At 44.3% G+C, this 57671-nt stretch carries 62 protein-coding genes and 2 pseudogenes (2 of these 64 cut by a window edge); 31 read left to right on the forward strand and 33 right to left on the reverse strand.

Features of this window, described 5'->3' with window-relative positions; genetic code table 11:
• Both V7K30_RS00295 and V7K30_RS00300 read left to right on the forward strand, forming a co-directional pair.
• Nucleotides 1-939, forward strand: the 3' portion of a protein-coding gene (locus V7K30_RS00295) for an urease accessory protein UreH domain-containing protein (RefSeq protein ID WP_334996006.1). The gene continues 333 nt to the left of window position 1, outside the view; the window shows 939 of its 1272 coding nt (coding positions 334-1272); its start codon lies beyond the left edge, outside the window; it ends in the stop codon at nt 937-939.
• Nucleotides 914-1612 (forward strand): hypothetical protein, encoded by a 699-nt coding sequence (locus V7K30_RS00300; protein ID WP_334996008.1) that lies wholly within the window; start codon nt 914-916, stop codon nt 1610-1612. Before V7K30_RS00295 ends, V7K30_RS00300 begins: the two co-directional genes overlap by 26 nt.
• 237 nt (nt 1613-1849) lie before the next feature.
• Here the strand turns inward: V7K30_RS00300 and galE are convergent, their stop codons facing one another.
• Entirely contained in the window at nt 1850-2848 is a 999-nt protein-coding gene (gene galE / locus V7K30_RS00305) for a UDP-glucose 4-epimerase GalE (RefSeq protein WP_334996010.1), read from the reverse strand.
• Nucleotides 2849-3262: 414 nt separating this feature from the next.
• On the opposite strand from galE, the gene V7K30_RS00310 reads away from it, so the two are divergent.
• From V7K30_RS00310 to V7K30_RS00340, 7 genes are all read left to right on the forward strand, one after another.
• Nucleotides 3263-3916 carry a hypothetical protein gene (locus tag V7K30_RS00310; protein WP_334996012.1) on the forward strand — a complete coding sequence of 218 codons (654 nt, stop codon included), beginning with the start codon at nt 3263-3265 and terminating at the stop codon, nt 3914-3916.
• 517 nt (nt 3917-4433) lie between these two features.
• Nucleotides 4434-6182, forward strand: coding sequence for an ABC transporter ATP-binding protein (locus V7K30_RS00315; RefSeq protein WP_334996013.1), 1749 nt, complete (start codon nt 4434-4436; stop codon nt 6180-6182).
• A gap of 342 nt (nt 6183-6524) precedes the next feature.
• The gene (locus V7K30_RS00320) at nt 6525-7223 is read left to right on the forward strand and encodes a HupE/UreJ family protein (protein ID WP_334996015.1); all 699 of its coding nucleotides are present in this window, start codon (nt 6525-6527) and stop codon (nt 7221-7223) included.
• 188 nt (nt 7224-7411) lie between these two features.
• The gene (locus tag V7K30_RS00325; protein WP_334996017.1) at nt 7412-7975 is read left to right on the forward strand and encodes a hypothetical protein; all 564 of its coding nucleotides are present in this window, start codon (nt 7412-7414) and stop codon (nt 7973-7975) included.
• Between the two features lie 75 nt (nt 7976-8050).
• Nucleotides 8051-8437, forward strand: a complete 387-nt coding sequence (locus V7K30_RS00330) for a DUF2358 domain-containing protein (RefSeq protein WP_334996019.1) — start codon at nt 8051-8053, stop codon at nt 8435-8437.
• Between the two features lie 65 nt (nt 8438-8502).
• Complete coding sequence (locus tag V7K30_RS00335; protein ID WP_334996021.1) at nt 8503-8640, forward strand: hypothetical protein; 138 nt, start codon at nt 8503-8505, stop codon at nt 8638-8640.
• 490 nt (nt 8641-9130) lie between these two features.
• Nucleotides 9131-9883, forward strand: coding sequence for a hypothetical protein (locus V7K30_RS00340; protein WP_334996024.1), 753 nt, complete (start codon nt 9131-9133; stop codon nt 9881-9883).
• An 11-nt stretch (nt 9884-9894) separates the two neighbouring features.
• Here V7K30_RS00340 and V7K30_RS00345 read toward each other — a convergent pair whose 3' ends face one another.
• The 4 genes from V7K30_RS00345 to V7K30_RS00360 form a co-directional block, all read right to left on the reverse strand.
• Nucleotides 9895-10047: a hypothetical protein gene (locus V7K30_RS00345; protein ID WP_334996026.1), complete on the reverse strand. Its 153-nt coding sequence runs from the start codon at nt 10045-10047 to the stop codon at nt 9895-9897.
• Nucleotides 10048-10070: 23 nt separating this feature from the next.
• Nucleotides 10071-11345, reverse strand: a complete 1275-nt coding sequence (locus V7K30_RS00350) for a ribulose bisphosphate carboxylase small subunit (RefSeq protein WP_334996141.1) — start codon at nt 11343-11345, stop codon at nt 10071-10073.
• A gap of 91 nt (nt 11346-11436) precedes the next feature.
• Nucleotides 11437-11784, reverse strand: a complete 348-nt coding sequence (locus V7K30_RS00355; RefSeq protein WP_334996028.1) for a type II toxin-antitoxin system VapC family toxin — start codon at nt 11782-11784, stop codon at nt 11437-11439.
• Between the two features lie 127 nt (nt 11785-11911).
• Nucleotides 11912-12070 (reverse strand): hypothetical protein, encoded by a 159-nt coding sequence (locus V7K30_RS00360; RefSeq protein ID WP_334996030.1) that lies wholly within the window; start codon nt 12068-12070, stop codon nt 11912-11914.
• 615 nt (nt 12071-12685) lie between these two features.
• Between V7K30_RS00360 and V7K30_RS00365 the strand changes: the two are divergent.
• From V7K30_RS00365 to V7K30_RS00385, 5 genes and pseudogenes are all read left to right on the forward strand, one after another.
• Nucleotides 12686-12895 (forward strand): annotated as a pseudogene (locus V7K30_RS00365) (aldo/keto reductase); the annotation flags it as partial.
• Nucleotides 12896-13049: 154 nt separating this feature from the next.
• Nucleotides 13050-13637 (forward strand): TMEM175 family protein, encoded by a 588-nt coding sequence (locus tag V7K30_RS00370; protein WP_334996032.1) that lies wholly within the window; start codon nt 13050-13052, stop codon nt 13635-13637.
• A 31-nt stretch (nt 13638-13668) separates the two neighbouring features.
• On the forward strand, nt 13669-14043 hold the full coding sequence (locus tag V7K30_RS00375) for a cyclophilin-like fold protein (RefSeq protein WP_334861084.1): 375 nt from the start codon (nt 13669-13671) through the stop codon (nt 14041-14043).
• A gap of 69 nt (nt 14044-14112) precedes the next feature.
• Nucleotides 14113-14508, forward strand: a complete 396-nt coding sequence (locus V7K30_RS00380) for a putative quinol monooxygenase (protein WP_334996034.1) — start codon at nt 14113-14115, stop codon at nt 14506-14508.
• 278 nt (nt 14509-14786) lie between these two features.
• Entirely contained in the window at nt 14787-15695 is a 909-nt protein-coding gene (locus V7K30_RS00385) for a carboxymuconolactone decarboxylase family protein (RefSeq protein ID WP_334996036.1), read from the forward strand.
• 20 nt (nt 15696-15715) lie between these two features.
• Here V7K30_RS00385 and V7K30_RS00390 read toward each other — a convergent pair whose 3' ends face one another.
• Entirely contained in the window at nt 15716-15841 is a 126-nt protein-coding gene (locus V7K30_RS00390; protein ID WP_334996147.1) for a hypothetical protein, read from the reverse strand.
• Between V7K30_RS00390 and V7K30_RS00395 the strand changes: the two genes are divergently transcribed.
• The 3 genes from V7K30_RS00395 to V7K30_RS00405 all read left to right on the forward strand — a co-directional run bounded on the left by V7K30_RS00395 (nt 15816) and on the right by V7K30_RS00405 (nt 18482).
• Nucleotides 15816-17006: an arabinose transporter gene (locus tag V7K30_RS00395; RefSeq protein WP_334996143.1), complete on the forward strand. Its 1191-nt coding sequence runs from the start codon at nt 15816-15818 to the stop codon at nt 17004-17006. The two genes, V7K30_RS00390 and V7K30_RS00395, sit on opposite strands and share 26 nt — an antisense overlap.
• 660 nt (nt 17007-17666) lie before the next feature.
• Nucleotides 17667-17882 (forward strand): TonB-dependent receptor, encoded by a 216-nt coding sequence (locus V7K30_RS00400; RefSeq protein WP_334996038.1) that lies wholly within the window; start codon nt 17667-17669, stop codon nt 17880-17882.
• Nucleotides 17883-18335: 453 nt separating this feature from the next.
• Nucleotides 18336-18482: a hypothetical protein gene (locus tag V7K30_RS00405; RefSeq protein WP_334996040.1), complete on the forward strand. Its 147-nt coding sequence runs from the start codon at nt 18336-18338 to the stop codon at nt 18480-18482.
• Between the two features lie 149 nt (nt 18483-18631).
• Here the strand turns inward: V7K30_RS00405 and V7K30_RS00410 are convergent, their stop codons facing one another.
• The 3 genes from V7K30_RS00410 to V7K30_RS00420 all read right to left on the reverse strand — a co-directional run bounded on the left by V7K30_RS00410 (nt 18632) and on the right by V7K30_RS00420 (nt 20956).
• Nucleotides 18632-18970: a ribulose bisphosphate carboxylase small subunit gene (locus tag V7K30_RS00410; protein WP_334864191.1), complete on the reverse strand. Its 339-nt coding sequence runs from the start codon at nt 18968-18970 to the stop codon at nt 18632-18634.
• A 46-nt stretch (nt 18971-19016) separates the two neighbouring features.
• Nucleotides 19017-19424, reverse strand: a complete 408-nt coding sequence (rcbX, locus tag V7K30_RS00415) for a RuBisCO chaperone RbcX (protein WP_334996042.1) — start codon at nt 19422-19424, stop codon at nt 19017-19019.
• Nucleotides 19425-19525: 101 nt separating this feature from the next.
• The gene (locus V7K30_RS00420) at nt 19526-20956 is read right to left on the reverse strand and encodes a form I ribulose bisphosphate carboxylase large subunit (protein ID WP_334996044.1); all 1431 of its coding nucleotides are present in this window, start codon (nt 20954-20956) and stop codon (nt 19526-19528) included.
• Between the two features lie 864 nt (nt 20957-21820).
• On the opposite strand from V7K30_RS00420, the gene V7K30_RS00425 reads away from it, so the two are divergent.
• The 8 genes from V7K30_RS00425 to V7K30_RS00460 all read left to right on the forward strand — a co-directional run bounded on the left by V7K30_RS00425 (nt 21821) and on the right by V7K30_RS00460 (nt 31512).
• Nucleotides 21821-22927, forward strand: coding sequence for a ligand-binding sensor domain-containing protein (locus V7K30_RS00425; protein WP_334996046.1), 1107 nt, complete (start codon nt 21821-21823; stop codon nt 22925-22927).
• A 120-nt stretch (nt 22928-23047) separates the two neighbouring features.
• The gene (gene panB / locus V7K30_RS00430; RefSeq protein WP_334996048.1) at nt 23048-23818 is read left to right on the forward strand and encodes a 3-methyl-2-oxobutanoate hydroxymethyltransferase; all 771 of its coding nucleotides are present in this window, start codon (nt 23048-23050) and stop codon (nt 23816-23818) included.
• 143 nt (nt 23819-23961) lie between these two features.
• Entirely contained in the window at nt 23962-24789 is an 828-nt protein-coding gene (locus tag V7K30_RS00435) for an Rpn family recombination-promoting nuclease/putative transposase (RefSeq protein WP_334996050.1), read from the forward strand.
• 262 nt (nt 24790-25051) lie between these two features.
• On the forward strand, nt 25052-25810 hold the full coding sequence (locus V7K30_RS00440) for a Uma2 family endonuclease (RefSeq protein ID WP_334996052.1): 759 nt from the start codon (nt 25052-25054) through the stop codon (nt 25808-25810).
• Between the two features lie 33 nt (nt 25811-25843).
• Nucleotides 25844-27163 (forward strand): FADH(2)-oxidizing methylenetetrahydrofolate--tRNA-(uracil(54)-C(5))-methyltransferase TrmFO, encoded by a 1320-nt coding sequence (gene trmFO / locus V7K30_RS00445; protein ID WP_334996054.1) that lies wholly within the window; start codon nt 25844-25846, stop codon nt 27161-27163.
• A gap of 530 nt (nt 27164-27693) precedes the next feature.
• Nucleotides 27694-28095: a fasciclin domain-containing protein gene (locus V7K30_RS00450; RefSeq protein WP_292746359.1), complete on the forward strand. Its 402-nt coding sequence runs from the start codon at nt 27694-27696 to the stop codon at nt 28093-28095.
• Nucleotides 28096-28300: 205 nt separating this feature from the next.
• A complete protein-coding gene (locus tag V7K30_RS00455; RefSeq protein ID WP_334996059.1) occupies nt 28301-28636 on the forward strand; it encodes a hypothetical protein in 336 nt (111 codons plus the stop codon).
• Nucleotides 28637-29385: 749 nt separating this feature from the next.
• Nucleotides 29386-31512 (forward strand): bluetail domain-containing putative surface protein, encoded by a 2127-nt coding sequence (locus V7K30_RS00460; protein ID WP_334996061.1) that lies wholly within the window; start codon nt 29386-29388, stop codon nt 31510-31512.
• Nucleotides 31513-31786: 274 nt separating this feature from the next.
• Here V7K30_RS00460 and V7K30_RS00465 read toward each other — a convergent pair whose 3' ends face one another.
• The 6 genes from V7K30_RS00465 to V7K30_RS00490 all read right to left on the reverse strand — a co-directional run bounded on the left by V7K30_RS00465 (nt 31787) and on the right by V7K30_RS00490 (nt 40853).
• A complete protein-coding gene (locus V7K30_RS00465; protein ID WP_334996062.1) occupies nt 31787-33142 on the reverse strand; it encodes a UDP-N-acetylmuramoyl-tripeptide--D-alanyl-D-alanine ligase in 1356 nt (451 codons plus the stop codon).
• Between the two features lie 319 nt (nt 33143-33461).
• Nucleotides 33462-33908 carry a tellurite resistance TerB family protein gene (locus tag V7K30_RS00470; protein ID WP_334996064.1) on the reverse strand — a complete coding sequence of 149 codons (447 nt, stop codon included), beginning with the start codon at nt 33906-33908 and terminating at the stop codon, nt 33462-33464.
• A gap of 177 nt (nt 33909-34085) precedes the next feature.
• Nucleotides 34086-34223, reverse strand: a complete 138-nt coding sequence (locus tag V7K30_RS00475) for a hypothetical protein (RefSeq protein ID WP_292798388.1) — start codon at nt 34221-34223, stop codon at nt 34086-34088.
• A gap of 651 nt (nt 34224-34874) precedes the next feature.
• Nucleotides 34875-35795 carry a histone deacetylase family protein gene (locus V7K30_RS00480; RefSeq protein ID WP_334996066.1) on the reverse strand — a complete coding sequence of 307 codons (921 nt, stop codon included), beginning with the start codon at nt 35793-35795 and terminating at the stop codon, nt 34875-34877.
• Between the two features lie 73 nt (nt 35796-35868).
• A complete protein-coding gene (locus V7K30_RS00485; RefSeq protein ID WP_334996068.1) occupies nt 35869-38505 on the reverse strand; it encodes an EAL domain-containing protein in 2637 nt (878 codons plus the stop codon).
• 608 nt (nt 38506-39113) lie between these two features.
• A complete protein-coding gene (locus V7K30_RS00490; protein ID WP_442941033.1) occupies nt 39114-40853 on the reverse strand; it encodes a ShlB/FhaC/HecB family hemolysin secretion/activation protein in 1740 nt (579 codons plus the stop codon).
• 510 nt (nt 40854-41363) lie between these two features.
• Here V7K30_RS00490 and V7K30_RS00495 point away from each other — a divergent pair.
• From V7K30_RS00495 to V7K30_RS00515, 5 genes and pseudogenes are all read left to right on the forward strand, one after another.
• Nucleotides 41364-41556, forward strand: a pseudogene (locus tag V7K30_RS00495) (transposase); the annotation flags it as partial.
• A gap of 28 nt (nt 41557-41584) precedes the next feature.
• A complete protein-coding gene (locus V7K30_RS00500) occupies nt 41585-42289 on the forward strand; it encodes a hypothetical protein (RefSeq protein ID WP_334996072.1) in 705 nt (234 codons plus the stop codon).
• Between the two features lie 6 nt (nt 42290-42295).
• Nucleotides 42296-42469 (forward strand): hypothetical protein, encoded by a 174-nt coding sequence (locus V7K30_RS00505; RefSeq protein ID WP_334996074.1) that lies wholly within the window; start codon nt 42296-42298, stop codon nt 42467-42469.
• Nucleotides 42462-42680, forward strand: a complete 219-nt coding sequence (locus V7K30_RS00510; protein ID WP_334996076.1) for a C-terminal helicase domain-containing protein — start codon at nt 42462-42464, stop codon at nt 42678-42680. The genes V7K30_RS00505 and V7K30_RS00510 overlap by 8 nt, the downstream gene beginning before the upstream one ends.
• Nucleotides 42677-43057, forward strand: coding sequence for a hypothetical protein (locus V7K30_RS00515; protein ID WP_334996078.1), 381 nt, complete (start codon nt 42677-42679; stop codon nt 43055-43057). The genes V7K30_RS00510 and V7K30_RS00515 overlap by 4 nt, the downstream gene beginning before the upstream one ends.
• 770 nt (nt 43058-43827) lie before the next feature.
• On the opposite strand, the gene V7K30_RS00520 is transcribed toward V7K30_RS00515, so the two are convergent.
• The 14 genes from V7K30_RS00520 to V7K30_RS00585 all read right to left on the reverse strand — a co-directional run bounded on the left by V7K30_RS00520 (nt 43828) and on the right by V7K30_RS00585 (nt 53565).
• A complete protein-coding gene (locus V7K30_RS00520; RefSeq protein WP_334996080.1) occupies nt 43828-44106 on the reverse strand; it encodes a hypothetical protein in 279 nt (92 codons plus the stop codon).
• Nucleotides 44103-45497 (reverse strand): mercuric reductase, encoded by a 1395-nt coding sequence (locus V7K30_RS00525; RefSeq protein ID WP_334996082.1) that lies wholly within the window; start codon nt 45495-45497, stop codon nt 44103-44105. Before V7K30_RS00525 ends, V7K30_RS00520 begins: the two co-directional genes overlap by 4 nt.
• 77 nt (nt 45498-45574) lie before the next feature.
• Nucleotides 45575-45952, reverse strand: coding sequence for a hypothetical protein (locus V7K30_RS00530; RefSeq protein ID WP_334996084.1), 378 nt, complete (start codon nt 45950-45952; stop codon nt 45575-45577).
• A 336-nt stretch (nt 45953-46288) separates the two neighbouring features.
• Nucleotides 46289-47845 carry a GMC family oxidoreductase gene (locus V7K30_RS00535; protein ID WP_334996086.1) on the reverse strand — a complete coding sequence of 519 codons (1557 nt, stop codon included), beginning with the start codon at nt 47843-47845 and terminating at the stop codon, nt 46289-46291.
• Nucleotides 47846-47944: 99 nt separating this feature from the next.
• Nucleotides 47945-48760: an alpha/beta fold hydrolase gene (locus V7K30_RS00540; RefSeq protein ID WP_334996088.1), complete on the reverse strand. Its 816-nt coding sequence runs from the start codon at nt 48758-48760 to the stop codon at nt 47945-47947.
• A 122-nt stretch (nt 48761-48882) separates the two neighbouring features.
• Nucleotides 48883-49164 (reverse strand): alpha/beta fold hydrolase, encoded by a 282-nt coding sequence (locus V7K30_RS00545; RefSeq protein ID WP_334996145.1) that lies wholly within the window; start codon nt 49162-49164, stop codon nt 48883-48885.
• Nucleotides 49088-49378 (reverse strand): alpha/beta fold hydrolase, encoded by a 291-nt coding sequence (locus V7K30_RS00550; protein WP_334996090.1) that lies wholly within the window; start codon nt 49376-49378, stop codon nt 49088-49090. Before V7K30_RS00550 ends, V7K30_RS00545 begins: the two co-directional genes overlap by 77 nt.
• Nucleotides 49375-50028, reverse strand: a complete 654-nt coding sequence (locus tag V7K30_RS00555) for an MOSC domain-containing protein (protein ID WP_334996092.1) — start codon at nt 50026-50028, stop codon at nt 49375-49377. The genes V7K30_RS00550 and V7K30_RS00555 overlap by 4 nt, the downstream gene beginning before the upstream one ends.
• Nucleotides 50029-50078: 50 nt before the next feature.
• Nucleotides 50079-50471 (reverse strand): DUF302 domain-containing protein, encoded by a 393-nt coding sequence (locus V7K30_RS00560; RefSeq protein WP_334996094.1) that lies wholly within the window; start codon nt 50469-50471, stop codon nt 50079-50081.
• Between the two features lie 56 nt (nt 50472-50527).
• Nucleotides 50528-51007 (reverse strand): nuclear transport factor 2 family protein, encoded by a 480-nt coding sequence (locus V7K30_RS00565; protein WP_334996096.1) that lies wholly within the window; start codon nt 51005-51007, stop codon nt 50528-50530.
• 36 nt (nt 51008-51043) lie between these two features.
• Nucleotides 51044-51499 carry a DUF6130 family protein gene (locus V7K30_RS00570; RefSeq protein ID WP_334996097.1) on the reverse strand — a complete coding sequence of 152 codons (456 nt, stop codon included), beginning with the start codon at nt 51497-51499 and terminating at the stop codon, nt 51044-51046.
• Between the two features lie 16 nt (nt 51500-51515).
• Entirely contained in the window at nt 51516-52544 is a 1029-nt protein-coding gene (locus V7K30_RS00575) for an alpha/beta fold hydrolase (RefSeq protein ID WP_334996099.1), read from the reverse strand.
• A gap of 88 nt (nt 52545-52632) precedes the next feature.
• Nucleotides 52633-52755: a hypothetical protein gene (locus V7K30_RS00580; RefSeq protein WP_334996101.1), complete on the reverse strand. Its 123-nt coding sequence runs from the start codon at nt 52753-52755 to the stop codon at nt 52633-52635.
• 162 nt (nt 52756-52917) lie between these two features.
• Nucleotides 52918-53565 carry a cysteine hydrolase gene (locus V7K30_RS00585; protein ID WP_334996103.1) on the reverse strand — a complete coding sequence of 216 codons (648 nt, stop codon included), beginning with the start codon at nt 53563-53565 and terminating at the stop codon, nt 52918-52920.
• A 10-nt stretch (nt 53566-53575) separates the two neighbouring features.
• On the opposite strand from V7K30_RS00585, the gene V7K30_RS00590 reads away from it, so the two are divergent.
• Nucleotides 53576-53698 carry a hypothetical protein gene (locus V7K30_RS00590; RefSeq protein ID WP_334996105.1) on the forward strand — a complete coding sequence of 41 codons (123 nt, stop codon included), beginning with the start codon at nt 53576-53578 and terminating at the stop codon, nt 53696-53698.
• A gap of 106 nt (nt 53699-53804) precedes the next feature.
• On the opposite strand, the gene V7K30_RS00595 is transcribed toward V7K30_RS00590, so the two are convergent.
• The 4 genes from V7K30_RS00595 to tehA all read right to left on the reverse strand — a co-directional run.
• A complete protein-coding gene (locus V7K30_RS00595) occupies nt 53805-54800 on the reverse strand; it encodes an alpha/beta hydrolase (protein ID WP_334996107.1) in 996 nt (331 codons plus the stop codon).
• Between the two features lie 135 nt (nt 54801-54935).
• Nucleotides 54936-55826, reverse strand: a complete 891-nt coding sequence (locus tag V7K30_RS00600) for an alpha/beta fold hydrolase (RefSeq protein ID WP_334996109.1) — start codon at nt 55824-55826, stop codon at nt 54936-54938.
• Between the two features lie 190 nt (nt 55827-56016).
• A complete protein-coding gene (locus tag V7K30_RS00605) occupies nt 56017-56769 on the reverse strand; it encodes an SDR family oxidoreductase (protein ID WP_334996111.1) in 753 nt (250 codons plus the stop codon).
• Between the two features lie 113 nt (nt 56770-56882).
• A protein-coding gene (gene tehA / locus V7K30_RS00610) for a dicarboxylate transporter/tellurite-resistance protein TehA (protein WP_334996113.1) crosses the window boundary here: on the reverse strand, nt 56883-57671 show its 3' portion. It continues 216 nt past the right edge of the window; the window shows 789 of its 1005 coding nt (coding positions 217-1005); its start codon lies off the right edge, out of view; the stop codon is at nt 56883-56885.

A 57671-nucleotide genomic window follows, 5' to 3' on the forward strand; every position in this document is an offset into this window, starting at 1 on the left:
ATGCTGATTTGGTTCGGCTTAGGACAAGTAAAACCCGATTTGCTGCCGCACATTCCCGTTTTACATCCCTTATTGCAAGGTAGTTTACACGATCGCCTCAGCACAGGAATGGTTAAGCTTTCCTTCAAAACCAAATGGTGGACGCCAATGCTTTTAGGAATGACTTGGGGTTTAATGCCCTGTGGTTTCCTGTATGCTGCCCAAATTAAAGCCGCCCAAACTGGCAATTTATGGATGGGTGGGGCAACTATGCTGGCGTTTGGCTTGGGAACCCTGCCCACGATGCTGGGTGTAGGCATCTCCACATCATTGGTAAGTAAAGACAGGCGCAGTCAGTTGTTTCGATTAGGCGGTTGGGTGACACTCACCATTGGCGTCATCACCTTGTTGCGGACTGGTGACACAATGGTAGATTACACCGGACACGCCGCTTTGTTTTGCTTAATCTTGGCGTTAATTGCACGTCCCATTAGTGGCTTGTGGGCTTCACCACTGCGTTACCGCCGCGCCTTGGGGGTGGGATCTTTTGTGCTTTCTGTGGTTCACACCGCCCACATGATAGAACACTCATTGCAATGGAATTTTGCCGCCTTTGATTTTATGCCGCCAGAATTTCAGTGGGGTATGGCTGCGGGTGCTGTAGCATTGGTATTAATGTCCCCCGCCGCTTTTACGAGTTGGGAATCCTTGCAGAAATCTTTGGGCAAGCGTTGGCGACAGATTCATCTATTGGGTGTGCCAGCTTTGCTCTTGAGTGTCATTCATACTGTGTTGATTGGTTCCCATTACCTGGGTTCCTTACAATCAACTTGGGGAAATAAATTAGCGGTAGTACTGATAGTAATTGTTACTCTTGGTGTCTTACTAGTACGTTCGCGCTTTTTTTGGTCAAAGTTAGCCGTAGAAAAGTTTTATGTCCCTCCAACCAAATTGCGGTAAATCATCCTTGTTTTCTGGCTCCATCCCAACGAGTCAAAAACAGAGACGTTACCCGCTTAAAGGCATTTTCTGGCAGAGTCAAGGAACAATAAAGTATTTATTATTCCTGAGTTGCTTAGTTATATCAATAACTAATCTTAACCCTGCGTCTGCTCATCAGGTGGAGGTAGCTGGAGATGTCGGTGGCACCCTCCACGTTGAACCAAATGATAATCCCCGTGCTGGTGAAGCAAGCCAAGCCTGGTTTGCACTTACCCGCAGAGGTGGAAAGGTAATTCCTCTGGCACAGTGTAATTGTCGGTTGGCTGTTTATGCCCAACCTTATGTAGGTGGAGAGCCTGCACTCCTAGAGCCAGAGTTAAAACCTGTGGCAACTGAACGCTATCAAGGCATCCCAGGTGCGGAAATTGTCTTTCCCAAGCCAGGTATTTATGAGTTGCAACTAAATGGTAAACCCGTCTCTGGAGCAAGATTCAAACCCTTTAAGTTCAAATTTGAAGTGACTGTGGCAGGTGGCTCTACAGATAATACACGAAACCTGCGAGATGTCAACGGCGATTTAGTAGAGGGTGAATCTCAGAAATTACCACTTTGGGCGATCGCACTTCCAATCCTCGGATTTATTGGCATCTTAGTTGTCGTACTGCGAAGCATGAGAGGGAGTGGGGAGTAGTTAAAAGTTAGGAGTTATGAGTGAGGAGTTGAGAGTTATGAATTCAAGACTTAAGTATTTTGAATTTTGGATTTTAGATTGAAGGAAAAATCTAAAATTTTCTAACTCCAAACTCCTGTACAGACGCGATTAATTGCGTCTCTCCAAACTCCTGTACAGACGCGATTAATCGCGTCTCTCCAAACTCCTGTACAGACGCGATTAATCGCGTCTCTCCAAACTCCTAACTCCTAACTTTTATTTATGTCGCTGTTGATGCCACTGCCACGCATGAGCGACAATATCTTTGATGGATGGATACTGAGGTTGCCAGCCTAAGATTGTTCTAGCTTTCTCGCTGGTGCCAATGAGAATTGGGGGATCGCCAGGACGGCGTGAGCGTTCTTCGACTGGTATGGAAATTCCTGTCACCTGTTCGGCTGCTGCAATGACTTCTCTGACAGAGAAGCCGCTGCCATTGCCCAAATTAAAAACTTCGCTATCGCCACCTTTTAATAAATATTCCAATCCCAAAATATGGGCATCTGCTAAGTCGTTAACGTGAATATAATCGCGAATACAAGTACCATCGGGCGTGGGGTAATCGGTGCCGAAAATTGAGATAGATTCTCGTTTACCTAAAGCTGTCATCAACACCAAAGGAATCAAATGGGTTTCTGGGTTGTGATCCTCGCCAAGCAAGCCATTGGGATTAGCACCAGCAGCATTAAAATAGCGGAAACGCACTGATTGGAAACCGTAAGCAACATCAAAATCAGAGAGAATCCGCTCTACCATTAGCTTTGTAGCGCCATAGGGATTAATCGGATTTTGGGGATGGGTTTCTGGAATGGGCACGAATTCCGGTATTCCGTAGGTGGCACAGGTAGAAGAAAAGACAAATTTCTTCACAGATGCCGTCAGCATCGCTTCTAAGAGGGTGAAAGTACCAAGGACGTTATTGCGGTAATATTTGGCTGGGTCAGTCACCGATTCTCCTACGTAGGCATAGGCAGAAAAGTGCATCACAGCAGCAATATCGCGGGTTTTAAATAGGTGATCTAGCAAGGCGCGATCGCCTGTATCCCCTACTATCAGTTCTACCTGTAAAACCTTCTCTACTAGGTCACGATGCCCATAGACCAGATTATCAAGTATCACAACGTTATAACCCGCTTGCTTCAAAGCAAGCACCGTATGGGAACCAATGTATCCAGCTCCCCCTGTTACCAAAATGCTAGGCTTTCCAAGCGACATAGTTTTATCCTTTTGAGTCGATTACTCAATTAATTTAGTTTACCGGTACCAGATTACTCTTCTGGAAAATTATAAATAATAGACGCAGTGTTAAAAATTTGAACTAAAATCACTACGACGGTAGTCTTTGGGTGTGAGGTTTAAGGTATTTTGAGTCAAACAGTACGATTACAATTTGACAATAAAATAAATCCATTTCCCAAAACCTCTAGTTTGACCCTTACGGGTGACGCTTCTAGCGTTGCAGCGAAGAAGTCACTAGTTGTTTTATACAGGGAAACCATGCAGGACAGTTCGTTCTGGGGAGCCACTTCTTTTTCTGTTCAGAGAAGCAATGGCGTGGAAACCCCTAGCAAGGTGGACTGTCTTAACACCACACTGGCTCACCGCACCAGAAAATTTGAGAGTTAATCTATGTTTCTATTGCTAAGTCGGGTACTGCTGTGGCTGCTGATTGGCACTATCGTATATTCTCTGTTCCAGCGATTTTATCCCTCTGGAACTTTTGTAGGGCGATTAATCTTAGTCGTTATCTTGGTAATCATAGCCCTATCTTTTGTTAACCCCAATGAACCAGCTGTGGCATCATTGTCGAGGATACTATCTTTTCCACTCAAGCCTCTAGGAGCCTCTGTTTTACTGATGATTTTTGCATCTCAGAGAATCAAAGGAGGTGGAATAGACAAACCAGGAGGATACTTGGTAGGTTGGGCACTGACAATTTTGCTGTTGGCAAGTACACCAGCAGTTGCTTATTTACTTTATAGAGCACCTCTAGCAATGGCAGGTGCAACCTATGTAGCAACTGCTGCACCAACATCTGGGACACTGGTGGCATTAGGGCAACAAACCACCGGAGCAAACATCTCAGATATAAGGGGCGATCGCATTCTTTCTTATAATTTGAGAGTGCCTCCCTACTTGTTACAAGGAAGTCCTCAAGATATTCGCACACGCGGTTTACGGCTTGAAGACTTTGTACCAAATGCGGAAACGTTGCAATTGACAACAAGAACTTGGGAAAGTTATCTCTTTGAAATTTACAGGTTCTTGCGTGTTCAGCGGTAATAAAGTTAAAAAAGAAAAACTAAAAAGGTCACAGAAGAGGAAAGGAGGCAGGTGGCAGGGAGCAAAGGGGAGAACCCCATACATAAATGTATTGGCTCTGATCTTGGACGCATTATTTCTTGTGGCACTCTCCGCTCGAAATAAATATTTTTGATGAAGAGCATAAATAAATTTAGTTGCTCTGAAACCCTTTTGCCAGGGAAATTCCAAAATCTTTCTCCCCTGCTCCCTGCTTCCTGTTCCCTGCCTCTTACGTCACAATGCCACGCCCTAGTACCGCGTTCCCCACAGGGAACGCGGTACTAGTAGCTGTTTTAATTAAGGCTGTGATTACCGCCAGACCACCAAAAGTTTGAGTAGACGTTACCATTCGGCTTTGGGCGAAAGGGAACGGCAATAACTATTCAGTTGAAAGAGGTAAAAAAAGCTTAATTTAGAAGTAATATTCCCTCTACAAAATAGCTGCCTTCTTGGACTAGCAGTTAATCTAGGATGATAAAGTTGCAAAATTGCTTTAATGGCAAAATCTCGACGAATCGCTAAACTCAGTGCTTACCTACGACCCCATTGGCGGGAAGCGTCATTAGGCATTCTCGCTTTGTTGTCTGTCAATGCACTAGGCGTTTATATCCCTTTGTTAATTCGTGCTGGTGTTAATGAACTCTCAACAACCTTCAACTACTCAATACTACATAACGTAGTAATCATTGTATTACTAAGTTCGGCGATGTGGCTAATGCGGATGGCATCCCGCATTTGGCTATTTGGGGTGGGGCGTCAGGTAGAATTTGACCTGAAACAACGGATTTTTGAACACTTACTCAAGCTGGAACCGGCTTATTTTGCCAGTAATACTGCTGGCGATTTGATTAATCGGGCTACCAGTGATGTGGACAATATCAAGCGGTTATTGGGTTTTGCAGTTTTGAGTTTGGCAAATACGGTGTTTGCCTACGCCCTGACACTGCCAGTAATGCTGGCGATTAGTGTGGATCTCACACTAGCTTCTCTGGCAGTGTACCCTTTTATGCTCTTGTTGGTGAGTCTGTTTAGCGATCGCTTACGCAAACAACAAGCAGCAGTCCAAGAGCAACTCTCTGACATCAGCGAACTCATCCAAGAGGATATCAGTGGCATTGCCTTGATTAAAATCTATGCCCAAGAAGCAAACGAGCGTCGAGCCTTCGCCAAGAAAAATCACCAGTTATTGACTGCTAACTTGGAACTGGCAAAAATCCGAAATACACTGTTTCCGCTAATTGGCGGGTTAGCTAATGTCAGTTTACTAGTGATTATTTGGCTAGGGGCAGCGCGGATGTCTTCTGGGACGCTTGCGGTTGGCGACTTTTTAGTACTGTTAATTTTTGTAGAGCGTTTAGTTTTCCCCACAGCCCTTTTAGGATTCACAATTACTGCCTACCAACGGGGTGAAGTTAGTATTGACCGCCTTGAATCTATTCTCTCTGTCACACCGAAAATTCAAGACACAGCCGATGCTATACATCTACCAATGGCTGAACTTAAAGGGGAAGTGACAGCTAAAAATCTCACCTACAGTTACCCTGGTTCCACTACTCCAGCTTTAGCAAATGTTAACTTTACCATTGCTCCGGGAGAAACCGTGGCCATTGTTGGGGCAATTGGTTCGGGGAAATCAACTTTGGCGAATGCTTTGCCGCGCTTGTTAGATATTGAATCAGGACAATTGTTTTTAGATGGGCTGGATATTACTAAGATAGCTTTGGCAGATTTACGAGGTGCGATCGCCTACGTTCCTCAAGATAGCTTTCTATTTAGCACTACAATCAAAAATAATATCCGCTATGGTGATCCAATTAGCGAACAAGAGCAAGTAGAATCTGTCGCTCAACTTGCCCAAATTGAATCAGAAATTAACAATTTTCCCCAGAAATATGAAACTATTGTTGGTGAACGCGGTATTACTCTTTCTGGCGGTCAACGACAACGGACTGCCTTGGCTAGGGCGATGCTGGTCAATGCTCCAGTGTTAATTTTGGATGATGCTCTCTCTAGTGTGGATAATCAAACAGCCACGCAAATCCTCAAAAATCTCTCCGGTGGTACTGAACGCAAAACAGTAATTTTCATTACCCATCAATTATCGGCGGCGGCAGCGGGTGACCGAATTTTTGTGATGGAAAAGGGAAAAATTGTCCAGATAGGCAATCACTTGGAACTTTTACAACAAAAGGGTTTATACAGAACTTTGTGGAGCCAACATCAAGTTGAGGAATTACTGCATTAAAGTTTTGACCTATAAACATATTTTATTGCATGAAATAGGGGCGCACAGCTAGCTATGCGCCCCTACTCTTTAGGAATTACACTATGCCCGTTCCGCTAATGTCTCGTCAAGAGTCTTCGACTGGAAATGCCTAATCGGGTTTGTGCTTAATGACATCCAACCCGAATGGATTGTCATTACCCTGAAATTTAGCGATCGCAGCCCGTTATCAGAAGACTTTTGGAATAACCGTGATTTTACATAACTTGATGAAGCTAGTGTAATCTGGCGTTATTACCACGTTAGTTTTTTTGGGTATGTGGGTAGTATAAATTACCGAAAAAACTAATTTGGCATATGGTAATGTTCAAAACTAAATTATCAGAATCCCGTGCTTGGGGAGAATTTTACACCTTGAAGTTAATGCATCGGCATATTGGGGCGATCGCAGCTCTAATTTTAATTAGCTTACTGAGTTCATTGAGCGGAACACCAGCCGATCATGTCATCTCTAACTGCTGGGAAGGCTTTCTCTGGGGACTGGCAGATCCAGTAATTGGCTTGGATTGTTTAGTTGGTATTGTTGCTATTGGCTTACTCTCATCTGTGTTTGTTCGTGGCGCTGCGATAACTGGATGTTTTGTCTTAGCAGCAATCTTGGGGATTATAATTCATTTATTCCAGCTAAATTTCCCAGGCACAGAAATAGCGTTCGCTGAAAGCGTTGGCGCAGCCATCGCCATTTCTACCATCGTTTTTGGTACTATGCTGATGATGCCAAATCAACCAAACTTTATGGTACTTGCTCTGGTGGGCGTCAGTGCTGGTTTATTTCAGGGTTACGCTGATGCCGAATCTATTATTGGGGTAGGAATGATGCCACTAGTTGCCTATATACTAGGCATGAGCTTAACTCTGTTTGCGGTTGTCATGACTGCTAGAGAAATTGGTAGTGCGATGGGTATGGGAGAAATAAACCGAATTTTACCCGGAAAAATTAGCATTGCTGGCTTCGCTTTCTGTGCGATCGGCATTGTATTTTTGAGCAATTCGATAATTTAAATAAAATATTTCAATTCGGTGGAATACATTCATTTGTGGGGGCGCACAGCTAAGTGTACGCCCCCACTGCGTATTCAGGGGAACTGAAACTTTATCTCAGGAAGTTGTCCGACAAGCAGCACAGCCTTTTAGTGAATAAGTTGATGCACCTCTGCGCTAATCTAGAGGCTATATCTAAATAAAGGCTTATGACACCTGAAGAAATTGCGGGTACGCTAACAGCATTATTTGATACAGCAGCTATTAGTGCTATCGCTCCTGGATCGTGGCAAGTAGACACTTCTACTTTTCGGCTGTTGGTGCTGCTTTCCGAAGATAATACTTGGCTGCGAGTTTTACTGCCTATTGTGCCCATCCAAGAAGCCCAACCATTTTTAGAACAGTTCCTAGAAGCTAACTTTGATGACACTCAGGAAGTCCGTTACGCTTTGTATGAAGGGGTAGTTTGGGGAGTATTTCAACATAACATTGGCACTTTAGTAAGTGCAGATTTGTCCAATGCAATCAACCGACTTGTATCTCTCTATCAGGCTGGATTAGATAATGTCTTTAATCGACTAATTGAAAGCCGCATCCGCCAAATTATTCAGACAGCAAAACAGCAAGGACAATCTCTGCAAGCTACTATGCAAAGCTTAGAACGCTTTTACGCAGAAGGATTAATGGGCGAAATAAATCAAACCCCAGAGGCGCGAGAAGAAGTTCTAACTGCTTGGCGGCGTCAATTAGAACGTTTATGGAATGAAGGTTAGTTTCAATTTTTAATCGAGATTTATATCCGCGCCCCGTTTACATATTAAACCAATTTACAGATATATCTATTTATTATGGATATCATTGAAATCCTCAAAGAAGACTATCAAAGATTCCCAGTGAATCAAACTTACAGCATTTACGCTCCAGACGTTTATTTTCAAGATCCGCTAAATAAATTTCGTGGTGTTAAACGTTACAAAGCAATGATTAGTTTTATCCAAACTTGGTTTTTAGATCCCAAGATGGACTTACATAATATTCAACGTTTGGGAGACACAATAAAAACTGAGTGGACACTTAGTTGGAATACTCCTCTCCCCTGGAAGCCACGGATCTCTATTCCTGGTTGGAGTGAATTAGGTATTAACTCTGATGGTTTGATTGTCTCCCATATCGATTATTGGAATTGTTCACGCTTAGACGTAGTGAAGCAGCATTTATTTGCTGCAAAAATCTAAACAATTAAGGTTTGCTCTAATTTCCTATTTACAACTTTTTTCATCTATTTGAACCACAATTTTCTGTGCAGTTACGCACTATGCTTGATGCTTATAACATCGCTTTAGCTATGATTGACTCTTCTAAAATTAAAATTGATGAAATAGAAAAAACCTTGAGCAATCTTACAGATAAAATGGTGAGAGGCGTTGCTTTTAAGTAGGGCAAAAACAGCAGTGAATATGAGATAGCGGGTGGGATTCGTGATAGTGAATGTGTCCGCAAAAGCAGGTTAAGCCGTCTGAAAGCTGGTGCAGGAAAAGTATCAGATGAGAATGCTAAAACTATCTAATACAACACGGCAAGAAACAGAATGCAGAGGCAAAGAAAGCTTCTAGCAAGGAATGTGGAGAATGAGCAAACGCTACTTGTTCATTAAAATTATTTGTTGTTGACTACTGCGATACCTTTGGTGGGCTTTGCTTACGCAATTTATTCTATTCACTTATCTTCTTTAATAAAGAACCATCATATACAGTTAGTATCATGCAATGCCATGCATATTATATTATGCACTTTGTAGTCTGCTAAATTTTTAATTAGCTTAAAAATGCTGTCATTTGGTAGTTTCAGCCTTTTTACTTGTTTAAACTCTGATTAGAGTTTATAGTAATACGGTGTTTTCCCTTACGTGTTCTCGGCAGGTTTCTACCATGATTTATTCTCCCAAATTGCAAAAATATTTGGCAAATTTCTCTTTGTCTGTGGTGTTAATAGCTGATTTAGTAATCACACAAAAAGCTTCTCCAGTTTTTGCCCAAACCGTAAATTCATCTATCGGCAATGCTGTAACATTCAGTTGCGATGATAGTGAAGGGACAATCAAAGCTAAAAATGGCCCCAAAGTAACTAATGGAAATACCTCCATTTACATTGGTTATCAACAAGTCTCATCTAATAACAAAAACCCTGTGACAGTCCGTTTCACTAGTGGGATAAAAACATGGTGTCGTAGTGATTACGAAACAACAAATGACGATGGTACAGGTTATGGATTGTTTTGGGATGGGGGCAATGTTTTATATGGCGTTTACTCCTCCACTGGTAGTCAGACTGGTAATGATTTTCGCCGCTTTGCAACTGGGCGTTGGTTATCTAGCTATGGTAGCGGAGGCGGCCCAAAAGTCGCAGTTATAGCCCAGATAAATCCAGCCAATGGCGAGGTTTCCTATGCCACATTTTTATCTGCCAAAAAGGCGGATAATGGACAAACTAACTCTTTAGTTGTCCAAAACCTATCATGGAATGGCACAAATTTGACTGTGCAAGCAAAGTCATGGTGGACTCCCCGTCGCGCTAATACAAATTCCATGACTTGCTCTGGTTCATCACCTTATCAATACACAGCAGTATTCACTGGCGATTTAACTACAGTTAACTCGGCTTCAGCAATTACTTGTAGTTAAAGGGTTAGGATTCAGCTATCAAATTGAGTCAGCATATTTTTTCCAGTTGTTTGAGAATTGACAAAAGCGATCGCTCTTGGTATTTGTAGTGCGTAGATGCATACTCCTACGGAGAAGCAAGCTACGCATAGCGTCTGGTAGAGAAGCGGCTTGTCGGTAGACATCGCTCTTTCTCATTTATCTACCCCTAATTTTTCCCATTCGGACGCTGAATAATCGTCTCCAAAACCCGCCGCTTGGCCTTTGGATCGATACCTACCAAGCGCACGTACTCACCGCTATATTCTGCCAGAGTTGATTCCAAATTCGAGATTGCATCAGACTCTGCATCGATGTGGCTATGAACACAACTTTGCCAAGAACCTGTGCGAAAACGGCGTTCGTCTACGTGTTCAATACTAATTGTGTAACCTTGAGACAATAATTGCCGAATCTGTTCTTGTGTCTCTAGAGTCAAATGTGGACTCGATACTTCCTGTTTCTGGAATTTATTAGTTTTTGCTTCTTGGGTTGCGCCATTGCTTAACGGCTGACTAATTGGTGTTACAGCCGCAGGTGGTGCAGATTGAGAATTTCTACCTCGATTTAGTCGATTGTAATCATCAACCAAATGGGAATTTTCCACCCGTTTTTGTTCACCAACGAGGAAGTTACCAGACTCCATTAAGTGAGACAGGCTGAAATTTGGCTTTTTAAATTCTGGTGGCCCTTCAACGCTGTTAACCACACTCAAAGATACCTGCTCAAAACCTACTTGATGGATGTAGTTGCGAATTTGTTCGTCATAAATGCGCGATCGCAAAGCGCTAAAAAAGTCAATTGACTGATTGACAAAAGTATCAACTAGCTGCTCAACTTCTCGCTGTGACAGTCCATCCGGTTCAAAAATCCCCTTGACAATTCCCACCTTGTCGTCTCGGTTTGGTTCCCAGTAGAATTTCTCCATCCGTCCATCCCGAATTAACGGTGCATAGAGAGTGGAAAAATCATTACCTGTGACAATAATCGGCACACGATGTAAAGGCGTAGAATCATAGCTTCCAGGCAGCTGCACATCTGTGGGATTATCAGCAATATTCATCAGTGTGGCATTCACCAACTGCGTATTTACAGTATATTGAGTGCCTTCATCAAAGCGTCCAGCACCTGCATCTAAATCGTTAATCATCAGTACACACATTTTGCCGCGTACTTTGATTAGTTCCGCTGTTTCCCGATAGCGCAGCCGAATCAACCGCGCTGGATCTCCTGCATCTGGACTTTCCAATTCGCCGCCAGATACGTGAGTCACTTCGATACCCATTTTCTCGAAGACTAATTGACATTGAAATGTTTTGCCTTCTCCTTTGCGTCCGTGAATACCTAAAATCACGGGAACTCGCACGCCAGGAAGCTTTAGAAAGTTTTTGGTGATGTGGACAGCCAGTTTGTCCAGAAAGCGGGGAGCGATGTAATAACCCATAAAATTATCTTTGCCTAGCACTGCTTAAAGTAATGTTAAGTTTTTTTGGTGATGACTGTTTATTTATTTTTTGGTATAAAAGGAGCGCTACTTACCATAAACGCTCAATTGGATATGCATCAAAGATTTTATCAGCACTCAGTATAGGCAGATTTTTAACTACCGACTGTGCAATTAAAATTCGGTCGAATGGGTCACGGTGATGTAAAGGTAGTGTAACAACAACAGTAATATGGCCTATTGCAATTGGCAGTAATTCAATACCATTCCTAATTATTTGCTGTTCAATAAACTCGTCAAAAGCCAAACCAAAGTTGACTTTACCAATGCTATGGTTGATTGCCATTTCCCAAACACTAGCAATACTCAGTAGATTTTCATTATTTTTAATTTGCGATCGCTTTGCGCCATCGCATACTAACGCTGATTTTTGGATCACCCATCACAAACCAAATAAAAATATGAGTGTCCAGTAGCTGCCTCATTACATACAGCAGATTGCAAGTTGATGAGGTAAAGATAATCGTAGGGGCACAACATGTTGTGCCCCTACCTGTGTACTTCATTTACCTGAAATACGCTGTATATTCTTTAAAATCTTCTAGTGGTTGAGCAAAGTCATCAGATATTGTCACAAGTCCCTTGGCACTAGCATACTTAGGACGGCGTTTAAATGACGACACAGCAGTTAACTTCACCAAAGGTTGATTATCCTTGATGATCATAATTTCCTCACCACTGAGTGCTGCTTTAATCTAAGTCAGGTAAGTTTTGAGATGCTTCAGTTAGAGTAATTTGCTGCATAATTACTACCTTCAGTAATTACACGTTTTGGCTCTAACGTGTAATGCTGCACAACGGAGCGTTGTTAATTGGCGCTATAGTCAGCCGATTCTATCAAATCGGCGGAAAACATATAAATAAAATTAATCATTCGAGTTATTCGCGTAAATGACACGCGAATAACTCTTTTTTTGTCCAAAGTCCAAGCTGTGACTAATTACCCAAAAAGTAAAAACTTTGGCAGTGAATCTATTCCTTCTTTTCGGGAAAACTAAGTTTGTAGCCAAATTACTAACAGTATGACTAACACATTAGAGAGTGCAAAATTTCTCTACTGCTGGAATTGTGGCATGAAAACCCAGCATTACAAAGATTTAAAATATAACTGGGGCTATATGTTGCGGCTCGCAAACATATATAGAATCTATCGCGACTTAAATTGAAACAGGTGTAAGTTTGCAGGATTGTACAACGATCTTAGACGATCGTTCTATTGCTTGCTCTCTAGAATTCATAAAATGAAGCTAAAGCAATAAAAAAAGAGAGCGACCTCTGCTCAGATCGCGATCGCGTGGCTACTGGCAAAGAAGCCGTGGATCGTTCCGATTCCCGGCACAACGAAGCTGCATCGCCTTGAAGAAAACCTCGGCGCGGTGGACATTGAACTTACGCCAGACGATCTTTGCGCCATCGAAAGTGCCTCCTCAAACATCAAGGTAGAAGGCGCTCGGTATTCGGAATTTCATGAACAGCTAACTGGCCGGTGAACGGCACGCGCAAAACATTTTGAAGATACGTCTAAGAACGAAGCGTGTTTGGGAGTCGGGGTTATGCCAAACTACTGCTGCGGCAAGCCCGTGGACTGGATGGAACAGGTCAGCGATGAACAATATGAGGGGAAATCCAAATAACTCATTACTAATGTCAAAGGATAGAGTTGAAAGTTTCAGCGACGGGGTTTTTGCGATCGTAATGACCCTGCTTGTTCTAGAACTGCACGTTCCAGAGATTGCCGACCATTCCAGCTTTGGTCAGTATGCCGCCGCAATGGCACCGCTGATTCCGAAATTTGTCAGTTTCGTGCTGTCTTTTGTGATGGTTTCTATTTATTGGGTGAATCATCATTATTTTTTCCGCCATTTACGCAGTGTGCCACTCGGACTGGTCTGGTTGAACAACCTTTTCTTGTTATCGATTTGTTTTCTTCCATTTCCAACTGCTTTTGTTGGCGATCATCCAACCGATCAATTTCCGATTCTTTTCTATGGTGTAAATTCGCTTATCAGTACATTGGCTATATATGGATTAAGAGGCTACGCAAGCTATAGAGGGCTTTTCACCGTTGATCGTGAATTCGCAAAAGTTCTGGGGCCAAGAAACAGTATTCCTGCGATCGTCATCTACCTGCTATCAATTTTCTTAGTATTTGTGAATGTCTATCTGTCCTTAGGCTGTTTTCTTCTCGTTCCAGTGCTTTATTTTGTACCAAATATAATTCGGTTCCAATGAAAAGACGAACTTCAAAAAACAACAATTCGTTATGAAGATAAGCATAAAAGTTGAAGACAAAACCGTTACAGCCACCTTGAACGACAGCAAAACCACTCAGGATTTTATTTCTCTGCTGCCATTAACGCTGACAATGAACGATTTGTTTAAAAGAGAAAAGTTCGCCCACCTGCCGAGAGCGATTTCGGACGAGGGACAGCGAACGCAAAATTATGAAGTCGGGGAGATAGTTTACTGGTCTCCCGGCCCCGATGTGGCGATCTTTTATCGCCACGACGACCAGGAAATCCCCAAACCCGGAATCATTGTCATAGGCAAGATCGATTCTGGCCTAGAAGCTTTCAATGTGCCAGGCTCTTTAAAAGCGACGGTTGAGCTTGATAAAACATCTATCGCGCCAAAATGATGGGACGTTTCACTGCCGGAAGCGATCGCAGATGCATGGGCTTCTTCAACAACCTACCAGGAGGTCAACATGAAAGCTAGACGATTTCCAATCCTTGGCGCATCGGTGCTGACGTTATGTCTGTTGTGCGCGTGCGGGCGTGCCCCTGCCGAACAGACCCAAGGACGCATGGTACGACTCTCGGAAATTGAGATTGATCCAGCTCAGTTAGAAAATTATAAAGTTGAGCTTAGGGAGGAAATCGAGGCTTCCATTCGCCTGGAGCCGGGGGTGCTGACCTTATACGCCGTCTCTCTAAAGGATAGCCCCACCAGCATAAGAATTCTTGAGACGTATGCTGATGTGGATGCGTACAAAGCGCACATCAAATCGCCTCATTTCAAAAAATACAAGACCAATACCCAGGAAATGGTTAAGTCCCTCAAACTTGTCGAGACCGATCCCGTTTCGCTCGGCGCGAAGTGAATTCGAGCTGAAGAGGTCAAAGAGTGAAAAACAAAATACGGAGGAAAAAACCATGAAAATCAAACTCTTCACCGCTTCGGTAGTGAACGCGACAAATATTGGAGATCACGCCAGACGGCGCTGACGATCCTTGTCACCGAATTTTAGATTTTAAATTTTGGATAATGGAAAAGAAGATTCAAAATCCAAAATTTAAAAAGGTTTGAAACCCCCGAATTTATTCGTGGAATAAATCCAAAATCTAAAATCCAAAATTTTTAATTGAAGCCCCTGCATTAATGAGCCACTGCGGTGGACGGGTTTCCCGGCATAAAGCAAGTGGCGTGCATGGGGTCAATCTAAAATCCAAAATCCAAAATCCAAAATTGATTGACCTTATGCGCCCGTTGCATCCTCTCAAAGGCGTGAAACCTAAAAGAACCGTTTGCCACGACTCGGTAGCAGTGGCAAATAAGGAGGCAGTTTTGATGAAAAAGCTCATCGTGTTATTGGCATTAGTGTCTGTAATAATATTTAACCTTTCATGCATGTCGGATGCACAAACAATGAACAACGATCAAACTTTAAACGCACCACAACAAAGCATCGTCACCATCGCCGCCTTTACCGCCAACGGCGATATGGAAGATTTGTCTGCTGCCCTAAATCAAGGGCTTGATGCTGGCTTGACGGTAAATGAGATCAAGGAGGTTTTGGTTCAACTGTATGCTTATGCGGGATTCCCGCGCAGTATAAACGCCCTCAACACCTTCATGAGCGTTCTCAAAGCAAGGGAGGCAAAGGGAATCAAGGACGCAGCGGGCAGGGAAGCAAGCCCACTTTCTACCGATAAAAGTCGTCTCGAACTTGGAACAGAAATTCAGACGCGCCTAGCAGGAAGTCCGGTTGCTGGAGAAATCTATACTTTTGCTCCCGCCATCGATCAGTTTTTGAAAAGTCACCTGTTCGCAGACATTTTCGGGCGCGACAACCTGGACTTTCAAAGTAGGGAGATTGCGACCATTGCAGCTCTTTCGAGCATGAAAGGTGTCAACTCCCAACTGCAAGCACATTTTAGAATCGGCATGAATACTGGACTGACCAAGGCACAGATGAACAGTCTCGTATCCGTTCTCAAGTCCAAAGTCGGCAAGCCTGAAGCCGATAATGCTGCTGAAGTATTGAATAAGGTTTTAAGCAATAAATAGGTCTCAATAAAGGCTCCAAGCTATACCCCAGCCCTTAACGTGCCCAGTTCTATGTTCAATAAAGCTTCTCGGACATCTACGACTCCTCCCACCGTGGCAGTACTGCTACCGATTATCGGAGTGGTCTTCATTGCATACCTCGTCATTGGTCTGGCGCTGCCGGTACTCCCACTTCACGTCCACCAAGGACTAGGACTCAGCACCTTCGTAGTCGGTCTTGTTGCTGGTAGCCAATTTATGGCATCGCTGCTTTCGCGGATGTGGGCAGGCTACTACGCCGACAGCCGGGGAGCCAAACGCGCCGTTGTTGCTGGACTACTGATTGCAGTCGCATCCGGGCTGTTCTACCTGCTATCGCTTCGCTTCGTTGGCAAGCCTGAAACTTCGGTCACAATTCTACTGATGGGTCGGGCGCTGCTCGGTGTGGCGGAGAGCTTCATCATCACAGGAGCGCTGAGTTGGGGACTTGTGCTCTTGGGTTCGCAGAACACAGGCAAAGTCATGGCATGGGTTGGAACGGCCCTCTATGCCGCGTTTGCGGTCGGCGCTCCGGTTGGCACTACCCTATACGCCCAATACGGTTTTGTGGCGATCGCGATTACCACCACCGTAATCCCGCTCGTCACCCTGCTGCTCGTCGCGCCGTGCCAAGCTGTTCCATCGATGCCCCAGACCCGCCCTGCATTCACCAGAGTAATGAGTGCTGTTTGGGTGCCGGGTCTCGGTTTGGCGCTCAGTGGCGTTGGCTTCGGCGCGATCGCAACGTTCATTGTGCTGCTGTTTGCACAACATGGGTGGGGACAAGCCTGGCTCGCCTTTTCCCTTCTAAGCATCGCCTTCATCGTCGGGCGCGTTGCCTTCGGTCACTTGCCGGACAAGATTGGTGGTGCTAAGGTCGCGTTGGTCTGCATCCTAATCGAAGCGATCGGTCAAGCGCTGATCTGGCTCGCGCCTGGGGCTACATTGGCGTTGTTTGGGGCGACCCTCACTGGTCTTGGCTACTCGCTCGTTTACCCTGCTTTAGGCGTAGAAGCACTGCGTCGTGCCCCGGCGTCAAGTCGTGGACTTGCGATGGGAGCCTACACCGCTTTTCTCGACCTGTCGCTGGGACTTGCCAGCCCTGCATTAGGATTGGTCGCGAGCGGGGGCAGCTTGAGCGCGGTGTTCCTCGTCAGCACGCTGGTTGTATTGAGCGCTGGAGTTGTCGTCGTGCGGATGCTAAAGCCACCAACGATTACCCGACGACATCATCGGACAACGGGACTTCCAGGACGGAGGACATCAAGCAATCGCTTTAAATCAGGTCTCTAGAATAATTTAGGAAGAAAAGCAAATGCAGAAAAGAAAACTTGGAAACAGCAATTTAGAAGTTTCAGCGATCGGGCTGGGCTGCATGAGAATAGGGCTTGAGTAGCAGGCGAACCGAAAACCGGGATAAGCTTGAAAGTCCTATTATATAAGGATTATATCCAGAACGAAGGTCATTGACGCTCTGCTTATCATCAAGTCACTACTCAACGAGAAAATGAGGATTTCAGCTTCTAAATATGCTTGTTTTACTCATGTAATATCTCTGAAATCGGTTTTCTGCGCGAATGCTACTCATACCCCTATTTTGACTCTGCTGATCGCATTATTAAACTCGATTATGGCAAGGTCGAATACGATAAACTGATGTGGAGAGACTCAAAGCCTTGAGACGTTTGCTACACGTTAGGGCTAATACGTGGAATCAGAGCCTCAAAGTCTTCTCAATTCATTGATGTCCCCGATCGCCCGCCCACCTAAAATTCCTCCAAGAGCGCTGTACTATCTTGACCCAAGCCCAGCCACAGCCTGAAATTTCCTCTAAGAAAAAGGGTAAGGGACAGGGGAAGTGGAAGCGATGCCTTCTCTACGAGACGCTGCGCGAACGCTATCGGTGTCGCATCCAAATTATAGGCAGACAACTATATATATAGATAGTTATAGGTGGGCGATCGCCAGGGAGATTTGGCAAACTCCTTTGAGTTACCAAGTTATCTGCGTACCGATGCTGCCATCTTTTATAAGCAAGGGAGATTGCGGACAGCCCTGAATTTCAAGAATTTGTTAGACATTGAATATTTTGAAAATGCTGACAGCAGTGCAAGGGTTAATCCCGGCGAACCTTTCACAGTGGTGGGAACAGTAGGGTTTGAATTTTGATTTTAAGTAATTTAGGAGCATTCACCATGAACTCAAGACGACTTTGAAACTAATTCCTGTTGTTACCGAGTTTATTATGCAGTGCGATCGCTAAAAAGAGAAAAATCTCAAACAGTAGACGATGCAAATAATTGATCGGTTAGGTAAGAATTAGGGATTTATTTGCGATCGCGGCGGATTGATTACAAATTATAGCCCCAAAGGCAAAGTTTCTTGAGCGCTAATTTTCTGTGTAAATATCGGCATTAATTTGTATTGACGGTGGTGTAAGGAGTATGAAAGTGAACAAAAATGATTAGCTAAACTTCCTGAGATTGGCAGGAGTACTAGCACTATACTGGATGATGCAGCTAGACAAAGTGCGATCGCTCCGACGACCTTGCCAACACCTACGAGATTCCTAGCTATGTTCGCTTCGATAGTTCAATTTTCTACCGACGGGAGAACTGGCGAGTGCAACTGAACTTCCGTAATTTGTTCAACACAGAATATTATCTTGGCTCACCAAACAGCGATCGCTTAGGTGTGATTCCTGGCGCACCTTTTAGTATTGTGGGAACACTTTCTGTACAGTTTTTATCAGCATTAATACTCTCTTAAAAAAAGCAGAAGCACTCAGAGAATAACTCCGCGCCCCTTTGCGTAAACCTCTGCGTCCCTCTGCCTTTCAAAACAAATCTAGTAAATAGGAGAGGCAGATAATTCTACCTCTCCTATTGCATAAACCAATTACTTAAAGCTTGCTAACTTTAGTATTTGTTGGGTTTGTTGGGTTTGTGAACAAGAAAGCTGAGAATTTGGCACTGCTTGATGTTGTCAAAACCCACAACACGGATATAGCTGGTGTTGAATTGAGAACGGCATCCTTGAACTTCGCTCAATACTTCTTGAGTGGATTTAGCACCGAACAAAGGCAGCTTCCACATTGTCCAATATAATTCTGTTGGCTCAGAAGTTTCGTTAAACTCGATCGCTGGAATGTAACCTTGATTCAAAATGTACTGGATCTGCTTGGCAATTTGAGCATCAGTCAGAGGGGGCAGATAAGAAAGGGTTTCGTAACGACGCTCTTTTGGTAAAGTTTGCATAGCTTTTGATAATGGGTTGCGATTTTTTACTACTAGGTTGACCGAATTAATTGGATAAGTTATCCAAATTCGGATCTGAAGTTGCTTGCTGTTCTGGTTGCAGACTGGGGTTAGATGTGTCTATTCGTGTGATGCGTTCTAAATGCTGGCGACGCTGTTCCATGTTGGCTTGCTGAATGCCAGTGTGAACCATTTCCGGTAAAAATTCGATGATTTCTTCCGCAATGTGTTCCCTAACAGTCATGATTCGCAAAGCCAAATCTGGTTTTTCTCGCAACAGTTGCTCAATGTATGATTCACCATCCTGAATTTTGCCAGACGAAAAGTTATGCAGCCAAAGTTCTAATGGAGGATTTGTTTCGCCTAGCTGTGCCAGTACTGTCCTTAGAGCCTGATAAGTCAGGTAGCTTTGGAGAGTCTTGGCTGTGTCCTTCGCAATTTGCTTAAGATTCATGCTTGACCCCAGCCGTCAACAGTTATGAGTTATGAGTTATGAGTTATGAGTTATGAATTAATGTAACTCTTAACTCCTAACTTCTAACTCCTAACTTTCGATCAGACGGTATCCATTGCTTCAAACTCGAACTTGATTTCTTTCCACAGTTCGCAAGCAACAGCCAGTTCAGGAGACCACTTGGCAGCTTCACGGATGATATCGTTACCTTCACGAGCCAAGTTGCGACCTTCGTTACGAGCTTGAATAACGGCTTCTAAGGCGACGCGGTTAGCGGTAGCACCAGGAGCGTTACCCCAAGGATGTCCCAGAGTACCACCACCGAATTGTAGTACGGAGTCATCACCAAAGATTTCTACCAGCGCGGGCATGTGCCATACGTGGATACCACCAGAAGCAACTGCAAATACTCCAGGTAGAGAAGCCCAGTCTTGGGTAAAGTAGATACCACGAGACTTGTCTTGTTCGATGTAGTTTTCACGCAACAGGTCAACGAAGCCCATTGTAATACCGCGTTCACCTTCCAACTTACCAACTACGGTGCCGGTGTGGATGTGGTCACCACCAGACAACCGGAGGGCTTTAGCTAATACACGGAAGTGGATACCGTGGTTCTTTTGACGGTCGATTACAGCGTGCATAGCGCGGTGAATGTGCAGCAAGATACCATTGTCGCGGCACCAACGAGCCAATGTGGTGTTAGCGGTGAAACCTGCGGTGAGGTAATCGTGCATGATGATGGGCTGTTTGAGTTCTTTAGCGTACTCAGCCCGTTGCAACATTTGTTCACAGGTGGGAGCGGTGACGTTGAGGTAGTGACCTTTGATTTCACCGGTTTCTGCTTGAGCTTTGCTGATAGCTTCAGAAACGAACAAGAAGCGATCGCGCCATCTTTGGAATGGTGCGGAGTTGATGTTTTCGTCGTCTTTGGTGAAGTCCAAACCACCGCGCAAGCACTCGTATACAGCGCGTCCGTAGTTCTTCGCGGAAAGACCCAATTTGGGCTTAATTGTACAACCCAGCAAAGGACGACCGTATTTGTTTAATTTGTCGCGCTCAACTTGGATACCGTGGGGAGGCCCTTGGAAGGTCTTGATGTAAGCTACTGGAAAGCGGATGTCTTCTAGACGCAGTGCCCGCAGAGCTTTGAAACCGAATACGTTACCTACAATTGAGGTCAACACGTTGGTTACAGAGCCTTCTTCAAACAAGTCCAGGGGATAGGCAACGTAACAGATGTACTGGTTATCTTCGCCGGGAACTGGTTCAATATCATAGCAACGACCTTTGTAGCGATCGAGGTCGGTGAGCAAGTCTGTCCACACAGTTGTCCAAGTACCTGTGGAAGACTCAGCCGCTACAGCCGCGCCTGCTTCTTCGGGAGGAACACCAGGCTGGGGTGTCATACGGAACGCAGCTAGAAGATCGGTATCTTTTGGTGTGTAATCGGGTGTGTAATAAGTTAGTCTGTAATCTTGAACCCCGGCTTTATACCCAGATTTGCTCTGAGTCTTCGTTTGAGCGTAAGACATATTTTATCCTTCCCTGAAATCACTCTTTTTAATTATCAAATCACGTTTTGTGCAACTTTCCCTCACCCCCGGTCTTTCCCCCCTTCAACGAGGGGAAGATCAGGAAAAATTTTTGTTAGGGGTTGCCTTTAGCAGAGGTTAGCAGTTTTTTTGCTGCGGACACTTTGGTAGCGGTGGTAACCCTCCTCACCAGTGTTCTCACTTTCTAGGGGTAGCACGACCTAGCGCTTCTACTGTTCCTTCTTCCTACGAATCAAAATTCTTTTTTACCTCTTCTTCGCACCCGACTAAACCTTCTCAATTTCACCAAAACTTCCGCGTTTTGCGGGCAGTATTTAGATAACGCCCTTACAAATCAGGGTATTCAGCGGATTGGGCTGGCTGGCACACATTCCCGCCTCCATACTCCTTGTATCTTCCCCGCTGATGGAAAAGATACCACAAAAGAATCTACTTGACACAGATTTAGTAGAGTGATCAACTAAAGATAAAAAATTGCACACCACGTAATTTGTAACTTGTTTCACAATATATCAAGAATTCGATAAGTTATTCTTTGAAAGTTTTTAACTTAACTATATGAATTTGTTATTACATATCAAAGATTTAAACATTTTGTTACAAATGATTTACAAACTGTCATAAATAACTGTAGGGAAGCTTTTGGGGAGTGGGGAGTTTGGAGTTAGGAGTTTGGAGTGAGGAGTTTGGAGTGAGGAGTTATAAGAATTCTTTCCCCAATGCCCAATGCCCCATGCCCAATGCCCAATGCCCATTGAATTTGAGAAAAATTGCCTATGACGTTTAAAAAATCCCAGCTACGGGAACACTGGAGTTAACCCAAAGCCAGTTTAGGTAAAGGCTATGGGTAATGTCTCCAAAGGAAATATCACCGTGGTATTGTTTTACAAGCGTACTAGTTTATTGATTACTTCTATTTTGCTGGGGTTGATAGGTCTGCCAAGTATGGGATGGGCACAAAAAACCCCTGACATTAATTCATCTGATGTAACCCCTGCTTACCCACCTTCCCCACCGCCACCGCGAGTAGAACCCTTACCCGATGAGCGGGGAGTGCAAGAACATTCGCCAGAAACTGATTATCGTGTTGGTAACTTACTGGGAGATGTTACGGGCAATCTTTGGGTAGGTTCTTGGCGGGGACTATCACGAATTGATCCTAAAACCGGCAAGATTATTTCTAGGGTTAGCTTACCAAATGTTACCATTGGTGCTTTAGCTCAAGACAAAGTAGGACGCTTATGGGTGGGAAGTTATGAGGGACTAATTCGAGTAGACCCCCGCACTAACGAAATCACCGCGCAGAATTTATTTTTGCCTTCTAAACGGGTGTTGTCGCTGTTACTTGACAAGCGGGGTTATTTGTGGACTGGAACCGATAGTGGTTTAGCCCTAATTAGTCCCGACCAAGGCTTAATTATGACAACATTAAAAAATCTGCCTGGTGTCAGCGCTAATACCCTGACTTTAGATGCTGAAGGTCAACTGTGGGTTGGTACCCTTGATGGATTGGTGCGGGTAAATACTGCTAGTGCAGCGATTATGAAGCGGATTGCCGATTTACCAGGGACGACTGTACAAGCTCTAGCTATTAGTCCAGAAGGATTAATTTGGGCGGGAATGCCAAATAATTTGCTAGTTATTAACCCAAAAACTGGTGTAGTGTTGCGGTCTGTGACTCGTCTGCGTGGGCGTAACGTTACAGTGATACGTTTTGCTAAAGATGGTAGTGTCTGGGTCGGGACTAATAATGGTTTGTTACGATTAAATCCAAATACAGGAGCTGTGTTAGATGCAGAAGTTGCTGGACTTCCTTCTAGTCGGGTTCTTGCACTTGCACCTGACATCGGCAATAAATTATGGATTGGTACTAGTGAAGGTCTAGCTTGGTTAATGCCCAAAACGAACAGTGCAAAACCCCATATTGCTTTCAGTCGCGCTGTTAAGTAGGGATTAGGGACTGGGGACTAGGGACTGGGGACTCGGAAAATTGATTCCTGATCCCCAATACTTAATAACCGATACCTAATCCCCAATCCAAAATCCAAAATCTAAAATCTAAAATTGGCAATGGCAATCACTACCCAGCAATTAATTCAATGGAAACAACAGGGACGTTCAATTGTAGCATTGACCGCCTGGGATTATGCGATCGCTCAACTCCTCGATGCAGCTGGTGTAGACTTAATCCTTGTGGGTGACTCTATGGCAGTAGTTCTAGGGTATGAAACAACACTGCCGATAACTTTGGATGAGATGATATACCACGCTAAATCCGTGCGTCGAGGAGTTAAACGCGCATTAGTGGTTGTAGATTTACCATTTTTGACGTATCAAGAAAGTCTCCAGCAAGCGATGCACTCAGCTGGACGGGTACTGAAGGAAACAGGCGCTCAAGCGGTAAAATTGGAAGGTGGCTATCCAGCGATCGCGGAAACCATAGCTCGTTTGGTAGAAGCTGGAATTCCGGTAATGGGTCATGTAGGTTTGACACCGCAATCAGTACATCAACTGGGTTTGCGACAACAAGGAAAGAGCCAGGAAACGGGAGAAAGAATTTTAAATGAAGCGATCGCTCTCGAACAAGCTGGTGTATTTTCTCTAGTGTTAGAGCATATCCCCGCAGATTTAGCAATGCAGATTACACAAAAACTGAGCATTCCGACAATTGGTATCGGTGCCGGATCTCACTGCGATGGACAGGTTTTAGTTACCTCAGATGTCATCGGACTTACCGAAAAGCATCCACCATTTGCCAAGGTTTACACGAACTTGCGGGAGACGATTACCAAAGCTGTACAAGATTATGCTGTAGAAGTGAGAGAAGGGAAATTTCCATAACAGTTTCCCGAAGCATGGATTTTATTATCAAAAAATACAAGAAGCTGCCGAATAGCTAGTTTTCCTTATGAGATAATTTATGCAATCAGAGAGCGGCACATTATAAAATTGCTCCCGTTCAAAACTGTGCTACAACATCCAGAGTGAAAACTGACAGCATATTTTATCGCCTATTTCAAGAATTCCCCAGTATCTTCTTTGAACTGATTGGTAATCCTCCCGAAACTGCAAATACCTATCAATTCTCTTCAGTTGAAATCAAACAAACTGCCTTTAGGATAGATGGTGTATTTCTTCCAACTCAAGACGAAGAAAATCCGATTTATTTTGTCGAAGTTCAATTTCAGCCAGACTCAGATATTTATTTGCGTCTAGTTTCGGAAGTATTTCTCTATTTGCGGCAAAAGAAATCTAAAAATTCTTGGCGAGGAGTGGTGATTTATCCTACTAGGAGTATTGATACAGGAGATACAAAAGATTGTCATGAGTTTTTTCCTAATCAACGTGTGACGCGAATTTATTTGGATGAATTACGAGAAACAGCATCACTTCCCATAGGGATTGCTACTATAAAATTAGTAATTGAAAATGAAGATACAACCATTACCACCGCCAGAGAACTAATCAACCGTACCAAACAAGCGGTGAATTTGCAACTGCCACAAAAACAATTACTAGAATTAATAGAGACAATCCTGGTTTATAAATTTCCTAACATAAGTCGAGAGGAGATAGAGGCAATGTTTGGATTAAGTGAGTTAAAGCAAACGCGAGTTTATCAAGAAGCTAAACAAGAAGGTAAACAAGAAGGCAAACAAGAAGGTAAACAAGAAGGTCGTTTTGAGGCAAAATTAGAAGCTGTACCTAAACTGCTAGCACTGGGTTTAAGTGTCGAACAGATAGCACAGGCGTTAGATTTGGATGTTGTACAAGTCCAGCAAGCAGTACAGAAAACGCCTCTAAATGAATAAGTTCAGACAAGCGATGTCTGGCGACAAGCCGCTTTGCGTTTACGCATCTTAGATTAAGGCGATCGCTATCTCAACTAGAAATATCAACTAAAAACCAATACGCTTGGGTTAAGGATAATTGTAGGTTGGGTTGAACGTAGTGAAACCCAACAAAGTACCGAAAATGTTGGGTTTCGTCCCTCAACCCAACCTACGCTGGTTTTGGTTTTTGACTTTAACCCAACCCTATTGAACTAAAAACCCCATACTTGGAGGTGCAGCAATGGTACAACAAGTCACATCAGAAACCACCATCGAAGTCATCTACCCGGAAAGCGACGGACAGCCAATGGCGGATAATACAGAACAATTTGCATGGATTGTCAAAATTAAAGAAAATTTAGAAATCTTATTCGCATCGCCAGCTGATGTATTTATCGCCGGAGATTTGTTTTGGTATCCAGTTAAAGGAAACCCTAATATTAAACAAGCGCCCGATACGATGGTAGTCTTTGGCAGACCAAAAGGAAAACGGAGTTCCTATTTACAGTGGAATGAAGATAATATACCCCCACAGGTAGTATTTGAAATTCTCTCGCCAGGTAACACCCTCAAAGAAATGACCAAAAAATTGCAGTTTTACCAGCGTTACGGTGTGGAAGAATATTATATTTATGATCCGGCTAAGAACGATTTAAATGGCTTGCTCAGTTCTGGGGATAGTTTTGAAGTAATCGAAGAGATGAATGGCTGGGTAAGTCCGCGTTTGGGAATCCGTTTTACACTGACACCGGATACCCTGGAAATTCTTTCTCCCACCGGACAAAAGTTTTTAAGCCCCTTAGAAATTGATCAGTTACGGGAACAAGAACGCCAACGTGCAGAACGGGAACGCCAAGCAAAGGAAGCAGCTTTACAAGAATTAGAAGCGGCTTCACAAGAAAAGGAAGCGGCTTTACAAGAATTAGAAAAAGAGCGCGATCGCTATCAAGAATTGTTAGCTAAACTCAAAGAAAAGGGAATTGACACAGATAATTTGTAATTGCTGCTTATATAGGGAATTAAAAATTGAACTATGGAACAACAACCGATACAAGTAATTGGAGGTGGGCTAGCTGGGACAGAAGCAGCTTGGCAAATAGCCCAAGCTGGAGTGCCAGTAATTCTGCATGAAATGCGTCCAAAGCGATTTAGTCCTGCTCATCATACAGAACATTTGGCAGAATTAGTATGTAGTAATTCCTTTGGGGCAATGGCAAGCGATCGCGCGACGGGATTATTGCACGAAGAGTTACGTCAACTGGGTTCGATCGTCATTTCTAAAGCTGATGAACACGCCGTACCTGCTGGTGGGGCGCTAGCCGTCGATAGAGGACAATTTGGCCAAGACTTGACTCAAACTTTAGCCAGCCATCCTTTAATTGAATTTCGCCGGGGTGAAGTGTCTGCGATTGGTGAAGGAATTGTAGTTTTGGCGACTGGGCCTTTAACCAGTCCCGACTTAGCCGAAGATATCCGCCGCTTTACCGGGATGGAATACCTCAGCTTTTTTGATGCTGCTAGTCCGATTATTGTGGGAGAATCGATTAACCGTGACGTTGCTTTTATGGCATCACGTTATGACAAAGGTGAAGCCGCTTATCTCAACTGCCCAATGAATAAAGAGCAGTACTTGCAGTTTCGAGAAGAACTTTGTAAAGCTGAACAAACAGAACTCAAAGGTTTTGAACGGGAAACGGCGAAATTTTTTGAAGCTTGTTTACCCATAGAAGAACTAGCACAGAGGGGGGAAGATACCATGCGTTACGGCCCCCTAAAGCCAGTGGGATTGTCAGATACTCGCACCGGAGAACGTTCTTATGCTGTAGTGCAGTTGCGCCAAGAAGATAAAGCCGGTCAACTGTGGAATATGGTAGGATTTCAAACTAACCTGCGTTGGGGTGAGCAAAAGCGCATATTTCAACTTATTCCCAGTTTGGAAAAGGCAGAGTTTGTAAGGCTGGGAGTGATGCACCGCAACACTTTTATTAATGCTCCTCAACTAATGCATCCGACTTTGCAATTTAAAGAGCGTCCGACATTGTTAGCAGCTGGACAGTTGATCGGTACTGAAGGCTATACTGCTGCGGCTGCGGGTGGCTGCTTGGCGGGAATTAATGCAGCGCGGTTAGCTTTGGGTAAAGAACCTTTGGTTTTACCACCAACAACAATGATGGGGGCGTTATTGGAATTTATTAGTTCCGCTTCACCAAAGCATTTCCAACCAATGCCGCCTAACTTTGGGATTTTTCCCGAATTGGGCGGTGCGAAAATCAAAAGTAAACAAGAGCGTTACGGACGTTACCGCGATCGCTCTTTAACTGATCTAGCAAACTGGAAAGCTAATCATAATTAACGGGCATTGGCCAAACAGGGCAATTCAATTTTGGATTTTGGATTTTAAATTTTGGATTAAATTTCAATCTAAAATCCAAAATCTAAAATCTAAAATTCTTGTTCCCTCACTCCCTATCTATACCTTCAACACCCAGGCTTCACGATTTTCAAGGCTAACAAAAGCCATTTTCATGCTGCGGCGGTAAGGCTTCATCTTGGATAATCGAGCATTGTTTGAATGAAGCGATCGCTGATAATGTGCCTATAATCTAAGTGGTATATATCCCCTGACCCCACTTTATTAGAATATAGAAAGCACAACCCACCGATAAGAGTTACATTACTACAGTTACCAGAATGGCATACATGCGATCGAACATTTGTTCTACACAGGAATTTTCCTAGAAACATTATCAGGTGATGTCTGACGGGAAGTATGCGTCTACGTGTAGTTTATTCAACGCTTCATTTTAAATTTATTTTATTTAATAAAAATTAAAATAGGTTTATTATCCTTTAAAATCTTTTGCAGAGATTTAGGTAAGATATATGGCTGATATTGTTGATATTGCTGTTACGGCTGAGTCTTTCAAAACACTGGTGGCGGCTGTACAAGCTGCTGGTTTAGTAGAAACATTAAAAAGTCCTGGCCCGTTCACAGTCTTTGCACCAAATGACGATGCTTTTGCCAAGTTACCAGAGGGAACTATCCAAACTCTATTACAGAATATTCCCCAGCTAACGCGGATTTTAAAGTATCATGTCGTTCCCGGAAAGCTCCTACAGGCTGATTTGGCACAACTTGGTACGGTTAATTCTGTGGAAGGTTCACCCATTAAAATTGATTCTTCAGATGGTTTTGAAGTTAAAAATGCCACAGTTTTAGCAGCAGATATCGAAGCTGATAATGGTGTAGTACACGTTATCGATACGGTGATTTTACCGGGTTAATTCAGCTAGGGTGGGTGTTTTCCACCCTACTTATCCAAAATCTTTATAATTAACTAACTATTGGTAGTATCAAAACGTAACTCAATAGTTTAATTTATGTTATATTAGCAATGTGATTACTCACTCATATGTTAATGTATATTTCGTTATTTTAAAATAAAATAAATTAAATTCTTAAAAAGCTAACATCTATCCCAACAAATTAATGCTCGATTTTAACACCTTAGCTGAGTTCTCTCGTGGCAACTGCATAGGTATTTGTGCATTTCTGGTACCAGCGAACTTGCTTGTGACAATTTTAACGATCAGCTTGGTAGCGTTACGTCGCCCATCATATCAAGTGTGGCAATCTGCTGGAATTGCTAGCTTTTTCGCTTCTGTAATGATCCTGCACGTGTATACTTGGTTCTTGATTGGCGTGGTGATGGCTCCTACTTATATCTTGCTGTGGCTAGCAATTACCTGTTTAGTAACTAATTTTGCAGCGATTCTTTTTCAAAGACGCTACGGTAACAGCCCTAGTCTTTCCAACAACGCCTGAAATCTACACATACGAGCGATGTCGTTAGGCATCGCTCTTTCAATTGTTTCATAGCAGCCAACACGGCAATTTTACGCTTTTCGGGTGTGTCTGCCAATAATTGTAACGCTGCGATACATGGCTTCTGGTAAGGTGAGGCACTGCGTAGACGCATAGCGGCTTGTAGTTAGACATCGCTTTCCAAATTTTAGATTTAAGACGACTTAAAATTCTGTACTCCCGCTTTGTGGTGCTGTTGGTAAAAGCCGCAATTACTCGATTGATGTTGCGTCGCGTCAGCTAAATAGCAACTTCGTCTTAAACTTACTTTACAAACAGCTTTTAATATTCTCAAAATTTATTCTTTCAATATTCTCACAGTTATGAGTACAAATCTAACTAGAGACTCTGAGGTGAATTCAGTATTTTTCATTGTAGCTAAAATAAGTTTTTAACTCCGCTGTTCTACTTCTATTAGTAAGTGGGATTGACTGACAAGGATATTTTTTAAGTTTCAGGTTTAGCTTTTGGGTAATTATTTTTAGAATGCAAGAGTTAACATTTATACTAAACTGCTGAAAAATAAACCCTTATGTCATATTAATCATGTGATCTACAACACTGACTAAAAAAATTTTCTGAGTAGATAATCTTTTCAATTACTGATACAGCATAAATACACTTGACAACTCGCGATGAGTTTCAACTACTCTGACCGACTTTAGCACTCAACTGTAGTTATACAGATTTTAATGGAGGAATAGAAGTTTATGACCTCAACTACAACATACACTTACGATGCCAATGGCAGACTGATATCTGAGAATACAGACAAAAACACTGATGGCACAATAGACTCAGTTATTACCTACAGCTATAACCAGACATCCCTTATCTATGACGACAACGGTGATGGTATCCCTGAATCTGTCTACACCCATACTTATGATGCCAAGGGCAAATTGACATCTGATAGCGCTGACGCCACCGGCGACGGCATTGCTGATTTGATCAGAACCTATACTTATGATATTAACGGCAACCAAACATCCGAAACCGTTGACGACAAGCGTGGCGGTATCATCGCTGTTGTCGAAACCTCTACTTATGATGCCAACAGCAACCGTACATCCTATAGTCGTGACGACAACGAAAACGGCATTGCTGATTTTTTGTCAACCTATACTTATGATGCCAACGGCAACCTGACATCCGAAAGTCGTGACGACAACGGTGACGGCATCGCTGATTCTACCAGAACTTATACTTATGATGCCAACGGCAACCTGACATCCTATAGCATTGACTCCAACGGTGACGGCATTGCTGATTCTATCGAAACCTCAACCTATGATACCAACAGCAAGCGTACATCCTATAGCATTGACTCCAACGGTGACGGCATTGCTGAACAAGCTTACACCTATACTTATGATGCCAAGGGCAACCGGACATCCGAAAGTCGTGACTTTAACAGCGATGGCATCGCTGATTCTGTCGAAACCTTGGTTTATGATGCCAACGGCAAGGTGACATCCTCTAGTACTGACTACAACAACGATGGCATCGCTGATTCTGTCGAAACCTATACTTATGATGCCAACGGCAACGAGATATTTTATAGTCGTGATTACAACAGCGATGGCATAGTTGATAGTGGCGGAACCTTGGTTTATGATGCCAAGGGCAACCAGATATCCTCTACCTATGACAACAACGGCGACGGTATCGCTGATGCTGTCTCCACCACTACTTATGATGCTAACGGCAACCAGATATCCTTTAGCTATGACAGCAACGGTGACGGCATCGCTGATTCTGTCCAAACCTCTACTTATGATGCTAACAGCAAGTTAACATCCCAAAGCTATGATAGCAACGGCGACGGCATCGCTGAACGTGTTGAAACTTATGATGCCAACGGCAAGTTGACATCCCGAAGGTATGACAACAACAGCGACGGCATAGTTAATAGTATCGAAACCTATACATATGGACGCGCATCCGCCAGCTATGACTTCAACAATGATGGTGTCATTGATGCGGTTGGCACTTACAGCTACGATTTTTCTGGCAAGCTAAAATCACAGCTTCTTGACAATAATCATGATGGGATTATTGATCAAGTGACTGCTTACAGCTACGATGCTAACGGCAAACTCACTACACAGGTAGTTGACAAAAATAATGATGGTATCGCTGACGAGATTACCACTTACAATTACGATGTCAATGGCAAACTAACCTCCGCAGATATTGACAATAACAGCGATGGGATCACTGATGCAGTTGCCAGTTATCTGTTTGATGCCAATAGTCAACTGATCAGCAAGATTACCACAGAAGGAAATGTGCCAAACATTACTTTAAAGGGTGGCAACTGTAAAGATCAACTCACTGGTGGGGCTGGTAATGACAAAATTTCTGGTAAAAACGGCAACGATCAACTCTTTGGATTAGCAGGAAATGACAAACTAGTTGGTGGTAACGGTAATGACATCCTCAACGGTGGCGCTGGTGGTGATACCCTCACAGGCGGTAATGGTGCTGATAAATTTGTGTTTAACAGCCTAAGTGATTCGCTGCTATCTAGGTTTGATGTGATTACTGATCTTAACATCTGTGTAGATAAAATTGATGGTCTGAATGCAGTTTCAGCCGCTAATTTGGTTCAACTTGGCACTGTTGCAAGTCTGAATCTTTTAGATGTACAACAGATATTAACTACAACTGCTTTTGTGGCTAAAGCTGCGGCAACTTTCACTCTAGGTAAAGGCACTCATCAGCAGACTTTCCTGGCACTTAATGATAATACTAATGGATTCTCTGCTCTCACAGATGCCGTGATTGAGATTAGTGGCTACAAAGGCAACTTAACTAACTTAGCCATTGTCTAAGTTTAGTTACTTCCAAAAATTTGCTGGTATTGGCGGGTTGCACTCACGAATATATCAGACCATATCAGAAAAAGCGAATTTAAACGCGAGAATAATTCTATTATCCAAACATCGTAAATCACTTTACAGAGCTAATGACTTGATTGCTGCGGTCAATCTAAAATCTAAAATCTAAAATCTAAAATTGATTGACGATCGCTAGCGTATTTATGAACCGCTTGCCAATCTGATTCTACAAAGTCTCGCAGTCTGAGACGTTGGGTTTGTAGTGGTATCATTTGGGAAATTCTGCACGTAACTGATTGACAACCTGATCTAGTCCTACGGAATGGGCGGCTTTGAACAATAAACGATCGCCCGCTTGCACAAATGTCTTCAACCTAGCCACTAACTCGGCATGAGTTGCAAAGCACTCCGATGGAATACCTTCGGCACTAAGGGCGATCGCTTCGGCATCTTGTCCATCTACCAAAACCAACAAGCCGTCTAAATTCAACTTTCGTACTGTTTCTCCCACTCGCTGGTGCAATTGCTGCGATCGCTCTCCCAATTCTTTCATTGCACCCAATACGGCTATCTTCCGCTTTCCGGGTGTATCTGCCAATAATTGCAACGCTGCAATCATAGCTTCTGGTGCAGCATTATAAGTTTCATCTAAGATTACCACATCATTGGGTAAAGTAAATCGCTGCGATCGCCCTGTGGGCATATCCACGATCACACCTGCTTTTAACGATGCCCAATCAATTCCCAACACCTTTGCCACCGCTAAAGCTGCCAAGAAATTAGTCGCATTATGACGACCAGGTAAAGGTAGAGGTAGTTGGATTCCTGCGACTTCCACAGTCTCGTTATCAATTAATTGCCCTTGGATATCCCCACCAGAAAAACCAAAAGTTACAACTTCTCCGTGCCAAACTTTCGCTGCTGTGGCCATTAATAGGGGATTATCCTGGTTGAGAATTGCCACACTATCAGCAGACATTTCGGCTAACATCTCACATTTTGCCTGAGCGATCGCTTCTTCCGAACCCAGTAACTCAATATGCGCCGTCCCCACATTGGTAATCACTCCAATTGTGGGACGCGCTATTTGCGTCAGTTCGGCAATTTGTCCCCTACCCCGCATCGCCATTTCAATCACCGCGTAGTCATCTTCTGTGCCAAGTTCTAGGAGAGTTTTCGGAACACCGATTTCGTTGTTGTAATTTTCATAAGTTTTATGAACTCGTCCCTTTGTTGCTAAAACTGCCGCAATCAATTCTTTAGTTGTAGTTTTACCCACGGAACCTGTTACACCAATTACAGGAATGTTAAAGCGATCGCGCCACCATCTGGCGATTTTCTGATATGCCTTGAGGGTGTCTTTTACCTGTAATATAGGAAATCCAGGATTTTCGTATTCAAAATCTACAATTGCAGCTATTGCACCCTTTGCGATCGCAGTTGGCACAAATTCATGTCCATCAAACTTATCGCCTCGCAAAGCTAGAAATACTTCACCCGGCTTCAAGGTACGGCTATCTGTTTGTATCCCGCTACTTACTTGTGTTAAAGCAGTTTCAGATAAGTTTATCGGACTGGCCAAAAGAACTTCAACCAGTTGGGTTAGGGTGGCAGAACAACGCATAAGTAATTTACAATTTAAAGTTCAAAATTATAAAATCGAATTATGACACAATACTGCATTGAACAACAAGATTTGTGACTTCTGGGAAAAGTCGCGAATCTAAGCCTAACCAAAAACATGGGGAAAGGGAACCCCATATTTAAAAATACTTGCTCTATAACGTGTGGGGAAAAGTTATTTCTTTCTTCTTCTTTCTTTACCCCTTTTTCCCTCTTTGGTCACAATAATACCAAAAATAGTGCCAAAGAAGCTTAACTCCTTTGGCACGCTTTGTTTATAAGCTATTTATATAGTTTAATTAAACATATGTTTTATCGTCCTATCCCCGGTTTTTAATTAAGATTACTTGCACAATTTGGATTGCTATCTCACTAGAAACACCTAAAGCTTGATATAGATCATTTAAGAAGTTTTTTTCTTCTTCAGCGACAATACCTTCAGCTAAAACTAAATCGGTGGCTACCGCAAAGGCTGCTTCCCGTAAGTCTTGAGATAGAGAATTTTTTGCTGCATTAAATAAAGGATTAAAACCATCACCCTGGAGAATGCCCAAGATTTTGTCAAACAGCCTGTTCATCATTTCATGGGGATAACTTTTAAAAAGTTTCATCCGGGACAGCACAGAAGTGATAGAATTTGCTTGCTCAACAGAAAGATAACCGTCTGAGGCTGTTGCCGCCAAGATAATGACAGCAAAAGCTTCCTCTGGATTGAGTGCTGCTTGGGTTTGGCTTTCTGTACCCAACACAGCGTCGAATAGACCCATTGTAGTAGCTCCTTGGTTAGAGTCCCAATAGCGCTACAGTTACCTGTGTGTTTGGTAGGTTACCAGATAAGACTGCAACGCTGTGAGACTTTCATTCTTTAGTGTTCCCAGGATTTATTCACAGCGAACACCTGCACCCAATGGTTTTTGGCAAAAACTACACTGCCATCTGTAAACTTAGCGTTCTCCTGTCTTTTCTATTGTTTCAATTACCGCCAAACCTATACCAGAAGCTGCTATTAACAGTACTGCTGATATCAAATAGGCGTTGGTCAACATCCGTAAGGCTTCATCGAAAAAAATATAGGTGGTCATTGCTTCACCTTTTGAAATTTGTGCTGCTAGTACTTTTTATTTCTCCACACCCCGATAGGTGAATTTCGGTGAGAAACTGCTAGCAATTGCATCTTAACAAAACTTTAGCTCTTTCAGAACACTATTCAAATTTTTTATTTCTAAAGATTTGATGAATTTTAGAGATCATTTGTCAAATAAATTACTTAGATTGAGTGTAGAACAAAAGTTTTTTCACCCTAAATATACGTAAAGATGATTTTAAAATTAGTCAACTAAGTCACAAATAATCATGACAATAAATATGCACAAATTGCCCATTTTTGCAGACTATAGGAATACGATTTGATTTATGAAAAAATCTAAGTATGTGTAGGGTGTGTTATCGCCGAGAGTACGGCACCAAAGTCTTCAGATGGTGCGTTAGCCAGAGGCATAACGCAACGCCAGTCCGCTCAAGTCGGGAAACCCGCCCACGCGGCTGGCTCCCCTACGTATATTTCAAAAATCAAATATGAATCCTATATGTTGTGAAATCCAAAGGAAATATACAAGAAGATTCCCGACTTCTCTAAGAAACCGGGAATCTGAGCCACAAATCAAATAGGATTGGATTACTATGATCTCAGTGCATATACGAAAGTTACTCAATCAGGAATTCCGAGGTTTCACTTAAAGTAAACAGCGTTCAATCGTCGCTACAACTGATTGGGAAAGAGTATCAAAGTCATAACCACCTTCTAAGCCAAACAGAATTTTACGAGTTACCCCTAAACAATAATCAGTAAATAAAGCATAGTCTTCAGGCTGCAAATTGATACTTGCCAAAGGATCTGCGGCATTGCCATCATAACCAGCACTCACAATCAGTAAATCTGGCTGAAAGTTGGCTAAAAACGGTACTACCTGTTTTTCAAATAGTGGCTGATATACTGCAATATCACTACCAGGGGCTACTGGCAAATTTAATACATTATTATGAAAGCCGCGTTCTGTAGCTCTCCCAGTGCCGGGATAGCATGGGTACTGATGTAGGGAACAGTAGGCGATGCGTGCTTCAGTTTCAACGATCGCCTGCGTACCATTACCGTGATGCACATCCCAATCGAGGATGGCGACGCGGTTAATTTCGGGTTGTTCTAGGGCAAATAAAGCGGCGATCGCTGCATTAGAAAATAGGCAAAAGCCCATCCCCGCATCACTTTCTGCATGATGTCCTGGGGGACGTGCTAATACAAAAGCTGGATTAGCCGACTTTAACACAGCCTCAACACCATCCAACCATGCACTGACTGCCAACAATGCCACATCATAACTACGTGGGGAAACTGGCGTATCTCCATCCAAAGGGCCGCCGCCACTAGAAGCGATTTGCCAAAGTTTTTTGATGTAGGCTGGGCTATGGGCTTTAACCAACACAGACATCAGTGATGGCTGTTCTGATGCTGGTGTAGGCTCACGCCAGTCAATTTTATCTGCGAATGTAGCTGCTTTTAGGGCAGTAGCGATCGCTATCAAGCGTTCTGGTTTTTCGGGATGGTATTTTCCAGTCTTGTGATCTAAAAATTCGTCGGAATAGATGACTGGCAGCATAGAACGAAAAAGGTTGGCAGCAGGACAATGAATGCTATTGTATCCTCACTGGTACAAACAGTTTTTCCTTCTACTAGAGCGTTGGTCGTTTACTTTCGAGGATTTCGGTTGCAATCTTTGCAGAAAGCGGGCGGTAGAATAGAAAGCCCTGTACATCCTCACAGTCGATAGATTTCAAGAACTCCAGTTCCTCTTGCTTCTCTACCCCTTCGGCTATCAACTTCAATCCTAAGCTGTGTCCCAAGGTAACTATGGCCTTGATAATATGAGCAACTTTGACATCGTGCGTCAAATCTTGAATAAAAGACTTATCTATTTTCAGATTGTGGATTGGCAAAAGCTGTAAGCGCGAGAGCGAGGAATGACCCGTACCAAAGTCATCAATGGAGATGTAAACACCCATCTGCTGTAGATTCTCTAACACCGTTTTGGTAAAATCTAAATTTTCAATGGCTGTGCTTTCGGTAATTTCTAATTCTAAAAAGCGGGCTTCTAGCGCCGTTTGTTCTAACATTTCGGCTATAATGTCCAGCAATTTGGGTTGGCGGAACTGCTTCAGAGAAAGATTGACAGCGATCGTTATGGGTGGCAATCCTGCATCTTGCCAGGTTTTATTTTGGATACAGGCAGTCCGCAGCACCCATTCGCCGATGGGGATAATTAATCCACTCTCTTCGGCGAGGGGAATGAAGACACTGGGCGCGACCAATCCCATCTCTGGATGCTGCCAACGCAACAGAGCTTCCATACCAGTAATTTCTTCTGTAGCAATGTTCACACGAGGTTGATAGTATACCGTAAATTCTTCACGTTCTAGGGCATAGCGCAAGCTCTTTTCTAAAGTCAGGAGTTCAGGATTTTTAGCGCTCAGAGAAACACTGTAGAATTGGTAGTTATTCCGCCCTTTGTCCTTGGCGTAGTATAAAGCGGCATCTGCGTGCTGGATTAGTGTTTCGGCGTCAGGACTGTTGTTATCAAGCAACGCAATACCGAGGCTGGCAGTCACATAAAGTTCATGCCCTTGGAGATGGAAAGCATCCTCTAAGGCTTGTAGGATTCTGTACGCCACCAGGGTTACTTCTTCAATATCATTGACTCGCGGGAGTAAGATAGTGAATTCATCACCTCCCCAACGAGCTATGGTGTCTCCGCCTCTGAGTAAGTCTTGTAATCTTTGAGCGACGCTTTGTAACAATTGATCTCCCAAAGTATGCCCCAGAGTGTCATTAATCACCTTGAAGCGATCCAAGTCGAGGAAGATCACAGCTAAACTTTCGCCATTGCGAGTGGCGTTGGGCAGAGTTTTACAGAGCAGCTCGTTAAATAGTAAGCGATTGGGCAACCCTGTCAGCAGGTCATGGAGGGCTTGATAGCGAATCTTTTCTTCTACTTGCTGACGCTGCCGCGTACCCATGATACTGGCAGCCATTGTCAAAAGGGTAGATTCTTCGTGCCTTGACCAATGACGTTCAAAGGTGCAATCTGCCAAGCCAAGATAACCCCAGAACTCATTCTCTAAGCAAAGAGGCACCAGGAGAAGGGATTGAATGCCATCTCTAATCAAGAATTCTTGTTCGGCGACAGGAAATTTTTGGGTGAGTCCGCTAATCGACTGACCACTAGAGAGAACAGCGTACCAACGAGCTAATCCAGAAGCTTGATAAGGCTGATTCTGCCAATGGTGGTGGGTAGATTCAATAAAGGAGTGTGTCCATTCAAAGCGTAGGCTGACTGCTATTTCCCCTGTAGCAGGATGGGGATGGTTTTGAAAGAGATAGGCACGATCTGCTTTGGCAGCTTCGCCCAGTACAGCTAGAGCTCGCTCAATACCAGTTTCGTAATTCATTTCCCTTAGCAAATAATTGGCAGCTTCCGCAACTGCCTGTAGCAAGCGATCGCGCTGACGCAGTTCAGCTATGGCCTGTTTTTGCTCTGTAATATCCCTAATAATAAAAGTTCTAATTAAATCACTTTCAGGAAGGTAGAGAACGGATTGTTCAAAAACTTCTGCACCTACTTCCACCTCCCGCACAAAAGAATTTTTTTCTAGATTTTTAACTGTACTCAGGAGTCCTGTTAAAATCGGGTGTTCCGTCCCAACTTCCCGAAGTTTGGGAAACTTGAGAGTTGCGGCTGGATTGAGATAAGTCACTGTTCCCTCGAAATCCATCTCAATAATTGGATTCGGGATGAGTTCAGGGAAGGATGCTAGCCGAGCTAGTGCGGACTCACTAGCTGCTTCAAAGGTGGGATCGATAGCTAGGGTTTGAAAAGGATTGGCGGGACTAGCTTGCTCTGAGAGGAAACCAGATAAGTCTTCAACATCACAAGATTCAGAAAATGCTTGTTCTGAAATGTTGGAAATAGCATAATATTTAGCTTGAGCTTGATTACTGCCAAAGGCAATGGTATCTCCATTTCTGAGATTATGAGAAAAGCATTTAGTGCCATTTACAAATAAGCCATTAGTACTTCCTTTTCCCTTATAGTTGCCATCAATAACCTGGAAGCCATATTGGTCAGTGTCTGGAACAGTTACTCGCAATAAAATTGCATGTTGCATTGATACTGACCGGGAAGTCAAGACTATAGTGTTTGCGAGATGCCGCCCCAGAGAATAAGTAGTCTCTTGCAAGGGTACAGTTCGCCGTCCTTGCAGGTCTTGGATGACCAACAGATGGCGTATTTTTTCCCGCTCATTTCTTAGCATGGCTGTTCCTCAAATTCTCATATCTTTATGTTTTATTCTGAAAAATAGTACTCCCAAAAGTACAGCCTGAAAGTTTGAACTTATGGGAAAATTTCCTTAATCAAAGTTGTCACCGTCTGTAATCCCAAAATTGGTATGAGGGTGCAAACCAGCCCTTCTCTTCATGATTGACCTTCTGGAATGAGATGAGTAATTGTTCAATCAGTTTTTGCGGTAGAAGTTGTAGCTGTTTTCTCCACTCATACATAAGTTATAAACTTTGCCCTTTCCTCTATATTATTCAACCTTGTCTTTCTTAGGATACCCAGAATAAAATCAAACACCGAATAGAACACATAGTATATTTGCGGATTTTTATTCTGAGTGGTGGGGAAATTCCGAATTATATTAAAGAACTGGATGATTTTTCTTTTTTAATCAGTCAAATAGTACTGCTTCAGGGAATTTTGCGAAATAGATAGGAGCAAGGCAGGAATTAAATGAATTAGGTACATCCCACTGGCGAAAAAATATCTGACGATTGGAAATCGCCCACCAGTTGCTTTAATGGCGGGAACCCCCCATTGACGCAGCCTCTGGTAGAGAAGCGAAGAATGAACCCCTAAATTTTAAAAAGGATTATAGAATAAACTAAAATACAGACCATTTTCTTGTAATGTTCGGTCATTTGAGTTAACAGATACTAAAGGAATACCCCAGTCAAGACGAACGGTGAAGCGATCGCCCTGTGACCAACGCAACCCCAGACCAACAGCAGCTAGAGTATTAGGGTCGGGATTCTCTCTACCAGAACTGTTCCAGCCAACACCAAAATCCACAAACGGGACAACCTGTAAAGTGCTATTTATCTGGGGTAAGCGCAGAATCGGTACTTGAACTTCAGCAGAAACAAAAGTGCCATTATCTGTCAGCAGGTAATCTTGACGGTAGCCTCGAATGCTATCTTGCCCACCTAAGCCAAATTGCTCTAAAGGCAAAAGTGTTCTAGATGCGAGTTGCGTATTTAAACGAAATAACAGTAAGGTTTCAGGAGCTAAAAGGCGTACCCACTGTGCTTGCCCTTGCCAAGCAAAAAAACGGCTATCGGGAGGATTCTGAGCAATCGTCGGATTCAACACATCTATGCCCAAACTAAATTGAGAGCGGAGGGCGATGACTTCACGGCTGTTGCGACTGGTCCATTCTTGAAAAAATCGCAACGCAGATACCTTGGTGCGTCCCTGTTCATCAGCGCCTAAACCGGGGAAAGGCAGTCGCTCTCCCAAGGGGAAATAAGAGGCTTCACTTTCCCGTCGCGAGGCTGTCAACCCAAGAGCGAATTCTTGTGTGGGAGTTTGAACTATGGGCTGACGGAATGTCAATTCGTAATAGCGAGATGCCGATTCGATATTTAAAATGTTGAAAGGAGGTTCAATGACATTACTTGATGTGATGCCATAGTTGAAGGCAAGCGTTCCATTGCGGGGATTAAGAGGCAATGTGTAACTAGCGTCAAAGGAGTTGCTACCATCAGTGTTAGTGTATCCTAAACTCAGAGCATCTCCAAATCCCAATAAGTTGGCTTCATTCAATTGTAATCGGCGGCGAAAACTGCCAACACTAGGCGATCGCCCATTGTCAAGAACTATTTGGCTACTAAAGGTTTTAGCCTCGCTGATCTTGACTTCTAACAGACTCGCACCAGTCCGCGATCCTGCCGAGAGTTCAGCAGTCACATTTTGAATCAAAGGATTAAGTTGCAAAAGTTGCAGCGCCTCTAGTAGACGCTGACGATTAAGAGGCGGTGATGTCGCTATTGCAAGTCGGCTGCGGACATAATTCGGATTCAACCGCCGAGTCCCAGTTACCTGGATATCTTCTAATTTACCTTCGACCACCTGAATTTTTACAACACCGGATTGGATTGTTTGGGGTGGAATATATGCACCAGAAGTAATGTAACCATTTTTGACATATAGATCAGTGATTTTAGAACGCGCTTGATACACTTCAGTCAGTGAGATCGGTCGTTTGGTAAATTCAGCAGTGGCGAGGGCTAACTCTTGGGCACTGAAGACTGTGCTACCAATAACTTCAAACCGTTCAACAACAATAGTTTGAGGAAAGTTTCCAGGGAGTGGTTCCTCAAGTCTGGGAGTTGGCGCAGAGGGGGGTAATAGTTCTGCTGGTGGGGGGAGTGGCTGTGGCAGTTCAGGTGAGGGAAGTGGGGAAGGTGCGGGTGGTTGGACATCCTGTGGTGGTGGGAGTCGTTGTTGTGACAGGATGAAATTACTAGTTGGTAATTGTGTAGTATCAACAGCCTGAGCTTTCAGTGGACTAGAAGATATACTGCTGAGTAATAGAAACATACTCAGCGGTAAGCAGGACACTATAAGATTCTGAGGATATTTATTAATCATCGCACTAGACTATTTTTTGTCAGAAACTATGGGATTATACGGCGACTGCTTCAGATGTGAATCTTACTTCATCTTTTGTCGCAAAAGTTGATATCTTGAGTAAATCTCAATTTAAAAGCTAAATCATCTGGTTATTGCAGACTTAAAAGTATCGATGGTGTTCGATCTGCATAAGCAAACAGATATGTTAGAATTATCGGAAATTAAAGGGTTTAATACCCCAACCAAAATACGTAGCGCCAGTTTCAGTCGGGGTTTAAATCCCCCGGAGTTGCTCCTCTTCGTCTGAAAATGTTTTGAATTTTGCAATACCTTCGCCAAAAAAAGAGTATGAAGAGAGAGGGCTGGCGTAGTAGAGTTATTGTCTCTCACAACGACTAACTTAAAAGCTACAAGCAGCCCATGTTCGACATCTGATCACTGTTACAATGCCTGTTACCGCAGATAAACGCTACAACGATGCGGTAATTGAACCAAATAATCCTGGCCATGTTAGCAATGAGCGGTCGAGTCACTATGTTGGGAATCTCCCGTTGGGCAGGCATTGGTGGTAGTTATCGGACGATGTTGCGGTTCTTTCATACAGCTAATTCCTTGGGCGACGTTGTTTTGGCTATTTTTCCGCAAGCATTTGTTCCGTGCGAATAAGGTGTAATTGAAAAGCAAGCGATTTATCTCAAATGTTGCGGGCTATTTCTCCTTGGTTTGAGCATAAGTTATTTCTCACTGCTACACCTCACAACGCTCATACTCGTTGTTTTTCTGGTTTCCTGGAACAACTTGACCCAGTGCGATTTACTCAAACTAGCGAATTTACAGACGCAATTAAACAACGAATATCAGAAGTTGTAGTGCGTCGTCTGAAGCGGGAAATTAATCAACTGGATGAACAAGCAGGACGTACACCAAGATTTTGCGATCGCATTCCTCAACCAATTCCCTTATACTTCGGTGTGGAAGAGAAAAGGCTGTCCGCAGCTTTTGCAGAGTTTCGTGCTGCTGTAAAATCAGCGATCGCATCTTCAAGAAGAACTGAACAAATAGCCGCATTCTTCGCTATCGAAGTTCTTAACAAACGCTTGTTGTCCTGTCCCTATACCTTCGCCTACTCCTGGCATAGATTTAAAGCTGGTATTGAGCAAGAAGATTCAGCAGAACTGGCAAAAGTGCAAGCAGCGCGGCGAGCAACTTTGGAAGACCTTGATGATGACCGGGAAGTAGAAGGCCGTCTGCAACACGCTGCTAAAACCACAGGTGCTTGGTTTAAACCTTTGCTCTCTCGTTTAACCGCAGAAGTAGCTAGTATTGATGTTGCTCTGGAAGAATTGGGACTTATTTCGCAATACGAAGATTTTTTACCTGATCCAGAAGCCGATGAACGTTAGGAACGTTTGCTCAAGGAAATTAAAAAATATCTCCGCAATGGTCACGAATGGGTGAAGGAAAATCGGCTGGTTATCTTTACCGAATATAAAACCACCTTGGATTATCTCGAACGCCGTCTCAAAGAAACCTTTAAAAAAGTACCCAAAAGCAATTCGGGTGTTATTTGGTGGGATGAGTGATACGCAACGGGAAGAAATTAAGCAAGCTTTTAATGATCCTAATGACAAAATTCGCATTCTGGTTGCCACTGATGCTACATCAGAAGGGTTAAATTTACAAGAAACTGCTCATTTGGTATTACATTACGATATCCCTTGGAATCCCGCTCGTTTGGATCAACGCAATGGTCGTTTAGACCGCCACAGACCAATGGGCGACAATGGCGATTGATTCACGCTGGGTCAGATTATGATGCTTGGTATGAGTGGGACATTGACCTGTGGTTTGAAGAAGGTAAACCAGGGTTACAGGTATTGGCGTTGCGGTTGTTACTTGGAGAACAGTCTCTTCACCCAGAAAAGCCAGAGAAACCGAGTCCGCTAATTACTGCAATTCAAGCCTCACGCCAAGGACAGGCTGAACTGTCTGATGTTTTGGGGGAACGGATCAGAAAAGCGGTGGAACTTTTGATTAAAGAATCATCACCTGCGATCGCAGATCGTTCCGAACATATAACACCATTAGAACCCACATTCCGCACCCACAACTGTCACACCCCAAGGAAACGGATGTATTTAGTACATAGGAACAGACAGAAAAAAATCTGACTTAAAAAAATTATCAAAGAAAATAGAAAAAGCCTTGACTAATACTCAAACTAAGTTTAAAAAAACTAGCACCAAGAGAAATTAGAGCAGCTTTGAAATCTTTAAACTATACTGTAAAAAATCAATTGGGAAAAGCCATAAACAATTCAACCATGCGGTGGATATTTCAATGTTTTCAATCAGTTCATCTTGTTACTTTTCAACAAAAAAGAGAGTTTTATAATTTGACATCTGAAATGAGGTACATTCTTCTATTCCTTCCATAAGCTTGCCGTAATTACTACAGATATATAAGTTGATTTATCAATATTATTAATATTTGAATTAGACAATTTTACTCATTAATTTTATTAATGATCTGAAGTTTTCATGGCGTTTTTAACTTTATTTTCAGATAAACATAAGTCACAATGATTTATTAATGCTTTAAGAATAAAATTATATTATTAAATTGTCTACCAAACTACCCTCATTATTTATTGCTCCTTATTGAGAATACATCTGATAAATTTTCTTATTCAAAATGTGTTTTTTTAGAGATAAATGTAATTTTTTACTCTTTTTTCATGAATTAACTTCCGTAATAACCGATTGTGACAGTCAAGGGTGTGGGATGTAAGACTATTTAGTCAGACCATTTTTTGGTGTTTTTAGCCTTTACAGGTGGAGCAACAAGTTTCTCAAAATAAAGATAATCATTCTCCTTTCAAATATGCTTGAAAATGGTTCAACGACAATTTTGGCGTCGATTACGACTGACCTCCCAGAGATTACTGGACGGCAGCTAGCCCTTCTTTCACTTTGCTGAAAAATGGATCGGGTTGTTCAAACCAGGGGAAATGGCCCGCCTTTTCAATCAGAATGAGCTTGGAGCCGGCAATCCCCAGATGCAACCGATGGGCGTGGAGTGGCGAACAAATAAAGTCATGACTACCAGCGACAACCAGGGTTAGTACCCGGATCTCTCCTAGCTGCGTGTATCGAGATAGACGAGGGTAAACAACAGTACTTTGCTCCTGGTTGTAAGATATCTGCACTTGCTGCCTCACAACTTTGAAAACAGCAGATTTAACCCTTCGGTCATCGTGGGATGAGTCAATACGCCATCGCGCAAAACGGTGTAGGGCATTTGAGCTTGCATCACCATCTGCACCGTCGAAATGATTTCACCCGCTGTATGACAGAAGAGTGAACAACCAAGAATATATCCTGTCTCGGTATCCACGATCGCCTTCAGCAGTCCATCGGTTTGACCGAGTGTTTTCGCTCTAGGAACGGCTGACGCATCAACCTTCGCCACGCGGATGGCATATCCTTGTTGCTGTGCTTCAGTTTCAGTCAAACCCACATGAGCCAGTTCTGGATCGATGAACAGACAGGATGGCACTAAGCGATCGCCTGCACTGCGATCGCCCCCATCAATTAAATTAGCTTTGATAATGCGATAATCGTCGAGTGATATATGGGTGTATTGCGGGCCGCCATTGATATCGCCTAACGCCCAAATCCCCGGTACATTTGTCTCCAAGCGATCGTTGACTTGAATAAATCCCCGTGTATCAGTTGCCACACCAGCAGCAGCTAAATTTAAGCTATCGGTGTTGGGCGCACGACCAACAGCTACGAGTAAATGCGACCCCTGGAGGCTGAGGGACTGATCGGCAACTTGGATTTGCAGGATGGTTTCATTACCAGTGCGATCGACCCTTAACACCTTCGCCTTTAATAAGAATTCAATATTATCTTGTTCGAAAAGTCTTTGAACTGCGATCGCTATATCTGGATCTTGCTGTGACAGGATTTGCTCACTTTGCCCAATGACAGTAACGCGAGAGCCAAAGCGCCGAAACATCTGGGCAAACTCTAAACCAATATAGCCACTACCGAGAACGATCAGGTGTTCAGGCAGGTATTCTAGCTCCATAATCGACTCACTTGTTAAAAACTCAACTTCTGTGAGTCCGGGAATGGATGGAATTAACGGTTGTGTGCCTGTATTGATAAACAACCGTTCGGCGGTGAGTAAGCGATTGTTCCCCTCAGTCGTCGTTACTGCGATCGTTTTGGGAGCAACAAACCTTGCTTCGCCGATGATCAAGTTGTTATCCAGAGCCGTTTCTAAATTGTGCAAGTTCATTTCACGCGCAGATTGCACAACCGATCGTTTTCGTTGGATCACCTCTGCTAAATTAACAGTGGGTGTGTTGCTTTGAACCCCATAAGCGGCACTGTTTCGTACTGTGTTTGCTACATTTGCACTCGCCACCATAGTTTTAGTAGGAATGCAGGCGATATTGATGCACCCACCACCAATCATATTTAAACTGCGTTCAACCAGAGCAGTTTTACGTCCATTAGCAACCAGCGCTGGTGCCAGTGTTTTACCCGCTTTGCCACCGCCGATAATAATGTCGTCATAGTGTTGAGTGTCCACTTTCATATCCTTTGAGTTTGTTGAAGAAGAAGTCAGAACTTAGAAGTCAGAATTCAGAATGGGCGTTTAGCCCATTCTGTACGTCAATTTTTCCTACAAGTTTTCTGCATCAAGATACGGTTATTTTTATAAACCTCTAAAGTTCCAGATTGCGGGTTATCCAACGTGCCATCCCAAACCCAATATTCATAAATTCCCTTCCGAAACTTATACACTCGAACACCTTCTGTTGCTTTGCTAGTTCCTTTGCCCAAACTTAAATTACCGTTGGGACTAGTCGCGCGATAGAGCAGTTCGCCGGAAGTATAATTCCGCCAAATATTGATGTTGTAACCACCCTGGCATTTCGTACTCAAGACGATGCCAGCAGTAGAGTCAGCAGAAGCAGGTAAGGAACAATTAGCTAATACACTAATTGGCAGAGCAAGGAATAATGTGGATATTTTGAGTAGTATTTTCATTGTTTTGAATATTCTTGAAAAACTAATTAAACGGCATTGGCGATCTAGCCAAAGTTTATCACTACTGCGTTAAGTGCAAGTGCTATCCAATTCTTAAAGATTGAGGTTGGACAATCCGGGACGATCGTCGGGACGACGACCAAGTATCCAGTGGTATTTGCGATAGCGTTCGCGTTGGCGGAGCCTCTCGCAGAGAAGCGTCTGCCTCAGCAGAAGCGCTGCTGCGTTCGCGTAGCGTCTCGCAGAGAAGCGCAGATCGTCTCCCCGTTGTAAGATTGAATACTTCACTTCTGTTCAACGGTAATAATTTGCATACGAGTTCCGCACGCAAGGCTTTCAGCTTGCGATCGCTGAAGGTATTTGCTGTGAAACGACACCTGTGGTTTTAATTAAATCGGCTGCTTTTTCGCCGATCATAATAGTAGGTGCATTCGTATTTCCAGTGGTGATGGTTGGCATGATGGAGGCATCAACAACACGCAACCCCATAACCCCATGTACCCGCAGTTCAGGGTCTACAACTGCCATTGTATCAGTGCCCATTTTACAGGTGCCCACCGGATGATACACAGTATTGCAAACTTCTCGGACGTAAGCAACGAGTGCTTCATCGCTCTGCTTATCTGCACCGGGAGCGACTTCTTCACCGCGAAACTCATCAAAGGCACTTGCATAGAACAAGTTACGCATTAGTTTAATCCCGGCAACGAGCTTTTGCACATCGGCTTCACTTTGCAGATAGTTTAGCCGAATCATCGGTGCGTCCTTGGGATCAAGCGAACGCAAACTAACACTCCCAATGTTTTGGGGATGGGTCAAACAGACTAGACTTGTGAATCCTGAACCAGAGTGGGCATAGCCCGGAGGTGCTAACACAATCGGACCGAAGAGAAACTGTAAATCTGGTGTAGCATTCAGATTACCCTGAGTATGTAAAAACAAACTAGCTTCACCAATACTACTGGTGCTTGCAGTGTGTAAATCCTTAGTTGCTTGGTATACCACGGGCACGACAGGGTGATCCTGAAGATTTTGACCGACACCTGGTAACTCAACCACTACCGGAATTCCCAATGCTTGCAGGTGTTCTGCATTCCCAATGCCAGAAAGCATCAGCAGCTTGGGCGAATCGAACGCGCCAGCGCTTAAAATCACTTCCTGGTTAACCCTGACTTGATGCAGCGTGCCCTCGTGCAGATATTCCACCCCAACGGTGCGGGTACCCTCAAACAACAATCGAGTCACCAAAGCTCTTGTCATTACAGTCAAATTGGGACGCTCAAGAATGGGTAAGAGGAAAGCAGCAGCAGCACTGTGACGTTTACCATCCTTGATTGTCAACTGATAGAGTCCTGCACCTGACTGCTGCATTCCATTGGAATCAGGATTGTTGGGATATCCCATTGCGATCGCTGCATCGACAAAGCGCTGGGATACCACAGCAGGGGCAATGAGATCAGTCACGCTCAATTCCCCATCAACCCCGTGGTATTCGGAGGCACCACGTTGCTGATGCTCGGATTTCTTGAAATAAGGCAGTACATTTTGGTAACTCCAGCCGGGATTCCCCAATGACTGCCAGTGGTCATAATCGTGATGATTACCCCGCAGATAAATCATGAAATTAATCGAACTGCTGCCACCCAAGACTTTCCCTCGGGGACAAAAGATTTTGCGATCGTTCAGGTATGGTTCTGGCTCAGAGAAGTATGCCCAGTCCACTTCGGAGCCTAGTAAGCTGATGCATTTCGCTGGGATTTGAATCTCTGGTTTAGTATCCGGGTTGCCAGCTTCGAGTAATAACACGGTTGTTTCACTCTCTTCTGTCAGACGGTTGGCGACGACGCAGCCTGCCGAACCTGCACCAATCACAATGTAGTCATAGTGAGTCATATTTGCATTTTTGTTTTGTGAATCAGTTTGTTATGTCTTTCGCCAGTGCCAAAAGACTACTTTTCTCGGTCGTAAAACAGTATTCCAAATAAATTAGAACTACTTCACAGAGGCAGTTGCAGCCGCTTCGATTAGTTTGGCAACCTCTTTTGGATGAGAAATAAAGGCCACATGGCTGGATTTGATCTCGGTGGTCTTGGCACCGATGCGTTTTGCCATAAATCGCTGAAGCTCAGGGTTGATGGCTCGATCGTTTTGAGTCACGAGATACCAGGAAGGAATCGTCTTCCAGGCTATGTCATTCACTGATTGCTCAAACGCTGCACTAGCGATCGGCTTTTGTGTTGCTGCCATTATCCGAGCCTCAGCCTCCGACACGTCCTGGGCAAAAAGATTGTGAAACTTCTCACGATCTATGTAGAGGAAGTTTGCTGCATCAGGCACAATTGCCGTGCTGAGAGGAGCTGCTTTGTATTTGCTATTCAAATCGCTAGTCTTTTCGCCTGAATCCGGTGCAAAAGCATTGAGATAAACTAGAGCTTTAACTTGCGGGTTGCCAGCCGCCGCACCCGTGATCACGTTTCCACCGTAGGAATGTCCAACTACAACAACGGAACCCTTCTGAGCATCAATTACACGCTTAGTCATTGCAACATCCTCTGCAAGTGAGGAGAGGGGAATCTGCACAGCGGTAACAGTATAGCCATCCTGTTCTAAAAGTGGAATGACGTGTTGCCATGATGTACCGTCAGCAAAGGCACCATGAACAAGAACAATTGAGGGTTTAGAGTTCAATCTTTGGGATAATTCTTTGGAAATGGCTACTTCTTTCCGCATCAATACACTAACCAAAACGCTAAAGGCGAGTAGCAACAGCAAAAACCTTTGAACTTTTTTCCATGTAAAAACTAGCACTGTTATAACCTCTATATTTCTGTTGAACTAATTGAGTTGAGCCAGTGAACAAGCCCGAAGCGAAGTGTTCCAATCGCTGCTTAAATGCGATCAAAGTGGGCGAATTACCTGGCAATAGTCGCCTACTTTGGGACTTTGACACTACTGCCTAAATGCTGTTTCAAAAATGCTAACGTGCGATCGCGACTGATTAGGCAGGGATGGGTTGCAGCCGCGACGTGAGAAATTGAGCAATATGGTTTGGGATAGCGAAGCGCTGCTGCGTTAGCGCAGATCGCATCTCCTTCCTCTTCCAGAGCAAAATGCCCGGTATCAAACAAATGAAACTCAAGGTTCTGCAAGTCGCGTTTGTAGGCGTAGGCTCCCTCGACTAAAAAGCCCCGATCGTTTTTGCCCCAAACCACCAGCGTGGGTGGTTGATACTGACGCAGGTAAGCTTGCCATTGGGGATACAGCAACCAGATGGAATTTATCCGCAAGCGCAGGTATGAGATTGCGGAACATGTGAGACGACGTTGGGTAGCCATGCAATAGCAAAATTGTTGGATTATCATGGGAACCAGCTTCGCGGTAGAAGATATCTAAACCATCGATTAAGATTGTGTGATATGTAGTCATAAGATTACTCCTTGACGACGACTTTGCTCCCGGAAGTAGTCGCGCCAGCTTTCGGGTAAGGCTTCAAGTTGAGCCGCTTGGTGAAGTAACTCTGGATTGTTCTGCTCATGAGTGTAAAGCTGAGTGATATTAGCAACAGTAATATTGTTGTCATCCCGGCTTACCAACTCTAAAGTGTCTCCGGCTCCAACTTCGCCCTCTTGCAAAACACGAAAGTAAAATCCAGTTCGACGACTTGCAAGAAATCGTTTAACCATATCAGGTCGTCCAAACCGAATCCCCAGTTTGTAGCAAGGTAGACGAGGTTGTGTCACCATCAGTTTTACAGTGCCGATATGAAAGCAATCCCCAATGTTCAGTTTCTCTTCTCTCAGCCCAGTAGTCGTGAAATTTTCGCCAAAGATACCTAATGGCAGCTCTGTGTCAGGCAATTGACCTCGCCAGTAATCGTAATGCTCGAAGGGATATACATAGACTGCTTTGTCTGCTCCTCCATGAACGGTGAGATCGGCTTGCCGATCACCGTCTAAATTGAGCGATCGCAGCATCACGCGTTCGCTGACTGGTTCTTTGAAAATTCCAGTACTAACTGTTTTCCCTTTCCAGGTCACTTCACGCGGCAGTCCGACGTTTACAGAAATGAGTTTCATGAGAATTTTAAATTGCGTCAATAGTCAACTAAATTGAATCAACAAATAAGTTAATTAAAGAGTACTTGATGAATTAAAGGTGTAATGATAGCGATGTTCTTCGCCAACTCATCGGAGAGAGAAAATCGCTGTTTTAAGTAATTAGGATCGTTGTAACTCACCCACACCTTGCCATGAGTAGTTTCCCATGCCAGTACTTTCAGGGGTAAATCCAGGGCGATTGTTGGTTCTGCCACCATCAGGGGAGTTCCGGCTTTCGGGCTGCCAAACAGCAACAACTGCGTCGGACACAAGCTTAGTCCGACTTTTTCGGCTTCAGCCTGTTGATCAATACGGGCAAAAACGGTGATGCCTTTTGCTTGAAGGATGGCTACAAAGCGATCAATAGTTTCAGTCACTGCATACGGGCTGAGTTGGTTGATGATGCCGTTGTTTGCATTCATAGCAGTAGACTCCTTGCAGGATAAAAACTAGGTGATATGGTCGTTGCTCCGGCTTGTCAAAGATTGAGGTCTGACAATCCGGGATGATTATCGGGACGACGACCCAGTATCCAGTGGAATTTGAGATCGCTCTGGTGAATTGGCAGGTCATTGATGCTGGCAATACGCCACCGCATGAATCCGTGTTCGTCGAACTCCCAATTTTCATTCCCGTAAGAACGGAACCAGTTGCCGGAATCATCATGCCATTCGTAAGCAAACCGGACAGCAATTCGGTTGTCTCGAAAAGCCCAAAGCTCTTTGATCAGACGGTAGTCCAATTCTTTAAGCCACTTACGTGTCAAGAACTGTACGATCGCCTCACGACCAGATAGAAATTCTGAGCGGTTGCGCCAAATGCTATCCGACGTGTAAGCGAGTGATACTTGTTCAGGGTTACGTGTGTTCCAAGCATCTTCTCCGATTCGGACTTTTTGGATGGCGGATTCACGATCGAAAGGCGGTAGGGGTAGTCGAGGATTTTCGGCATTGTTCATATTTATATAAAATATTACAATAAATGCAATGCCTACTTATCGCTCAGGATTGGGCAGCGTGAACATCACCGTTTCGCTGGTGATTACCTTGTGCGTGGGGTCGGCTAGTTCGATCAGTACCTTGTGTGGACCAGGTTCCAGTCCGACCAGGATGATCGTTTGGCCGCTAGTATCGACAAAGTGCCACGGCAAATCGTCAACGGTAATGTGGATGTGACCGATACGCGGCGATACTTCGAGAGCGCCTTTGCCGAACACTGGCAACACGCGCAGATTCTCCGTCCGGTACTGGATGAAAACGCGGCCCTGGGTCAACGGTTCGGGAAGCGGTGGATCGACAATCAGCTTGGGTGGTGCTTCATTTTCGATTGCAATCAACGGTGATGATCCGATAATGTCCCTGGCGCTCGGTGTGGAGGTGTTCATGGCGATTAAATACATGAGAGTGGTCGATATGAAGATCCCTTTGAAGGTGAAGAAGTGTATGGTCATAGCTCTGGAGAAGTCATCAACGTTTCTTTGATGCGAGTTCCCAGACCGCATCTGCAAATGCTGTGGGATATTCCTGGGGCAGGTTATGACCGATATTCGGAATGACCCGATGCTGGCGATCTCCGCTAAACTTCGCTGCCGTCGATTTCCCATCGGTTGCTGGCACGACACCATCTGCGTCCCCGTCCAGCGTGATCGTCGGCACCGGAATGGTCGGTTGCGCGGCGAGCCGCTGCTCAAGCTCCTCATACATGGGATAGCCGGCAGCAAGTCCAAGGCGATGGCGGTAGGAATGGATGACGACCTCCACATAATCGGGGTTGTCGAAGGCGCTGGCGTGTTGATCGAGCGTTGCCTCGTCAAAGCGCCAGTTCGGTGAATTGCGAGTCCAGAGAATCCTCGCAATCTCACGTCTGTTAGCCGTTAGTCCGGCGCGTCCGCGCTCAGTCTGGAAATAATATTGGTACCAGATCCCGGATTCGATCGCGGGTGAAAGTGGCAGCCCTGCCTTGGCAATGTCCTGGATCAGGTAGCTATTGACGGACACCAAACCGGTGCATCGTTCCGGCCAGAGAGCCGCAACAACGCAAGCGGCTCGTCCACCCCAGTCATAGCCAGCAAGCACAGCACGGTTCAACTGCAATGCATCCATCAAGGCAATCGCATCGACACCGATCGCGGCTTGCTGCCCGGAGCGTGGTGTTTCGCTGTGGAGAAAACGGGTTGATCCATGTCCCCGCAGGTAGGGAACAATCACCCGACATCCACGTGTAGCAAGCATTGGTGCAACGTCAATGTAGCTATCGATGGAATATGGGAATCCATGCAGCAGCAACACTGGAGATCCATCGCTCGATCCTGTTTCATAGTAACCGATGTCGAGGACACCCGCCTTGATCTGCTTGATGGGAGTAAACCTAAATTCAGATCGTTTGGGCTTGTCGAAGCTTGCGTGTGCGGTACCCATGAGTGCCATTTCTGTGAGAATGCTTGCTGCCGCCGTTCCCAGAAAGCGGCGGCGGTTATGTTTAATTGCTTTGAGCATAGAGTTGACTCTTTGGATTGATTGATGAGGCGATTGCACAAAGCGCAGTGCTGAGTGCTGAGTAAGAAGAGTACTCAGTAATTTTTCACTATGGTAAAAGCCCCGCCCCTTGTGGGCGGAATCTTCTTAACTCTTGAGTTGGTTGATAGCCCACCCCTTGCGGCTGGTCTTTTAACTCAGCACTCAGTACTCGGAACTCAGCACTCTTCATGCAAGAGTTGGTTGATAGCCCACCCCTTGCGGCTGGTCTTTTAACTCAGCACTCAGTACTCGGAACTCAGCACTCTTCATGCAAGAGTTGGTTCATACCCCACCCCTTGCGGGTGGTCTTTTAACTCAGCACTCAGCACTCGGAACTCAGCACTCTTCATCGCTACAACATTGCTGCCACAATGTCGTCTGTAGACAGAACGGCGTTAGCGACATACCCAAAATTAATCAGTGCTGCCTTATAGCCATCACCAAGATCCGGATGGCGCGGGGCAGCCGTTGCATCCTTGACGACAAGGACTTCAAATCCCTGTTCGATCAGATCGCGCAGGTGAGCTTCAACACAGAGATTTGCCAACATTCCGAGCAAAATGACTTTGCTCAGGTTGCGCTTACGCAGTTGCAAAACGAGATCATTGCTTTGCGGTCCATAGACTTTATGGGGGCTGACCACGATGGTTTTGCCATCCTCAATAAAAGGCTTGTAGCGATCAAGCCAGTCGGCACCCGATCCTAAGAAACCATCTAGGCTTAAGGGTCCAGTGCGAACAAACTCCTTTACCCCAAGCATCATCTCCTCCAAAGTTCCGGTAAATTTCCAGTTGTAGTCAGTGGGGTAGTAATAGTGGGGAGAGATGAAAACCTCAAAACCATTCTGCTTTGCGGCTTTGAAGATGCGCTCGATGTTCTCGACCGTCTTGTTCTCCTTAACACTGTCACCCACCAAATCCCAGGAGACTCCTGTTTCACTTAAGACATCGTTCTGCGGATCGATAACGACGATTGCGGTGTCATTTTTGTTGATGTTCATGTGTCTCCTGATGCGTTCATCTTCACGTTTTTCTCTGTTCTGGCGCGATCGCACTGAACTTTCTCAATCCCCTTGCCCGGACTCTCAAATGCGAACTGTGGAGCTTAACTCTGACTTAACCAACGAAGATTGAATAAGTCAGAGCAATCTCAAGCCCACAACGCCAAAACCTGCAAGAACGAGGATTCATTGCAACTGGCGGTTAAAGAAGCGATGCCTGCGGCGGTAAACTACGCATCCTATTGCAGATATTTCTTCAATTGGGCAGCAGCTTGAACAAACAGAGAACGAACTGCCGGAACCTCGGCTAAACCATTCAGTAGTCCGAAGTCATGAATCATGCCGTTGTACTGCACAGTTGTCACCTCGACCCCAGCTTGATCCAGCTTGCGTCCATAGGCTGTGCCCTCGTCATGCAAGATATCGCTCTCTGCAACCACAATTAACGCTGGAGGCAAGCCTTTGAGTTGCTCAACCGTTGCCTGTAGGGGAGAAGCATAAATGTCTTTGCGCTTTTCTGGGTCAGCGATGTACATGTCATACATCCACTTCATCGTTGGTACGGTCAGAAAACGCTTATCGCCAAATTGGTGATAAGAATTCGTTTCAAAATCAGCATCTACAATTGGCCACATGAGGATTTGCAGCTTAATGTGCGGCCCTTGTTTTGCTTTTGCCATCAAAGTAGTTACAGCCGTCATATTACCGCCCACACTGTTGCCTACAACTGCCAGATTTTTGCCGTCAACATTAATCTCCTCACCATGCTCGGCAACCCATTTGGTCGCGGCATAGATTTCATTAATAGCTTGTGGATACTGAACGTCTGGAGTGCGAGTGTAGTTGACAAAGACAGCCGCAAAACCTGAAAGCACAACGAGATCGCGAACCATGCGCTTGTGCGTTGGGTAATCGCCCAGTACCCAACCGCCGCCATGAATAAAGATGAAAACAGGCAATGTGCCTTTGACCCCTTCAGGTCGTACAATATTGAGGGTAATTGAATAACCCTCAGAGGTAATCGTCTTCTCAGACTCCTCAATGCCTGAAAGATCGACTTTAACGGAAGCCTGTACATCCACAAGTACTTGACGTGCTTCGAGTGGAGTTAATGTCTCTAACGCCACACCCCCTGAATTCAGCACTTTCAAAAATGCCTTCACTTCGCTGGAAAGACGCGGATCATCTGCGACTTCCAAAACTTTTTGCGCTTGTAAGTTTACTTGAGTAACCATGACGTTCTCCTTTTGATGAATACTAAACAATCTGTTGAAATGGCACTGTTAAGCTAATTAACTTGACAGTGTTAATTGATGGGCAATGATTGTAGATGACAATAACTTTCTATCGACATCGCTACCTAGTCGAAATTATTTCCTGCTGGTAGTTAGTATGGTGTCCTCCTTCACAACGTGAGTGGTCAGAAAGCGACGAATATGGTCTGCGATCGCATCTCCTTCCTCTTCCAAGGCAAAATGCCCGGTATCGAGTAAATGAAACTCAACGTCTTTCAGGTCGCGTTTGTAGGGTTCAGCGCCTTCAGCAGGAAAGATGTAGTCATTCTTACCCCAAACAATGAGGGTGGGTGGTTGATGTTTGCGGAAATACTCCTGCCATTGCGGATACAAGGGTGGATTGGTGCCATAGCTATAGAGCAGCGCCAGCTGAATCTCATCGTTGCCGGGACGATCGAGGAAGAGTTGATCCATGTTCCAGGTATCAGGGCTGATCGCTTCCAGATTGCGAACGCCGTTGGTATATTGCCACTTGGTTGCTTCCAGGGTGACAAGGTGTTTGAGCTTGCCAGCATTCTCAGGAGAACGGTCTTGCCAGTAAGCCTTGATTGGGTTCCAAAATTCGCGCAGACCTTCCTCATATGCATTCCCGTTTTGGACGATCAGTGCTTCCACTCGCTCTGGATATTTAGCCGCAATCCGATAACCAATGGGAGCGCCATAATCCATCACGTAAAGGCTATAGCGTTTGAGATCGATCGCGGTAATAAATTTCTCCACGATCTGAGCTAGGTGATCAAACGTGTAATCAAATTCATTCACAGTTGGCATCGAACTGTTGCCGTAACCCGGATAATCGAGTGCAACCAGATGGAAGCGATCGCCAAGCGCAGACATCAGATTGCGAAACATGTGAGATGAAGTCGGGAAGCCATGCAACAGCAGAATTGTCGGATTATTACGGGAGCCAGCTTCTCGATAAAAGATATCTAAACCATCAATCTCGATTGTGTGAAATGTGGTCATGACTTTACTCCTTGTAAGATTATTTGAATCTTCAATACTTTTGCCAAAATTTAAACATCGTAAATTCGGTGAGGATTTTATCTAAGGATTTGTGTAAAAATAACTTGAACAATTTTTATATTAAAGCTAGCTTTAGCAAGCTATTCCAAATAAATTTTGTAAAACTTATTTTTACATAATGCCTAAGTCTTCAAATCTGTGCCATACCGCCATCGACAAACAGCTCGATACCGTTCACAAAGCTGCTGTCGTCTGATGCGAGAAAGACAACGGCTTTGGCAATCTCATCGGGCGTGCCGACTCTTCCCAACGGGATGGCGCTGACTTGGCTGGTCACGAATTCCTGCACCTGCTGATCACTCAGTCCCAAGAGATTGTAACCGGGAGTAGGAATCACGCCAGGACTAATGGCGTTAACCCGGATCTTGCGCTCTTTCAGGTCGAGTGTCCAATTACGGGCAAACGATCGCACGGCGGCTTTAGTAGCGCTGTAAACACTGAAGGCTGGGGTGCCCTTTATGGAAGTGATCGAGGCGTTCAGAATAATGGAAGCACCTTCTGGCAACAGAGGCAGTGCCTTCTGCACGGTGAACAGCAAACCTTTGACGTTAGTGTTGAACGTTTTGTCAAAGTGTTCTTCGGTGATTGAGCCGAGTGGGGCGAGTTCTCCACCGCCAGCATTGGCGAAGATTACATCGAGGTGTCCTTGCTCTTGTTTGATCGTGGCGAACAGGCGATCGATATCTGCGAGATTCGACACATCACTCTGAACAGCAGTGACATTTTCTCCAATTTTCTTCACCGCAGCATCAAGTTCGTTTTGACGACGACCAGTGATAAAGACGTAAGCCCCCTCTTGTACAAACCGTTGGGCTGTAGCGAGTCCGATCCCACTGTTACCACCTGTGACTAATGCGATCTTACCTGTAAGTTTACCCGCCATAAAATTTCTCCGTTTGTGTGAATTTTGTATTGATGTTTGCCTTCAATGCGCTGGACAATTACGCAATCTGTCTTGTTCTATGGGAAACCATGAAAATCACTGAACGATATCGGTTATTTGCTGGAATCGCTTGTCGCAGGCAGTGGTAGTAGTTTGCCCCGCAGTAAGAGCCGTAATGTCCCCAAGGCAATGCTACCGATCGCAATATTTGCGCCAACGAATAACAGTACTGCCAGATATTCCATCACTCCAGTCATGCCGCGTTCAACAAAGCGCAAGGATGCCAGCGCTAGGGCTGCAATGCCGAGCGTGAATGCCCAGTAGGAGGCTGCAAAGGGTTGTTGAAATAACCACGGTAGCAGCCGCAGTAGAATCAACGCCTGCAACAGTCCATAGCCGAAGAGAATCTGGGCGAAGGCATCGGGCTGACCACTGGTGATACTCAAATAAGCAACACAGCCGACGACAGGGGGTGCCAGTTGAATGCCCAGCGTTGGACGCAGTGGTTTAGGCAACGCTTCCAATAAGTACAGGCGATGCGTGATGATGGACTCCAGGGCCAGCCACGAAAACAGCCCCGCTCCAAAAAACAACGTGCCCCACTCTCGATAACCAAGGGTACTGGCAACGATCGCGCTGACAAAACCACCCGCAACTGTCGGTAGGTAGAGAATGGGTGTTATCGTTTCTGGCTTACGCCCTCCCATCCATAGCCGACCGGAACGATACACGCCAAAGCTCAACTGACCAATTGCACCCACAACGAATAACGCGACGGCAATCGCACGGGAGTAGGGTGCGATCGCCAGCGCTACAAGCACCGTAGAAACAGGCACTAACCCGATAAAGCAACACAAAACAGGATGCTCAAACTCAGCTAGGGCATCTGCTCTGGCCCACAA

It is taken from the genome of Nostoc sp. (genome assembly GCF_036917655.1).
Classification (GTDB): Bacteria; Cyanobacteriota; Cyanobacteriia; order Cyanobacteriales; family Nostocaceae; genus Nostoc.

Coding starts and splice junctions, on each gene's coding strand:
- galE (WP_334996010.1), bottom strand. CDS start 2,848: ATGTCGCTTGGAAAGCCTAGCATTTTGGTAACAGGGGGAGCTGGATAC.
- V7K30_RS00550 (WP_334996090.1), bottom strand. CDS start 49,378: ATGACTACATATCACACAATCTTAATCGATGGTTTAGATATCTTCTAC.
- V7K30_RS00535 (WP_334996086.1), bottom strand. CDS start 47,845: ATGACTCACTATGACTACATTGTGATTGGTGCAGGTTCGGCAGGCTGC.
- V7K30_RS00490 (WP_442941033.1), bottom strand. CDS start 40,853: ATGTTTCTATTACTCAGCAGTATATCTTCTAGTCCACTGAAAGCTCAG.
- V7K30_RS00450 (WP_292746359.1), top strand. CDS start 27,694: ATGGCTGATATTGTTGATATTGCTGTTACGGCTGAGTCTTTCAAAACA.
- V7K30_RS00595 (WP_334996107.1), bottom strand. CDS start 54,800: ATGGTTACTCAAGTAAACTTACAAGCGCAAAAAGTTTTGGAAGTCGCA.
- V7K30_RS00465 (WP_334996062.1), bottom strand. CDS start 33,142: ATGCGTTGTTCTGCCACCCTAACCCAACTGGTTGAAGTTCTTTTGGCC.
- V7K30_RS00390 (WP_334996147.1), bottom strand. CDS start 15,841: ATGACGAGGTATGCAATGAAGACCACTCCGATAATCGGTAGCAGTACT.
- V7K30_RS00350 (WP_334996141.1), bottom strand. CDS start 11,345: ATGGGTTATTACATCGCTCCCCGCTTTCTGGACAAACTGGCTGTCCAC.
- V7K30_RS00605 (WP_334996111.1), bottom strand. CDS start 56,769: ATGGCGGGTAAACTTACAGGTAAGATCGCATTAGTCACAGGTGGTAAC.
- V7K30_RS00530 (WP_334996084.1), bottom strand. CDS start 45,952: ATGAAAATACTACTCAAAATATCCACATTATTCCTTGCTCTGCCAATT.
- V7K30_RS00300 (WP_334996008.1), top strand. CDS start 914: ATGTCCCTCCAACCAAATTGCGGTAAATCATCCTTGTTTTCTGGCTCC.
- V7K30_RS00310 (WP_334996012.1), top strand. CDS start 3,263: ATGTTTCTATTGCTAAGTCGGGTACTGCTGTGGCTGCTGATTGGCACT.
- V7K30_RS00345 (WP_334996026.1), bottom strand. CDS start 10,047: ATGTCTACCGACAAGCCGCTTCTCTACCAGACGCTATGCGTAGCTTGC.
- V7K30_RS00315 (WP_334996013.1), top strand. CDS start 4,434: ATGGCAAAATCTCGACGAATCGCTAAACTCAGTGCTTACCTACGACCC.
- V7K30_RS00360 (WP_334996030.1), bottom strand. CDS start 12,070: ATGATCATCAAGGATAATCAACCTTTGGTGAAGTTAACTGCTGTGTCG.
- V7K30_RS00560 (WP_334996094.1), bottom strand. CDS start 50,471: ATGAATGCAAACAACGGCATCATCAACCAACTCAGCCCGTATGCAGTG.
- V7K30_RS00330 (WP_334996019.1), top strand. CDS start 8,051: ATGGATATCATTGAAATCCTCAAAGAAGACTATCAAAGATTCCCAGTG.
- V7K30_RS00575 (WP_334996099.1), bottom strand. CDS start 52,544: ATGCTCAAAGCAATTAAACATAACCGCCGCCGCTTTCTGGGAACGGCG.
- V7K30_RS00380 (WP_334996034.1), top strand. CDS start 14,113: ATGAAAGCTAGACGATTTCCAATCCTTGGCGCATCGGTGCTGACGTTA.
- V7K30_RS00370 (WP_334996032.1), top strand. CDS start 13,050: ATGTCAAAGGATAGAGTTGAAAGTTTCAGCGACGGGGTTTTTGCGATC.
- V7K30_RS00555 (WP_334996092.1), bottom strand. CDS start 50,028: ATGAAACTCATTTCTGTAAACGTCGGACTGCCGCGTGAAGTGACCTGG.
- V7K30_RS00420 (WP_334996044.1), bottom strand. CDS start 20,956: ATGTCTTACGCTCAAACGAAGACTCAGAGCAAATCTGGGTATAAAGCC.
- V7K30_RS00440 (WP_334996052.1), top strand. CDS start 25,052: ATGGTACAACAAGTCACATCAGAAACCACCATCGAAGTCATCTACCCG.
- V7K30_RS00590 (WP_334996105.1), top strand. CDS start 53,576: ATGCGTTCATCTTCACGTTTTTCTCTGTTCTGGCGCGATCGCACTGAA.
- V7K30_RS00565 (WP_334996096.1), bottom strand. CDS start 51,007: ATGAACAATGCCGAAAATCCTCGACTACCCCTACCGCCTTTCGATCGT.
- rcbX (WP_334996042.1), bottom strand. CDS start 19,424: ATGAATCTTAAGCAAATTGCGAAGGACACAGCCAAGACTCTCCAAAGC.
- V7K30_RS00470 (WP_334996064.1), bottom strand. CDS start 33,908: ATGGGTCTATTCGACGCTGTGTTGGGTACAGAAAGCCAAACCCAAGCA.
- trmFO (WP_334996054.1), top strand. CDS start 25,844: ATGGAACAACAACCGATACAAGTAATTGGAGGTGGGCTAGCTGGGACA.
- V7K30_RS00510 (WP_334996076.1), top strand. CDS start 42,462: ATGAGTGATACGCAACGGGAAGAAATTAAGCAAGCTTTTAATGATCCT.
- V7K30_RS00475 (WP_292798388.1), bottom strand. CDS start 34,223: ATGACCACCTATATTTTTTTCGATGAAGCCTTACGGATGTTGACCAAC.
- V7K30_RS00320 (WP_334996015.1), top strand. CDS start 6,525: ATGTTCAAAACTAAATTATCAGAATCCCGTGCTTGGGGAGAATTTTAC.
- V7K30_RS00455 (WP_334996059.1), top strand. CDS start 28,301: ATGCTCGATTTTAACACCTTAGCTGAGTTCTCTCGTGGCAACTGCATA.
- V7K30_RS00570 (WP_334996097.1), bottom strand. CDS start 51,499: ATGACCATACACTTCTTCACCTTCAAAGGGATCTTCATATCGACCACT.
- panB (WP_334996048.1), top strand. CDS start 23,048: ATGGCAATCACTACCCAGCAATTAATTCAATGGAAACAACAGGGACGT.
- V7K30_RS00500 (WP_334996072.1), top strand. CDS start 41,585: ATGTTGCGGGCTATTTCTCCTTGGTTTGAGCATAAGTTATTTCTCACT.
- V7K30_RS00375 (WP_334861084.1), top strand. CDS start 13,669: ATGAAGATAAGCATAAAAGTTGAAGACAAAACCGTTACAGCCACCTTG.
- V7K30_RS00525 (WP_334996082.1), bottom strand. CDS start 45,497: ATGAAAGTGGACACTCAACACTATGACGACATTATTATCGGCGGTGGC.
- V7K30_RS00580 (WP_334996101.1), bottom strand. CDS start 52,755: ATGAAGAGTGCTGAGTTCCGAGTACTGAGTGCTGAGTTAAAAGACCAG.
- V7K30_RS00425 (WP_334996046.1), top strand. CDS start 21,821: ATGGGTAATGTCTCCAAAGGAAATATCACCGTGGTATTGTTTTACAAG.
- V7K30_RS00480 (WP_334996066.1), bottom strand. CDS start 35,795: ATGCTGCCAGTCATCTATTCCGACGAATTTTTAGATCACAAGACTGGA.
- V7K30_RS00385 (WP_334996036.1), top strand. CDS start 14,787: ATGAGCCACTGCGGTGGACGGGTTTCCCGGCATAAAGCAAGTGGCGTG.
- V7K30_RS00485 (WP_334996068.1), bottom strand. CDS start 38,505: ATGCTAAGAAATGAGCGGGAAAAAATACGCCATCTGTTGGTCATCCAA.
- V7K30_RS00600 (WP_334996109.1), bottom strand. CDS start 55,826: ATGACCACATTTCACACAATCGAGATTGATGGTTTAGATATCTTTTAT.
- V7K30_RS00410 (WP_334864191.1), bottom strand. CDS start 18,970: ATGCAAACTTTACCAAAAGAGCGTCGTTACGAAACCCTTTCTTATCTG.
- V7K30_RS00585 (WP_334996103.1), bottom strand. CDS start 53,565: ATGAACATCAACAAAAATGACACCGCAATCGTCGTTATCGATCCGCAG.
- V7K30_RS00325 (WP_334996017.1), top strand. CDS start 7,412: ATGACACCTGAAGAAATTGCGGGTACGCTAACAGCATTATTTGATACA.
- V7K30_RS00460 (WP_334996061.1), top strand. CDS start 29,386: ATGACCTCAACTACAACATACACTTACGATGCCAATGGCAGACTGATA.
- V7K30_RS00340 (WP_334996024.1), top strand. CDS start 9,131: ATGATTTATTCTCCCAAATTGCAAAAATATTTGGCAAATTTCTCTTTG.